The organism is Methylocystis sp. (assembly GCF_051062815.1).
Lineage (GTDB): Bacteria > Pseudomonadota > Alphaproteobacteria > Rhizobiales > Beijerinckiaceae > Methylocystis.
Genome location: NZ_JBPFDU010000085.1, coordinates 1 through 50,961, shown reverse-complemented (window position 1 = coordinate 50,961; position 50,961 = coordinate 1). Strand labels below are relative to the sequence as shown.

The window sequence follows — 50,961 nt, the reverse complement described above, 5'->3', positions numbered from 1 at the left end:
TTCGAGAGGAAGGCGAAGGATTGCGTCAGGACGAGCTCGAACGGCAAGGAAAGGAGGCCGTTCAACAGTCCCGGCCTGGTTGAGGCCGGATATTCCTTGATCCCGAACATGCCGGCGAACCGCGAATCGCCGCTGCGGCGGATTTCGAGGGCTTCGCGCCCGAAAATGACCCGGTTCGTATAGAGCGCCGGCCCGATCGGCCCCTGCGGCAAGGGCGTCGGCAACCATTCGCCGGAGGCGAGCGCGTGCAGGAACTCCATCGGCTCGGAAAAGACGAGCGCCTTACGCTCAATAAGCCGCAATGGACGGGCGCCATACCGCTCGAACGCCGCCACGATGTCGCGCGTGGCGTCGCCGAGCCGCTTCAAGGCCTCAGTGTCGACTTCGGCTGCGATGCGGTCCGCGCGGCCGAGCCGTTTGAAGAAGTCGGCGGCGGCGTCGGTCGCAGCGCGTCCTGGATGCCAGACGAGCGTGAGATAAAGATCGTTGCGAAAGAGCCGTTCGCTTTGCAGCCGTTCGCGATAACGGCTGTCGAGCGCCGCGGCGAAGGGCGAACGGAATTGCCCTTCGGGGTAATCCATCGAGCGTCGGCGCACGAGATGCGTCCACAGCGCCAGCTGCTCGTCGGCGAGATTGCGCAGCGTCAGATTGAGCTTGGTGTGGAGATCGTTGAGATCGGCAGTCGCGGCGGTCTCGAATGAAGCGCCGTCGAGGCGGATAACCGTGATCAATGCGCGCGTCGAGAGGCTGATAACCGTCTGGTTCACGTGCCGCACGAACGGCAGATAGACGTCGGGTTCGAGCTCGCGCGTTGTGATCACCGCCTTACGCATGGGCGAAGTCTTTCGCTCGATAGGGCTTCACGAGCCGCAGCGGCGTACAGGATGAGCCGCCCCAGAACGACGCATTGCGCATCCGCCCATGCGTCTCGAGCCAGGCAAGAAGAATGCGGAACATGTTGGGATCATGCCGGCAGACGATCCGATTAACGCCGTGGATCGGGAGCGCGACGAGGCCGTAAAGAATGCTCCCGGCGGCGAGGAAAAGGATGCAGGAGAAAATCATATTGAAGGCCATAGCCTCCATGGTGACCCCTGCGATCATCGCCGGGCGTGTGCAGGCGAGAAACAACGTGTCCTCCGTCAGGCGGAGCGGCTCCATTATCAATGACCGCCAGTCAGCGTCGACACCACTTCTGAGGCGCCGAACACGATGGCGACGCCGAGCACCACGTAAGCAGCCTTGCGCAGATCGAGATGGCCGAACATCCAGGCGATGCCGACAATGATCACGGCAAGAGTCGCCAAGAGACGCGCGACATTGCCGGTCAGCAGGGTAACGATGTTTTGCAGCACGCCCTCGATGTTTGCTGATTGCGCGAATGCCGGCTCGACGAGGCCGATGCTGATAATGAGGCCCATGCAGAGAAGCGCGGAGGATCTGCGAAAAGAAGACATTAGAGACTCCCGATTGGGCTCGCGGCGAATGGGTCGCGTGTTGTTAAACCGAACGAAACGAGAGCGCGCTCATTCAGCGCTCATAGACAAAAACCGAAGCGCCGCGGCCGGAGCGATACACGTCGAGGGTTGTTGGACGCTGCTCGACGGGCGAAATGTTCGCCGAGGAACGTTCCGCTGCGGATCCGGCTACGTGCGGGCCTGCCTGTGGACGCACCGCAATCTCAGAGGCCGCGCGTGATTCTTTTTCGACAAGGTTCGCGACGACGGATGCCGCGGCCTTTTCGGGATCGCTCACCCTTGTGCGCGCCGCCTCGAGTCGCGCTTGGTACAATGCGTGAAGGCCGGCGACATGCTTGCAAGCGTCGAAGCTTGCAGAAATCGTCAGCCCAGCCTGTTTCCTTTCTTCGGGACCGAGTTGAGCGAGACCGATTCGCACGTTTTGTCCGGCGACGGTCGCTTCGCTCGCCAGTTGAACGCCTTCTTCGAGACTGGTTGCCTGAACGGAAATTGGTTTTCTTCCGTCGATCGTGATCAAGAGCGGCTCGAAGGCGCTCGTTTGGCGCACGATCGCCGTCAGCGGCTTGATGGCCGCTCCCGGCGCACAACGTTCAAGGAGAGCAGCGAAAGCGGCAGGATCCATGTCTGGGGTCCTCGTTGAAAGCGTCAGTCGAGATTGCGGAGCCTTTGGCTTTTTCAAATCAGGCGACGAGCTGCCATTTCGCGACTGCGCGATCGACGAGGGCGCGCATCGCACGCGTTCGCCTATTTGCGTGAAGATCGAAAAAAGACGCGGGCGCGATCAGTTTCATTTCCGAATCGTCTCCAGCTGCGGAGTTGAGGCTCGCGAGCAATGCAGCAGGAGGACTCGGTATGGAACCTGCCACTTTAGACAGGGCGGCTGTGGGTAAATGCTCAGGTCCCGCCCAAAAGTCGCCCCATCAGGACAATAGACGGCCAGGCATCTATCTCGCTCGTCTCCCGAGGGGTGAAAAATCTAACATTTGTATGCAGTTGGGAACCAAATGAAAAAGGCTGAAAGAGCATTCCATGAGTTCATCGACGCCGTGTACATTGCGAACACGAGGGAGGAATTCCAACGCGTCGGAGATCGCGCTGCGCATGCGCTAGGCTTTGAATGGTTCGCCTATTTCGAAGGAGGTAATGGCGACCTCACCCTCGTCACGTCGTATCCGAAGAACTGGGTGGATCGCTATTACGACGAACAATATCAAAACATTGATCCCGTCCTCCGTCAGGCGCGCATTATTGGTCCGGCATTTCTGTGGGACGCGAGCGACGCCGCGGAAACGCGATCGACAAAAGAACGTCGTTTCTTCGAAGATACCTTGGCCTTCAACATCAGAGCTGGGGTGACTGTCCCGATTGCTGCGGGTTACGGCCGCTTCGCCGCGTTCACATTTGCAACCGACGATCGCAGTCCTGTGCTCGATCGTCTTGCGGGGAACTCGAAGGATCTGCTGCAGATGATGGGCGTCAGTTACCATGCTCACGTAAAGGCCAGAATGTCGGATCCGTTGGAGCTCGATGGGGACAACGTCGTGCTAACTTTTAGAGAACGGCAATGTCTCGGATGGGCGTCTTCGGGCAAGACGATGCAAGAGATGGCGACGATTTTGCGCATCACGCCTCGCGTGGTGAAGTTTCATCTCGATAATGGTCGGCGGAAACTCGGCGCATCGACGCTGCCTCACGCCGTCGCCCTCGCTCTTCGTCGGGAATTGCTGCCATAGCACGCAAAACCATTTGGGAAATTGCATGGGCGACTGATCACGCCCGCCAATTCTGATAAACTTCTTCGTAGCAGGTTTGAGGAATCGGCTATCACTCGTGGTGGTCGGAAGCGGTGCCTCATGCGCTTTCAGTTCACGCGCCGTAAAAGAATCACACGTGCTGCAGACGCTTCACTTAAGCCTACATAGTGCAGGAAATTTGCGACTCCTCGGCGTCGTTGGCCGCCACAAAACCTGCGCGTCCGCTAAACGTCGCTCCGACGATGGACGTCGATACCGTCGTCGCGGGTGACGGAGCCAACGCGAGGCGGAATGTCTCGCTTGGACTTCAGGCGGCCGCACCATGGATCGGATGGGTCAGGTCCTCGGCGTTAAGACGCGTACCGTCGCCTTTCATCTCGACAACGCGCGCGCCAAAGTTGACGTTGAAAACGTTGCACATGCCGTGGCGATGGCGTTGAGGCGCGGACCGATTTCTTGAAGGGACGCAGTGCTACGTTATCGAGCTGTAGCATGAAGGTAGGCCTGATCGGGTTTTAGGTCGATGCGAAAATGTCAGCGATCGCCGCCTTTCCTGGCTATCTCTCGCGTAACTTCACTCTTCGAGATTGCCGCCCGCATCCTTCACATTCGCATCGGTCTCCTCCGGAATTGGGAGGTAGCCCAATGCGTCGTCGAAAGCGACAAGAGTCGTGAAAGCTGATTTCAACTCCGCTGTCGCTTCGCTCATCGCGAAGCGGATGTTGTGCAGCCGGGAAATGGCGGTCTGCCCCGCTTCAACGAGATTCGATCTCGCGTCCGAACTGACAACGTCGGAAGTCGACTTTTCGACGCGATCGCGCCATTCGACAAGCGCCTGGTGCGCCGTCGCCTCTTCCTTTTCCAACGCGTCGACCCTGGCGAGCGCTTCGCGATAACCAAGCAAGGCTTCGAGAGCTCTCTTTTCGATATCTGCATTCTCGCTCATGCGTTCGCTTTCTGGCCGGGCTGAAGAGACCACCATTTACACCTGAACCCGTAAAAGGGTTTTTACGATGTACCGCGGGCTCGAGGTTCACAAGTCCGTCGGCGCAAGCGCGGCGCGATAGAAAAATTAGATGGCGCCAGCATAGCGGTCTGGACGTTCTCTGGGCGAGCCGATTGCATGCGAAGCTCAGCGGGACACGACGGTCGACCACGGCGTTGAGGATGAGAAGCGTCTCGAGCCGCCTCCGCGCCGATCGGTCCGGCTCGGCGGCTCCTATTGCCTTGGCTGAACGGCTGTTTTGCATGATCCTTTAATGGTGCTTAAATGACGATGGCCGGGGATATTTCGCCGAGGTGGCCGATGACGAAAGACACCGCTGCTCAACTCGCTCTCCTCGCAGATGCGTTGACGGAGATTGTCGACTTGACACCAGCTCGAGCGACGTCCGGCGCTTCTTCGGACGAACTCCTCAATCGAGCGGTCGACATCGCCGCTGGAGCGCTAGCAGCGGCCGCAACCTATGGGCGATTACCCCCGTTCATGGATAACGCTGCTTTTGTGGGTGAGGCTCAAAACTAACACAGGTCGGAGTTGAGGCGAGCGTTTGCGAAGATTTGAAAATGATCAGTTCTCGGGACTGCGGAATCTCGCCCACGCGGTCTCCGCAAAGCGGACAAGATCCATTTCTCCTTGGCCATAGATTTGAATGACGCCATTTTCATCACATAGGAGACCGACATTGCTCTCTTCGGCGCAAAACAAAAATTCCTGAGCCAGGGCCTTTGGCAGGAAAAACGCGACATAGGGATATCGTGCCTGGTGTTGACCGCCGAAGGCGCCAGCATTGCAGCTTGAGATGGGTATAGCGCCGTACGCTGATAGCGCGATCGTCGCGGCGGCGACACCGACATCGAGGCCCCACAGCGCCGGTTCGTCGTCAAACGAGGTTGCTTGCAGCTTCTCAAAATTTGCCAGCTCTGCTTCGAGGTCTTCGGCGGACTTGAGCCGATTAATGACGACGATCTCTGCTTCGAGCGCGGCGCGTACGTCCTGCCACGAGAAACCGCGCATATCGAAATAGAAGTGATTTCCGGCAAGCGCCCCTTCCTCGTCCGCTTGCTCAAGCTGCTGCTCCGATATGTCAGCAAGATTCGCCACAATTAATTCGCGGCGAATTTCGACAGGGAATGAGCGAGGAACCCAGCGCATTTGTGCGCCTCTCTGATGCGTTAACAGTGAAAGGCGCAATTCAGGCCGGTTCGGCCGAAAAATCTAGGATTATCCGCGGCAGGGTCGGGCGCCGATCAGAACATAAATAGAACATTCTGGACATGGCGCCAAATAGGCGCCAGCCTTTAGCTATGACTGATTCGCAAAAGACAACTGCCGTCCGAGCCCTCGATCGCATCAACCTCCGTCTGTCTCCGTTGATGTTTGCCGCCATCGAAGAGGCGCGTAGCGCGCGCCCAGGAAACGTTTCACGGAATACGTGGATCGCCGAGGCCATAGAAGAAAAGCTCGCCCGCGAGGTGGAAGTCAGTCGGCAAAGCACCGAACGGAAGCGGCATGCCTAATTTCTACGAGTTTTTTGCGGGAGGCGGTATGGCGCGCGCTGGGCTCGGCCCAGAATGGACCTGCCTGTTCGCGAACGACTTCGATCACAAAAAAGGGCTCTCCTATCAGGCGAACTGGGGGACTGGTGGAGAGCTGAAGATCGGCGACGTGCGGAAAGTCAGCGCAACTGAACTGTCGGGATGCGCTGATTTGGTCTGGGGATCGTTCCCCTGTCAGGATTTGTCATTGGCCGGCGGCGGAGCCGGTCTCAAGGGGGAGCGGTCCGGAACTTTCTATCCGTTCTGGGATGTGATCACGGACCTGATTGAGGACGGGCGCGCCCCGAAAATCGTGGCGATTGAAAATGTTTGCGGTACGCTGACGTCGCACGGGGGCAAGGATTTCCGGGCGATTGGCGAGACGTTCATCGAGGCGGGCTATCGATATGGCGCGCTCATCATCAATGCATCTCTGTTTCAGCCGCAATCACGACCGCGACTCTTCGTAGTCGGCGTTTCGCAGGATGTGGAGATTGATCCGTCGCTCCTATCTCCAGAATCGATTGAACCATTCCACACTCGCGCATTGTGCAGGGCAATCGACAGCGTTTCTGCGCGGCATCGGAAAAAGATGCTGTGGTGGAATTTGCCGACGCCGCGTCGTCGCAAGACGACTTTTGCGGAGATCATCGAAGAGAATCCAACGAGCGTTGAGTGGCACAGTCCGGCTGAGACCAAACAGATTTTGGCGAAAATGTCCGCGGTCAATCTGGCGAAGGTTGAAGCCGCGAAGCGCTCAGGCCGCCGTATGGTTGGCGGCGTCTATAAGCGAACGAGATACGACGAGAATGGCGTTAAGGTGCAGCGGGCAGAAATCCGGTTTGACGATGTCGCCGGATGTTTGCGCACGCCCGCTGGAGGCTCGAGTCGACAGACGATTTTGGTCGTCGACGGAACGAAGATCCGCTCGCGCTTGATTTCGTCGCGTGAAACAGCCCGCCTAATGGGGCTCGACGACGCATACAAACTTCCAAGAAATTACAATGAAGCTTACCACCTGACTGGGGACGGCGTCGTCGTCGATGTCGTGCGTCACCTCGCGCAATATTTGTTCGAGCCGCTTCTTAAGGGCGTGATCGAAACGGAGAAGGCGGCTTGAGCGCCATTCCCTGTGAACAGGATCCCGATCTTCGTCGTCAGATCGAACAGTTCGCTGAAATGTTGAAGACGCAAGCTCATAAGCTTGGCGACCATGGTCTTTCGGAAAAGGATTTCTACGCTTCGCCGATATTCCGTGGCGCCATTCAGCAGGTACGCGGCGAAATCTCAGCGACGATGCGAGAAAAACGAGAATTCGTCCAGCATGTTCTCAATCACATGGAAGATCGCGGTTTTATCGCGAGTTGGGATCGCACAAGGCGAGGCGTTCTGCATGATTATGTTGTGAATTTGAAGAGCCAGCGTACCGCAATCATCGATTTAAAGGGGTGCTTGGATGGCGATAACACCAAGCTTTTCGAGCGCCCGAACAGCGCCGACGAATTCGTCATTTGGAGCTTATGCACCAATGTTGGCGCCGATCCTCGACGTAATGCTTGGTCCGGCGTTCATACGCGCATCAGCGCAGAGATCATCGCGCGCAACCAACTCGTTGACGGTTTGATCATATGGGACATGATGTGTGGGAACCATTGGGCGTTCTTGTCCACAGCTGGCGTTGGATAGTGAGGTAGATAGAAAGACGTTTATCGGCCCATTTTGCGTGCCGCCGCCTTGCATATATCTCTTCCCCAATTCGATCCCGTCGGCTGACAATCTACAGGTCGCCGCTCAGTCATTATCGAACGTCGAGATTCTTGATGCGTTTCATTCATGCTTTGGGGGCCGTGATGACGAGCTCAATCATGTAAGCTTTGATATTGAGTTTCATGGAGAGGAGACGATGCGGCGTACGACCATCAAACGTGGTGGAATCGTTCAGCATTCTTCTGAGATGACGGCGATCCGACGTGGCTAACGACTCTGATCACCGCGCGCCACGTAACCCGGACTTCGTGAATTTCCCTCCATTCGAAACGGAAGATTTGCGGGCCAACTTGACGAGGTTCCTGGATACGTCGTTCGATGATGGTTCGGGGCAATTTGCAAAGGTCGGTCATTACAAGTGGGGCGTCTACGCATTCTTCGATTATGATGGCGAACCGATCTATGTCGGCCAAACGAAGAAGATGCTGCGTACACGAATCCGCCGTCATCTTACCAACCAGCGTACTGATGCTGTGGCGATGTCGGTTCTCGACCCGTTTGAGGTTCTGGAGATAGAGGTGTGGCCGCTATCACAATTTCAAGAGACCAACCGCTCGGACATTGGCGCTCGACAACATTTGGATGCGCTGGAGCGCTCGATAACGCAGCGTGCAATTGAGCAGTCCGAGTTTAAAGCAATCCTGAATGAAAAGGATCCGCCGGCCGGGTCCCTTGTAGTTGAAACGCCGCGATCGTTGCGGGGCCGAATCGTATCGGATCGCGTCTATGAGCTAAGATCCCATCCGGATTTTAGAATCGCCCGAAGGGCGCTCATTATATCGCGTCTTGCGCAGGTGATTGCAGAACGAAAAGTGCAAGGCGGCCTCCGTCGTGTGCTGCAAACCCAAGCGTTGCGCCTCCAGTGGCTTGCAGCACGTCGTTACGATGCGCTGGGTGGCGCGGCCTCTGTCGGACGTGGCGGTGACGAAGACATTTAGCTCGTGTAAAATCTTCGTAACGCATTGTTTTAGTTCCATAATCACAATTATGCGAATTTCGCGTGTAGCGAGATGTCACCGGCCCGCAAAGTTGAGATGTCGCTCCCCTCGATAAGCGCATCGACTGAGGACGGGCGGCAGCAAGGTGGTCTCTATGAGCGAAAGAGAGTTTTTGACTTCGGCCCGACGCTCGCCGTCGAAAAGCTGCGCGAGAACCACGCTTGCCTCGTCTCGCGCGAGACGCTGTGCAAATGGATGATTGAAGACGGGCTTTGGACCGACCGCAAGCATCGCCTGCCCTACCGAACATTCAACAAGCTGCAGAAGGTCAATCAGGCGGCGATCGTCGAGAGACAAGCGGCTTGGTGAGGTGCTGGCCTACATCGCCGCGCGGCAGGAGCCGCAAACCGAGGGACGCTCCAAGAAATCCCCACGCCGCCTGGGCCAAGCCGAGCGGCATATGTTCAAGGTCAGTTGAGCGCTTTTCAAGGTAGGCTAAAGCCTGACGGAAAATTGCGGGGTCTGTTCGAACAGCGCGGCTGCGCAACCCCGACCCGCTCCGCCGCGCTGCTCGAACCCGCGAGGTCCGGGAAGCCCGACGGGTGACATTTCAACTCTGCACAAGTAGCGCCATTTCTGCCTTGCGCTGACATCGTGTGTATAGCTGACGCGCCAGGCACCAGCGCCTCACCCACACGCTGGCGCTGTCGAGCCAGGCATAAAATGGCCTATGACGAAAGAGGGAGGCGGTAGAACTTCTCTCGCTTGTGCCACGCTTTCTGCTTTGCAGAGCGGCGAGGGCATGAGCGCTTGCGAACCAGGCTCCATCGGCAAAGAGCGTCGACTCAATCGATATGGCATAGAAGCACCGCTTCTTCGACGAGTTATGCAGCGTAGGTGCAGCGCATCCGGGAACATATCGAGCTACATCACCCCCTCCCCTTGTGTCGCGCGCCGCCGGAAAATTTCGGTAAAGCATGGCGACCGACACCCCTATCCGCTTCGCCACATCCGCCACGGGGAATGTCTGGGTTGGCGAGCAGCGCTTTCGCGGCCTAGAGGTCATCTACCTTTAGCTTCGGGGGCGGCCCCCTTTCTGCGTTTGCAATGATTTCATTTGTTGCATTTACTGCATATGATGCGTATGATTCGCTTAGTCAATAACGATAACAGGGGAACACCATGACCGCGCTCGCTCACCGCCAGTTGCCTCCAACGGCCCAGGACGCCGCCATTGCCCGCGCCTCTGGCCAGCGACTCTCGCGCTTCGCCCGCCGCAACCGACCGCTCACGCTTCGCGTCACCGACGCCGAGCAGGATCAGCCGATCGAGTTGCCCGCAGGAGCGGTGTCCTTGCTTATGGATATCCTGGAGGCTATGGCCGCCGGGCGCGGCATTACCCTCATTCCTGAAAACGCCGAGCTGACCACGGTGCAGGCGGCCGAGATTTTGAACGTCTCCCGTCCGTTCCTCATCGGGCTTCTTGAGTCCAAGGCCATCCCCCACCACAAGGTCGGCAAGCACCGCCGCGTCCGCATGGAGGATGTGATGGCCTACAAGGAGCGCATCGACCGCGAGCGCGAAGCAGTCCTCGACCAGCTTGTTGCTGAAGCGCAGGAACACGGCATGGGTTAAAGCCGCTCATGACAGTGTACACCGCGCTTCTCGACGCCAACGTCCTCTATCCCGCCGCTGTGCGGGATATTCTTTTGCAGCTCGCGGTCACCGATTTGTACTGTGCGAAATGGAGCGCTGATATCCACCGCGAATGGATCGAAGCGCTCCTTCGCAACGAACCGCACCGCGATCGCGCCGTCCTGGAGCGCACCCGAGACCTAATGGATCAGCATACGCGCGATTGCCTTGTCAGCGGCTATGAGGCGCTCATCCCCTCGCTTTCCTTGCCCGATGAAAACGACCGTCACGTTCTCGCGGCGGCGATCGTCGGCCGCTGTGACGTGATCGTGACGCAGAACTTGAAGCACTTTCCCGAGGCCGTGCTTGCGCCGCTCAACATCGACGCGCAGCATCCCGACGAATTCCTGTGCAACCAACTCGACCTCGCGCCGGGCATCTTCTGCGCTGCGGTGCGCAAAGTTCGCGCGCGCCTAAAGAATCCGCCTTATTCCGTTGAAGATTATCTCGCCAATCTCACCCAACAGGGCCTTGTCGGAACCGCATCGGACCTCGAACAATTCTCTCAGCTTATTTAGCCCGCAGCCAAGGCCTCTTGCCAACTGGTCCGCAGGCAGCCCATGAATTAATATTCCGTCCGGATCGCTCCGAAGATGGAGCGAACCGGGGGCTGCCATGGAAATTATTGCTTCGAAAACGATAGAAAATTCAGACACTACACGCGTAATTGAAGTTCTGGCGGATGTGGCCGGCAGCTTCACATATGCTTCCTTCCAAAACGCGATTCCAGTCATCCGATCGATCGGCGTCAATAATCCGACTGCGGAGAATTTCGGAGGTTGCGAACTCAGGCTCGTCTCTAACCCGCCATTTCTGCGAAGCAAGAGATGGGTCGTCGATCGACTCGCAGCCGGCGATTGCCTGTCGCTCACCGACCGAAAAGTAGAACTCGATCCGGCCTATCTTGCAGGCCTAAACGAATCCGAGCGCGGGGAGATTGTCTTCACGTTATCAATGGGCGATCGGACATTGGCCGAGATTAGAAGTTCGGTTCGTCTGCTCGCGCGAGATGAGTGGGGCGGCGTTGGCGACATGGCCCAACTTCTTCCCGCATTCGTTATGCCAAACGATCCGGCGGTCGCGAAAATATTGCGCGCCGCCGCCGAACGGCTCGCGGCCCATGGCCATTCGTCGGCGCTTGATGGTTATCAAAGCGAAAATCCACAGCGCGCATTTCTGCTCACGGCGGCGATCTATTCGGCCGTCGCCGGGCTTTCGCTGCATTATGCCGAACCGCCGGCAAGCTTCGAGGAGCGAGGGCAGAAAATACGACGGCCTTCCACAATTTCGACCGAAGGCCTCGCGACATGTCTCGATACGACGCTGCTCTTCGGCGCGGCTTTGGAGGCCGCCGGACTCTACCCAATCCTCCTAATGTTTCGCGGTCACGCGGCCATCGGCGTCTGGCTGGCGAAGCGAACCCTGTCGAACGCCATCGAACCGGACGTCATGGAAATTCGCAAGGCGTTGGCCTCCCGCGAGATGATTGTGTTCGAGACGACGGGCGTCACCAATCGTCCCCCTATGACGCTGGAACAAGCCCAGTCCTCGGTCGAAATCAGACTTGACGAAGATCGGCGCGTGGAATTCGTCGCCGCAATCGATGTGCGCCGGTCTCGCAGCGGCGGCGTCACGCCGCTCGCCTCCCATGAGCCGTCGCATGCGGTCGTAGACGTCACCCCAGAGGGGCCGGTCGAATTGCCGCTGCCGCCTGCGCCGACGATGGATGAACTGCCAGCTGACACTGCCATAGAAAAGCCGACGACGGCGGCCGGACGGATAGAACGTTGGCAGAAGAAGCTGCTGGATTTGACGCTGCGCAATCGGCTTCTAAACTTTCCGGACACGAAGAAGACCGTTCCCTTCCTCTGCACGGATATCTCCTATCTCGAGGATCGTCTTGCTGCGGGCGCGTCCATACGCCTTATCTCGCTGCCCGAACAAAATCCCCTGGGAGAGCGTGACGCGGACCTCTATCGCGATATCCACGGACAGGACCTCCAGCGCCGCTTCGCTACGGAGGCCCTGCAACGCGATGAATTAGCCTCCCCCCTCGATGCCAAACATCTCGAAGCGCGGTTGATCGATCTCGATCGGCAGGTCCGTAATGACTTTGCCGAGGGCGGCGCCAATACACTTTTTCTCGCGGTCGGCTTCCTTCGCTGGAAGAAGAAGCCTGAGGACGAAAGAAGCTATAGGGCGCCGTTGTTGCTCATCCCTGTCAAGCTCGACAGAAAAAGCGCCTCTTCGCGATTCAATCTGCGCTTTCACGAGGACGAGCCCCGGTTCAATGCGACCCTTCTTCAACTCCTCGAGCGCGACTTCGATCTGCGCTTGCCGCAATTCGCCGGCGAGCTGCCACGGGATGAATTTGGCGTCGATGTTCCGCGCCTGCTGAGTCTGATGCGCCAGGCGGTTCGCGACGCGCCCGGTATGGAAGTGTTGGACGAGACCGCGCTCTCGACCTTTTCCTTCGCCAAGTTCCTGATGTGGAAGGACCTGGTCGAACGGACGGAGGCGCTTCGCCAAAATCGTGTCGTCAAGCATCTCATCGACACGCCCGACCAGGCTTTCCAGGCGGATGGCGAGGTCTTCAAGGATGAGCGCGAACTCGATTGCCATTACGCGCCGGCAGACATCGTTTCGCTGCTGCCCGCCGACTCATCCCAGATCGCCGCTAGTCTGGCGGCTGCGGAAGGTCGCGACTTCGTCATCGTCGGTCCGCCCGGAACCGGCAAGAGCCAGACCATCACGAATATGATCGCGAGTTGTCTCGCGGCAGGCAAGACGGTTCTATTCGTCGCCGAAAAGACTGCGGCGCTCGACGTCGTTTATCGGAGGTTGCGGGAGCATGGGTTAGGCGACCACTGTCTCGAACTGCATTCGTCGAAGACCGATCGCAGGGGTTTTCTCGGGCAGCTCAAGAAATCCTGGGAGAGCAGCAGTCAATTCGATCAGTCGGGCTGGGTCGCCATCAACGAAAAATTGCGATTCCGCCGCGATCAATTGAACGCTTACGTGGAGGCGTTGCATCGACAGCACGTCAATGGGCTGACGCCTTACGCCGCGCTCGGCATCGCCTTGCAAGGCTGGGAACGCCATGCGCCGCCGCTTTCCTGGCCATCGACGGACACGCATGACCTCGCTACGCGCATGAATTTGGAGGAGATGGCCGAAGAGCTCGGCCGCGTCTTCAAATCGGTAGTCAATCGGCCCGTGCTTGATCTCGTCCATGCAGGCGAATGGTCTTCGCAGTGGCAAGAACGTCTCATCGGCGCGGCTGGAGATCTGAAGGCGAAGACGAGCGTCCTACGCGGGAGGCTCGCCACATTCGCCGCCCAGATCAACTTGCCTGCCGCTGATGATGCTTCCTTTGGGGACCTGCAGCGACTTGCTTCTTTCGCAGCTGCGCTTCGCGACAGTGCAGGCGTCGATCACCGCGTCCTGTTCGATCGCGAGTTTCGGCAGTTGAGCGCGGCGCTGACCGAACTTGAACAGGCAATACGCGGCTATCGCGCCGCCGAGGCTGGTTTGACTGCGGCCTTTGATCGAGACGCCGTGCTCTCCATCCCAGTCCATGATCTCGATACCGCCTGGCGGCAGGCTTCGGCCTCGCTCTGGCCGATGAGCTGGTTTGGACGCCGCCGCGTCAGAAAGCTCCTGCGAAGCTACGCAAAAGCCGGCGCGCCCAATCCCGAAACAGAGTTGCGAGCCCTGCGGCATATGCAGGCATATGCGGCCTCCGTTCAATGCAACAAGCTCGCGGCCAAACCGGTCGGCTTCGCAGGTCTCGATACCGACATCGCGGCTGTCGACCGATTGCTGAAAAGCGCGGATCGCCTCTTGCAAGGATTGCTTGGCCTGGGCAAGACGGCGGGAGAACTGGAGACGGTGGCGCAGGCCATAGCGCCGATGCTCCGCACGCCGACGGGAGGAGATCCTGTCCGCCAAGCTGCGCACGATTATTCCGACGCCCTTGTCGCATTCATGGAGTCCGCAAGCCAATTCGCAATCTTATCGGGGCGAGATCCGCTGAATCCGGAAACGTCAACCTTGCTATCCACGCTCTCCGCGCAAATGCATGAACTCGTCGAAGCGCGGCATCTCCTGAGGGACTGGTCGACCTGGTGTGGCGTGCGGGCGCGCGCCAAAGCGCATGGGCTTTGCGAATTGGTCGACGATCTCCAGTCCGGCGCCATTGAACCGGAAGAATCGGGAGCCGCCTTCAGGCTCGCCTATGCCCGCTGGTGGCTGCCGTCGACTTTGGACGCAGATCCAATATTGCGGGAATTTCGACGTTTCCAGCATGAGCATGCGATCGAAGAGTTCAGGCGGATAGACGACATGGTGCGGGCGGAGGCCGCGAATCGGGTTGTCGAGGGACTCGCCCATGATTTGCCGTCGGTACAAAGCGTGCCGCGCAGTTCGGAGCTTGGCTTGCTGCGGCATCAAATGGAATTACAGCGTCCCAGTCGCACGATTCGGGAGATGATCGCGGCAATGCCGTCGAGTTTCTCCAAGCTCGCGCCCTGCATGCTGATGTCGCCGCTCTCGATCGCTCAATATCTACCGCCCGATCAAGCGCTCTTTGATGTCGTGATCTTCGATGAAGCGTCGCAGATTACCACATGGGACGCCGTCGGCGCGATCGCCAGGGCCAGGCAAACGATCATCGTCGGCGATCCCAAACAGCTTCCTCCTACGAATTTCTTCGGTCGCAATGAAGACGACGAGGAGGTTGCGGAGCACGAAAGGGATCTGGAGAGCATTTTGGATGAAGCGAAGGCGGCCGGCATTCCATTGCGAGCTTTGCGCTGGCATTATCGCAGCCGCAATGAGTCGCTCATCGCATTTTCCAATCACCACTATTATCAGAATCGGCTGATCACCTTCCCATCTTCGAATGTCGATGATCGCGCCGTTCAACTCCGGCATGTGCCTGAAGGCGTTTACGACCGGGGCAAGAGCCGCACCAACCGGATTGAAGCTTTCGCTATTGCGGATGAGGCGAAGAGACGCATGCTACATTGGCTTGATTTGCCGAAAGAGAATCGGCCGACCCTCGGCGTCATCACCTTCAATTCGCAGCAACAATCGCTGATCCAGGATTTGCTGGACGACGCCCGGCGCGACAATCCCGATCTCGAATGGTTTTTCGCAGACGAGCGCGTGGAGCCCACGATCGTCAAGAATCTCGAGAATGTGCAGGGCGACGAACGCGATGTGATCCTGTTCTCGATAACCTTCGCGCAGGACGCCGCCGGCAAGCGCAGCATGGATTTCGGCGCGCTCAATCGCGATGGCGGAGAGCGTAGGCTTAATGTCGCTCTCACTCGCGCGCGTCAGGAGCTTCTCGTCTTTTCCGGGTTCACGGCCGATCAGATCGACGCCAGCAGGACAAAGGCGATTGGGGTGAATCATCTGAAGACATTCTTGGACTTCGCGGCCCGCGGTCCTATCGCGCTCCCGGCGCAGGACCTGGGGTCGAAGGGTCCGCCGGAATCTCCTTTCGAAGAAGCGGTCGCGGCCGAGCTCGACCGGCTTGGCTGGCATATAGCGCCGCAGGTCGGCATTTCCGGTTTCAGAGTGGATATCGGGATCAAGCATCCTGAACTCGCAGGCGCCTATCTTGCGGGCGTCGAGTGCGATGGCGCTACCTATCACCACTCGGCGACGGCGCGCGACCGCGACAAGGTTAGGGAGCAGGTGTTACGCGGCCTTGGATGGAACATCATCCGCGTCTGGTCGACAGATTGGTGGTTCGATCCCAAGAGAGCGGCCGAACGCTTGCACAATGCGCTCTCGGCGTTACTCGAAGACTGGCGTCAGGCATCTACAGACCGGTCAACGTCTGAAGAAACCACGCATTGGGACTTGGGGCATGAAATCGACCCCGATCAATCAATAAACGAAGTGGAGCCAACCGACGAAGCAGAAGATTCGCCGCGCCCGCCACGAGAGGAGACGGAGGAGCGCGTCGGCGCTCCTGACGAAACGATATCGCAGGCGCTGGCGGCTGATGCGCCAATTGGCGTTTTGAGCGAAGCGCAATCAGGTGCGTCTTCCATTGCAGCCTCCGCGGTGTCAGAGGAATCGCCAAACAGAGCGCGCTATAAAATCGCTGATTTGTCGATTGTGCGCGCCGAGCCGGATCGCTTCCATGACTTCGACTATAAAAGCACGTTACGTGCGATGGTGGAGGCCGTCGTCGATTGCGAAGCGCCATTGCGCGAGGACATATTGGCGCAACGCATCGCGCGTGCGCATGGGTGGCTGCGAACCGGGAGCAAGATCCGGGAGCGCGTTATGCTGCACTTGAGAAATGTGGATAGAACGTCGGAGTCGAGCGGCGATTTTATTTGGAGAAAGGGAACCGTCGCGGAGTTGATTGATTATCGTCCACCCTACGACGCCGACTCCCGTCGAGCCGTCTCAGAAATTTCGCTTGCCGAGCTCGCCTCTACCGTAATCGCCAACGAAGATATTCTGGAAGAACCGGATCCGGCGCTAGCTCTTGCGCGCTTGCTTGGCGTTGAACGGTTGGCTGCGACTGCTCGAGCGCGCCTTGATGAAGCACTTGATCGGGCAAGAAGCCATTTGTCTAAAACGCGCCGCATTGAAGGCGGCTAAATTCCATATTAAAGATCTCCATCCAAAACAGTTGTGACGCGAGCATGTCATGGGCGGATTTTGTCCATCGGAGCAACTTCGGGTCGGTGTTGTGCCGATTGATCAAAGTGCGGATGTCCACGTTAACGGATTTATGAGCACTGCGTTTGAGGTGTTCGTCTGGGAGCAGCGAAGAAAATCGGTCGAACTATTTCAGCCTTGAAGTTGATGCCGACGTGAAGAGCGTTTGGCGCCGCGGCCGTTTGGCAAACAGTCACGGATCAGCCTGGTTTGGGGCTCGAGGCATTGTTCATAGCTACCCGAAATTCGGGGCCGCAGGTACCTTACGCACAAACTCGTCGAGAAACGTCTGAAACTCCCTCGCCCGGTGGCGTTGCATGCACTGGCCAATGATGGTCGTAGCATCAACCAATGCCTCGGGTTTGCGGCAGCTGGTTCACTTTGTGAAATCGAGGGGCATCATGCTCATTTCACCTCGGTCTTGTGCTACCCTGTGTTCGCCGAAGGCGCGAATTACAGCGACGGTCCGGACGATCGTTATCTTGATCCTTGGCATATTATGCAGATGGTGGACGCCTTCTCCCGCGCTCTGGCTCTCGGTCCCGTCGCGGATCGATCTACTACCCTGAGCCCCTCTCTCTTACGCGCTGCTGGTCGCAGCCGCAGAAGCTTGCTGTCGCGCCGAAGCTGATGCTTGCAACTTGGGTCCTTGCGGGAAGCGGCAACCGGAGAGCGAGAGGGCCCTTCGGGCTTCGTGACGAGGAGTAAGGGCGAGAGAGAGGCTTTCGCCGTCCCGTCGCGGAGTTGGGAACATGTCGAAGATTGCGCTTGTGGGAGCGAGGGATATTGCGCTTGATCGTCTGGTTGCGTCGGACGCCAATGTGCGCCGGATCAAGACGGGGATCAGCGTCGAAGATTTGGCGGAGGACATTGCCCGTCGAGGATTGCTGCAGTCGCTGAGCGTGCGGCCTGTGCCGAATGGCGACGGCGAAGAAACCGGGAAATTCGCAGTGAGCGCGGGTGGCAGAAGGCTCGCGGCGCTGAAGCTCCTCGTGAAGCAGAAGCGGCTCGCCAAGAACGCGCCCGTTCCCTGCATTGTGAAGACGGAAGGGATCGAAGAGGAGGATTCGCTCGCCGAGAACACGATGCGCGAAGGCCTGCATCCGCTCGATCAGTTCCGCGCCTTCAAGGCCTTGCACGACCAAGGGTTGACGATCGAGGAGATCGCCGCCCGGTTCTTCGTCGCCCCGCAGGTCGTGCGCCAGCGCCTGAAGCTCGCGGCGGCGAGCCAAAAGCTGCTGGATCTCTACGTCGCGGAGGAACTGACCCTCGAACAGCTCAGCGCCTTTTGCGTCACGGACGACCATGCACGGCAAGAGCAGGTCTGGGGGGCCCTCGCCCACTCCTACAGCAAGGAACCTTACATAATCCGACGGATGCTGACCGAGGGCGCGGTCAGGCCTTCTGACAAGCGCGCGATTTTCGTCGGAACCGAAGCTTACGAAGCGGCCGGCGGCGTGGTCTTGCGCGATCTCTTCGCCGCAGATCAGGGCGGCTGGCTTGAAGACGTGCCGCTGCTCGATCGCTTGGCGCGCGAAAAACTCAACAAGGCGGCCAACGAAATTCGGGCCGTAGGCTGGAAGTGGGCTGAAGTTTCAGTCGAATTTCCCTATGGCCACACGAATGGCCTGCGGCGCTTGCCGGCGAGCTACGCGCCGCTCTCAGACGAGGAGCAGCCGCGTTACGAAACCATTCTCGCGGAATATAATTCGCTCTCGGAAGAGTACGAAGGCGCTGAGGATCTGTCCGAGGAGGTCGACCAGAAGCTCGCCGAACTCGAGCAGCAGATCGCCGCTTTTGACGAACGTCCCGCGATCTATGACCCGGCCGACATCGCCCGCGCCGGAATTTTCGTGAGCGTCGATCACGCCGGCGCCTTGAAGGTCGAGCGCGGTTTCGTGCGCCCCGAGGACGAGGCACTCGCCGCTATCGAGGAGGCCAGCGCCAAAGGCGGGTCGACGACTGAACGAGATGGTTCGCGGGGTGACGCGAGCCACCAAACGATCGGATCGCATACGGACGCTGCCCGGTCTGCCTCGCCTTCGATCGACGAGGAGGAAACAGGTGCCTCGCCAAAACTCTCGGATCGGCTGCTGACCGAGCTCACCGCGCATCGCACGCTAGCTTTGCGCGAAGCCTTGGCGAGGGATCCAGCGGCGGCGTTTCTCGCGGCGACCCATGCGCTGGCGCTCAACGCCTTTTATGGGCCCGGCGCATTCGAGACCTGCGTCGAAATCGGCGCAAAGAGCGTTCTGCTCGGCTCTCATGCGCCAGCTTTGAGCGATGCGCCGGCGGCGCGAGCGCTCGACGACACTTATGGACACTGGCAGTTGCGCTTGCCGGAGAAAGCGGAAGATCTCTGGGCCTGGCTCATCAAGATCGACCACGACGCACGCGCATCGCTCTTTGCCCACTGCGTCGGGTTGAGCGCCAATGCGCTCTATCTTCCTTACGACAGGCGGCCGCGCGCTCTCGCCCACGCCGATCTCTTGGCCGAGCATCTCGCGCTCGATATGAGCGCTCACTGGAGCCCGACGGTCGAGAGCTATTTCGGCAAAGTCACCAAGGCGCAGATTTTGGCCGCCGTGCGGGAAGCGAAGGGCGAAGCCGCCGCGCAAATGATCGATCACCTGAAGAAAAGCGACATGGCGGCGGAAGCCGAACGCCTGCTGCAAGGATTGGGCTGGCTGCCAGAAATCTTGCGCACGACGAATCTCGACGCCCCTGCGCTGGCGCAAGACGGCGAGTCCATGGGCGGAGATGCGGCCGTGGCGGACGACGCCGATCTGCCGGCGTTCCTCGCGGGGGTCGAAAACGACGGCGCCGACGATCCGACAGGCTTCGAGTCCGCAGAGCAAGAGCATTCGGCGATCGCGGCGGGATAATCGCACAAGCGCCACGCGGCCCCGGCCGCACCCTCATCGATCTTCTCTCCAAGAGCCCGGTCCTTGCGCTGGGCTCTTTCTTTTGATGGAGCCCCTGATGAGATCTCCACACCGATTTCTCGTTTCCTTCCACCGCACGCGCGGCGGGCTTCTCGCAGCGCGTCTCGGTGAGCGCGCCTTTCTCGCCCTGCCCTCGAAATCTGGCGGCCTCTCTGTTGCAAGCGCGCATCACGTCAACAAGCCGCCTGAGGAATGGCGCCCATCCGATTTTCATATCTTCGAGCGTCTCCTCGAAGACGAAGCCGCCTTTCGACGACACGTCGTCGAAATCGCCGATCACGAGCGCCAGCTGCTCACGCTCGATCGCCGAGAGTTCAAATCGAGCGCCGTCACTCCATGGGGAGCGGCGCAGATTTCTCAGGTGTACGACCAGGGCGTCGTCTTTCATTCGACCGCCTCGCATGGCGGCTTCCATCTCGACGAAGAGCGCAACGCCCTCGTCCATCCCGCCTATCGCGACGCCGATGGCTACTACGAGGAAGATTGTGAATGGGCGAAGGTCGCGGCGACATTACCGCTTCTCTTCACTGACTACGAGCAAATATGCGCCGACCAGACTCTGCGCGACTGGGAACCGGACGCCTATGAGATCGTCAACAACGTGGTCCTGGGTCGCGGCGAATCCTACACAAAGGACGTCCGCCGATTTCGGCTGGACCATGCGCGCGATTGGCTCGTGATATCGGCCATCAAGTCGCGACAGCGCTCGGGGTTGGTCGAGTGCGTCGCGACATTGGGCGGCGATCGCCGTGGAAAGGAGCGGCGCTTTCTTGTGCCCGAGGCCGAATACGATTCCGGGCGTCACGGTTTCGTGATCGATCCGGCGCGACACCAAACGTACGACGGGCCGAGCAGTTTCGTCGGCTGGGCTGGATAGGTCGCGGCGTCGGTGTGACGGAGAGGAGGGAGAGGGCGTTGCCGGGAAGGGCGAGCCCGGAAGACGTGAAGAGAGAGCGATCCGGGCTGGTTCAACCAAACCCGGAGATGATCGATGAGTCCAGTTCTCGCCGCCGCCCTGTCCAAGTCCGAACAGACCGAACTTTCCTTCACGACAGACGACAAGCCCACAGCGCTGATGATGGCGGCGCAAGCGCTCGTCGCCGATCTCGCCAAGGGCCGCGCGATCGACGCCACGGCTCTGCGCGCCGCTATGGAGAACGCCTTCGGTGCGAGCGATGCGCAAGGCGCCTGGGGTTGGAAGGACGCTTATGAGGCGTTGGAGGCGGCGCAGGCGTTGTTTCTGCGCCGCTATGGTCCGGCGATCAAGGCGCGCGCTCAAGGCGAACCCTCGCGCATCCTCGCGATGCTCGCGAAGATCGGCATGTTGCTGCCGACGCAGACGCGCCGTTCGGAAGAGAGCCATGCGCTGCAACAATTTTCGACTCCCCTGGAATTCGCCTATCTGGCGAGTCTCGCCGCGGGGATCCGCGCGAACGACATCGTGCTGGAGCCTTCGGCCGGCACGGGATTGCTGGCGATCTTCGCCGAGCTCGCGGGGGCGAAGGTCGTCCTCAACGAATGGGCCGAGACCCGCGCCGGGCTGTTGAAACTCTTATTCCCGGGCGCGCGAGTGAGCAGATTCGACGGCGCGCAGATCAACGACCGGCTCGACGCCGATCTTCGTCCGAGCCTCGTCTTGATGAACCCGCCCTTTTCGTCGTCACCGTTGATCGAGGGGCGACACGCCGCGGCGACCTTCGAACACATTCGTTCCGCCTTGGCGCGCCTGCAGCCGAACGGCCGGCTCGTCGCCATCACCGGCGAGACCTTTTTGCCGACCTCGCCCGCTTGGCGCGCGGGCTTCGAGCGCCTGCAGGAGAAGGGCAGGCTCGTCCTCACCGCCTCGCTCGCGCGCGGCTTCTTCGCGCGTCACGGCACGAGCGTCGAGAGCCGCCTCACCGTCTTCGACAAGACGCCCGCCGAGAATCCAGAAGCGTTTCGCGAAGGCTTCGGCCCCGTCGCCACTCTCGAAGAATTGCTGCCCATCGTTCAGCGGGAGATTCCGCCGCGTCAAGCGCCCGCTAAGGGCGAGCGAGGCGGCGCCGTTCCCCCTGCCCTGTCGAAACCGCTCGCCTCAATCGCGTTCCCCCGTTCGTCACAGTTGCGGTCGTTGCGTGGGTCCAATCGCGCGTCTTCTCCGCCTTCCAACGTCGGCATCGCTGCAAGTTCAAATCCTCGCCACTCGGCCGTCGCGAGCGAGGTCGTCGAGCTCGCCTATGAGACCAGGGAGTGGAAAACGCTCAAGGGCGGCTCTCTCAGCGCCGGACTCTACGAGCCCTATGCGGTGCAATCGATCACGATCGATGGCGCGAAGCCGCATCCGACGACGCTCGTGCAATCGGCCGCCATGGCCTCGGTCGCCCCACCGAAACTCTCCTATCGGCCGCACCTCCCCAAAGCCGTAATCGACTCCGGACTGCTCTCCGACGCCCAGCTCGAGAGCATCGCTTACGCTGGCGAAGCGCATTGCGGACATCTTGCCGGCTCCTTCGTCGTCAACCAGAGTTTCGATTGCGTGTCCGCCGCTCCTGACGACGCGGAAAACTCCGTTCGGTTTCGCCGCGGTTTTTACCTTGGCGACGGCACCGGCGCCGGCAAGGGGCGCCAGGTCGCGGGCGTCCTCGTCGATAACTGGCTCAAAGGCCGGCGCAAGGCGCTGTGGGTCTCGAAATCCGACAAGCTGATCGAGGACGCCCAGCGCGACTGGGCGGCCTTGGGCCGAGAGAAGCTGCAAATCGTCCCTTTGTCGCGCTTCAAGCAGGGAACGCCGATCAGACTCGACGAAGGAATCCTGTTCACGACCTACGCCACCTTGCGCTCGGACGAGCGGCAGGGGCGCGACGGCTCGCTCAAGGCCTCACGCCTTTCACAGATCATCGATTGGCTCGGAGAGACATTCGACGGCGTCGTCGTTTTCGACGAGGCGCACGCCATGGCGAACGCGGTGGGCGACAAGGGCGAGCGCGGCGAAAAGGCCGCTTCCCAGCAAGGACGCGCGGGCTTGCGGCTGCAAAACGCCCTCCCCGACGCCCGCGTCCTCTATGTCTCGGCGACGGGCGCGACCATCGTCTCCAATCTCGCCTATGCGGCGCGACTGGGCCTCTGGGCCTCGACCGACATGCCCTTTGCGACGCGGCAGGATTTCGTTTCCGCCATGGAGGCGGGCGGCATCGCCACGATGGAAGTGCTGGCGCGCGATCTCAAGGCTCTCGGGCTCTATGCATCCCGCGCCCTCTCCTACGCCGGGGTCGAAGTCGAGATGCTGGAGCATCGGCTGACGCCCGAACAAATCCGCATCTATGATTCTTACGCCTCCGCCTTCGAGATCATCCACAATAATCTGAACGCCGCTCTGGAGGCGGCGAATATCACCGGCGAGGGCGGCAGGGCCTATAACCGCAATGCAAAGAGCGCCGCGCGCTCGGCATTCGAATCCAACAAGCAGCGCTTCTTCAATCATCTCATCACGGCGATGAAGGTCCCGAGCCTCATCGCTTCGATCGAGCGCGATTTGGAAGCGGGTCACGCTGCGGTGATCCAGATCGTTTCGACGAGCGAGGCGCTGATGGAGCGCCGCCTCGCGGAAATCCCGACATCGGAATGGGGCGATCTTTTCTGCGACGTCACTCCGCGCGAGTACGTGTTGGATTATTTGGCGCACTCGTTCCCGACCCAGCTTTACGAGGTCTATTCGGACGAGAACGGCGATCTGCAATCGCGGCCTGTCGTCGACGAGAACGGCAATCCCGTCCAATCGCGCGAAGCGATGGAGCGGCGCGATCGCCTGGTCGAACATCTCGCCGCCCTGCCCGCCGTCCAGGGCGCGCTCGATCAGATCGTGCAGCGCTTCGGAATCGAAATGGTGGCGGAGGTGACCGGCCGCTCGCGGCGGATCGTGCGCAAGACCAACGCCGACGGCTCCGATCGTCTGTGCGTCGAAAATCGCCCCGCCTCCGCAAACATCGGCGAAACCCAAGCCTTCATGGACGACGAGAAACGCATTCTCGTCTTTTCCGACGCCGGCGGCACGGGGCGCTCCTATCACGCCGAGCGAAGCGCCAGAAACCAGAGGCTCCGCGTCCATTATCTCTTGGAGCCCGGTTGGAAGGCGGACAACGCCATCCAGGGCCTCGGGCGCACCAATCGCACTAATCAGGCCCAACCGCCTTTGTTCCGCCCCGTCGCGACCGACGTGAAGGGCGAAAAGCGCTTCCTTTCGACCATCGCCCGGCGGCTCGACACGCTCGGCGCCATCACGAGAGGTCAGCGTCAGACTGGCGGACAAGGGCTGTTCCGGCCGGAGGACAATCTCGAATCGACGTATGGGCGCACGGCGCTGCGCCAGCTCTATCAGCTGCTTTACGCCAGCAAGGTCGAGGGTTGTTCCTTGACCCGTTTTCAAGAGGCGACTGGGCTCGATCTCACTGATCAGGACGGCAGTTTCAAGGAAGAACTGCCGCCGATCTCGACCTTCCTCAATCGCATCCTCGCTTTGCCGATCGCCTTGCAGAACCGCCTCTTCGAGGTGTTCGAAGCGCTGATGGGGGCTTCGATCGAGGCCGCCGTTCAGGCGGGCACGTTCGATGTCGGCGTCGAGACGGTGACGGCGGAGAGCCTCGTCGTCATCAATCGCCAAACCATCGCCACTCATGAGCGCAGCGGCGCGCAGACCTCGCTGGTCACCATCGCCCGCAAGGACAAAACGCGGGTGACGACGCTCGACGAGGCGTTTGAACTTGCGACCGCCTCGCAAAAGTCACGGCTGATGATCAATGAACAATCGGGCCGCGCCGCCGTCAAACTGCCGGCGCCCGGCCTAATGCAGGACGACGGAACGGTTCAGCCGCGCGTGCGGCTGTTGCGCCCCCTGCATCGGGATCTCGTGAGCGTCGAAGCTCTGGAGCGCTCGCATTGGCGCGAGGCGACCCCACAGGAGTTTCAACGCGCCTGGGAGGCCGAAGTCGCCGCCCTCCCGGAATTCACCCAGAGCACTTTTCATATCGTGACGGGCCTGCTGCTTCCCGTCTGGAACCGCTTGCCCGACGAGACCGCGCGCGTCTACCGTATGCAGACTGACGAGGGAGAACGAATCATCGGCCGTCTCGTCTCGCCGGCGAGCGCCGCCGCCCTCGCGGAGACCTTCGGCGCCGAAGCCCCTGCCCTGTCGACGACGGAGGCGGTCACCGCCGTCATGCAGGATGGCGCCAGTCTCGTTCTCGCCGAGGGCCTCGTTCTGAAGCGCTCGCTGGTGATGAACCGCCAGCGGCTTGAACTTCTGGGCTTCCCGGACAGCCTGGTCGAACGGCTGAAGGCTCTGGGGCTCGTCTCGGAAATCATCGCTTGGAAGCTGCGGCTGTTCGTGCCGCTCGGCAATGGCGCTACGGCAATCGTCGAGAAGCTTCTCGCACTCCATCCCCTGCTCCGCGTCGCCCCTTCGGCGCGCGTCAGCGCTTGAGCGGCGGAGGCGACAATGGAAAGCCCCGCCAAGACCCTGTCGCGCGGCCTCGCCGAACAGGTCGACGCCGTGTGCAAGCACTATCTCTCGAACGGCCACCGCTATGGCAATTACTGGATCGTCGGCGATGTGAACAACCATGCGGGCCGTAGCCTTTATGTGCGGCTAAAAGGCCCGTTGTCCGGCAAGGGCGCCCGCGGCAGATGGAGCGACTCCGCGACCGCAGAATACGGCGACTTGCTTGATTTGATCGCCGCGCGGGAGAATCTTCGGTCCTTCAAGGATACGCTCGACGAGGCGCGGCGCTTCTTGAACAAGCCGCGAGCGGTGCCGCCGCAGGGGCGTAGTGATGAACGATTTTCGAATTGCGACACGATCGCCGCCGCCCGGAAAATCTGGGCGGCGTCGCGGCCGGTCCTCGGAACGCCGGCGAAGGCCTATCTACGGGCGCGAAAAATCACCGCCGATCTTGACATTGCGTCATTGCGTTATCATCCGGCGCTCTTCTATCGCGAGCGCCCCGGCGTTACTGCTCGAAAATTGCCGGCGCTGGTCGCGGCGGTCACGAATCTCCGTGGCGAGATCATGGGCGTGCATCGCACCTGGCTCGATCCCTCGCGCAACGACAAAGCGCGCGTCGCCGCGCCGCGCCGTTCGCTCGGCGCCATTCTCGGAAACGGCGTGTGGTTCGGGGAGATCAGCGATGTCGCTCTCGTTGGCGAAGGCATTGAGACGGTTCTGTCGCTGAAGAGCGCCCTTCCCCATCTACCCACAGTGGCAGCGCTATCCGCAAGCCATCTCGCTGCGTGGGAATTCCCGTCGTCGTTGCGTCGCCTGATCATCGCCTGCGACAATGATAGCGCTGGCCGGTGCGGGGGGCGCCGTTTGACAGAAAGAGCCGAGGCGGCGGGAGTTACGGTGATGACGATCACGTCCCTGCGCTCCGACTTCAACAGCGACTTGCGCGCAATGTCGGCGGGGACGTTTCGAAGGCGGGCGAAGGCGTTGCTCCCATCAAATCTCGATTGGGGGTGAGTTTCAGCGTCGACGGGTCGTGTTGCGTCTGCGAGCGTCTGGCTACGCCCATATAGATCGCTGCAGCTCGATGAACCGCCTCTCAGCGCGTAGCACCCGGTGCGGTGCGCCGGACGCGCACCCCGCAGCGACACTTCTCAGAGTGTCGTGGCCTTCGGCGGCTTCTCGTATTCCTTCCTGCGGTTTTCGGTCTCTTGGCGCCGCTTATCGACCGCGAGACGATACTCGTCGATAGCTTTCAGGTCCGCCTTAAGATCATCAGGTTTGGGAACAGGCGCATTGCGTGCCGCCGCCATATCGTGACCCGACCGCTCGGAAACGCGCTTCATAGCCCAAAAGATTTTCTTGTAATCCTCGTCATCCACGATGACCCCTTTCAGGCTTTGCGTCTTTACGCCGGTATTGAAGCGCTCGACGACCTTTCCAAGCAGGATTTCTTCGACCAGACGCTCCCATGTTTCGCGGAGGTCGGTGTAGAAATCCTTCACGGCGCTGCGATAGTCGTCGCTGCCGAAATCGCTTCGACCTTCGATCTTCTTCTTGAGGCGGTCGCGCAACCTCGTGATCCTTTCGTTGACCCTCTGTGCGATCCACGGCTCATCCTTGTCGGAGATAACGCCGAATCCCTCGGCAGCCGATTTCGTTACCACGCGCCGCGCAACCGGGATTGGTGGGTCCGCTTGAGCCGCGGTTTCGGAAACCTCGTTATAAAAGAGAAGATTGTGGGTGAAGACGACAATCTGCCGTCCTTTCGCGGCCTCAGCCACAATGCGCTGACCAACCCGCCGGATGCGCAAATGATCGAGCGACGACACCGGATCGTCGATGACGAGGCCATGGTTGGCCGTATCACCGCCCAATTCTCCGAGGAAGCAAGCCAGAGCCAGGGCCCGCTGCTCGCCCTCGCTGAGCACGCGGTCGTTGGCGACGCCCACCGGAGTCTGCAAGCCAACGGCAAAATAGCTTTGCCCCCCTGAACTGCGATCCGAAACGCGAAACGGCAAATGCGTCAGGTCGAAGGCATCGATTTCCGCGGCAATCCGCTTTTCGAGGTCGGCCGTGACAAGCTCGCGGCGCAGCGCCGTGATCTGAAGCGAGACCTGCTTCGTGTTCACTAGCTCGCGGCACTTGGTCAGCTTCGCCAGAGTCCCCAGGTCGGCGAGCCGGGCCAGCACGGTATCAAGGTCTTCGGAGAGCTTCTTGCCATCCTTGAGTTCCGACAGGCGCGCACGGTCAGCGGTGCGCTGCTGGCCATCGCTGGCGGCCGCCTTTTCGTACCCGGCCGCCGCCGCTTCCAAGGCCGCGACGTCGATCGGGATGGTTGGGCTGACGGCCTCGGGCGGATCGCCGATCTTGGAAAAGTCGCCGGTCCCGGCGGTTTCGACAATCTTGGCCCGCCGCGTTTCCGCCTGATCCAGAAAGCCGATGATAGCCGCCACCGTCTTCTCGGTCTGCTCGCTGATTTTGCGATAATCCGCGAGAGCGTTGTCGGCATCACGCCGCTTCGGAATGTGCAATTTCTGGAATTCAGCCAGCTCCTGGCGCAAAGCCAGTTGGGCGGCTTCCGCTGCTTTCGAGGCCTTATCCCCGATAAACGCCGCAAAACGTTGCATGCGCGTGCTCGCGGCCGCCGATAACGGTTGTTGGCACAGCGCGCAGGCATCGCCTTCTTCAGCGGGAAGGGAGTCCGTTTCCGGAGCAATTGACTGGATGTACTCGCGTGCGTAATCGTACATCCGCCGCCAAGGCGGTAAGCCGACATCCGCGAGCGGTTCGTCCTTGAATTGTTCCGACGCAGCAAGCGCCGCTGCCGCAGCGCTCGATCGAGCTTCGTCCGACAAGCGCGTCAGATTTGTCACAATCGCGGGTGCAAGCCGACTCTCGATGGCGGCAAGATCGGCCAGATAGGAATTCAGGACCGACGCGGCGTGGCGGTAGCGGTCCGCAAGCGCGTTCGGGTCTTGCGCCAACGCCTTTTCCAGCGCCTCCAGCTCCGCCTGGTCTTTGCCCGTCCACGCCGCCGCCTGCCGGATTTCGTCGGCGGTCGGCAAGGCGAACTTGGGCTGCAAGCGCTGGAACAGCTTCGCGATGCCGCCGCCCGGCGCATAGCCGGCCGGCAAGGGGGTCTTGATGCGCGCGTTCAGGGCCTTGATCTCAACGTCGAAGGCCTTGTCCATGTCGCCGCAATGATGGGCAAATTGTTCGAGCAACGCGACCTCGCGAGGCAGGAACCCGATCTTGTTCTCGGCATCGACGTAGAGGCGCGCATTGCGCGAATCGAAGACGGATATGTTGGCGACCGCGGACGGCGGGGGCGTACCGTCCTGCCATGTTTCCGCCGTCGGCTGCTCGTCGCCATCGCGTAGGTAGCGCACCTGGACTTCGGCCGGCGGCTTGGCGTCGCCGGTAAACACGTCGCCGATCAACTCCTCCGACGTAAGGCTCCGACAGAGCTTCTTCGTGATACGGCAGTAGCCGCTCTTGCCGGTGCCGTTGTCGCCGTAGATCAGCGTGATGCCATCAATGGCGAAGCTCAGTGTCTGGTTTGCCGCGAGCCGCGCAAGGTTCTTGACCGAACCAAGCGACACAAGCAGCGTGCGCGGCCCGACTGCACCGGTTCCCTGAAGATGCTCGGCGGTGAAAGGCTCGTGCGTGCAATCGTCATCGCCGATGCCTGCGGCGCGCCGCACGCGCTTGACCACCTCGGCCTTGCCGTTGGCGTCCAACTCGAAATTCTGCGCGAGCGCGTGGCGTCGCAGCGCGTCTTGAGTCCATTCCGGTTGTTTCGCTGCCCAATCCAACAAGTCTTTGTGTGCCATCGGTGCCCCCGCGAAACATTTGCTTGTTAGATTGCTTCGGCCGGAAATTGCAGGCGCAGCGTATGGCCGCCGAGCGGCGCGAACGTGCGGAGCCGACAAGTCAGGATGATTACCTGCTGGCTCTTGCCGGCGCGGCTGAGAGCGTCAAACATCCGTTTGATGCGGTCGTCGTCGCAATAGACAAGGGCATCATCGAGGATCACCGGGACGCATTGCCCTCGCTCGGAGAGCATGGACGCCATGGCAAGGCGCACCAAGACGGCGATTTGTTCCTGCGTGCCGTCGGACAGGCGCGTGAACGCTTCGGCACGATCGCGGAGTATGCCCGTAATGGAAAAACCGTCTCCCAGCTCGAGTTCTGAACCGGGAAAAAGGTCGTTGAGGTAAGGGCGCAAATGCCGCCGCACGGGTTCGTAGTAGCGCTCGCGGCCCTCGGTCAGGCAGCCGGTTATGGTGTCGCGCAGCAGTTTGAGCGTGGCGATCCGTTCTTCGACGCGCGCCAATTCGCGCTCGGCTAGCGCACGGTTTTCGTGCGCGGCAGCCATGACTTCGCCGACGCCATCGCCCCCCGCCGTTTGAATCTGGCCAGTCAAACGCCCGATTTCGCGCTCAAGCGCGATCAGGTCGTTCTTCCGGTTTTCAAGGGCCTGTTCTAGGCGCTGGCAGCGCGCCTCCCTTCGTTCGATCTCGGCGGCATCCGCTGCCGAGCTCCGTTTCGCGTCGAGGATGGCGGCAGCGTTCTGATGGACGGTTTCGGCCCCAGTCACCTCAGCAACGAGCGACGCTTCGCGTGCGGCCCGTTCCGTGTCAGGGCACAGGGCGATGTTTTCATCAATGGTCTTGCGAACAAGCTGAAGCTGGGATTCGGCACCGCTTCGCTTGTCACGCGCGTCTGCCACAGCTTCTTGCTGCTGATCGCGCGTCTGCTCAAGGCTCGCGCGGCGGGCATCGAGCTGGTTGCGCTTCTGCTCCAATTCGAGCTTGCCGACCTCGATCTCCCTCATGCCGGGAAGCCGATCGTGCTGCGTGTCGGACAGCGCGGCTTCGATCACCGCATCGATTTCGGCGAGCGCTTTTTTGGTTTGCGCAAGGATTGGTGCCGGGTCGTCCGAAACGCCAAGAGTCTTCAGCTCCGCAAGAACGCCTTTGCGGTTCGCCTCTAGTTCGCGGCGTTTGGATAGCATGGCGCGCGCATCGGCAGCGTTGGCGACGCCGAGCGAGGCGAGCAACGACGATCGTTCGTCGTCCAGAGACCGGCGCTCGTCATGCCGAGCGCTCGGAGCCGGCATCACGGTGATAACCGCAAGGTCGCCGACGGCGATCTTGGTCAGCTCAAGGACGGCGGCGGTGTGCGTACCCTTCGGTTCCAGCGGACCGATCCGAACATGCCCTTCGCCCAAGGGGCTGATCTCAACCGTAAGCTGGGCGGCCGCCGCAGAGAGCTGCGCGTCAAGGCTCGCGATTTTTCTTTCAAGTTCGTCCAGATCGTCCATATGTTTCGGCTTGACGGCGATGTGGGCGATTTCAGCATTGATCTGCGTCAGGTCCTTTGAGGCCCGTTCAAGCGCCGCAAGCCGACGGGCGAGGTCGTCTTTGGCCGTCGCGCGGACGATAGCGTTTGAGAGCTTGCCGAGTTTCTGTTCCTGCACGGCGAGCAATCGTGCCTGGGCTTCGAGTTCGGCGAGTTGCTCCTGCGTATGTAGCAGAGCGACCTTGGCTTCCTCCTCGCGCGCCCGCTGTGCGGGAAGGCCCTCAGCTAAGGCCTTTTCCGTGCGCCGGCTTGCGTCGATGCGGCCCGTGATGTCGCGGTGCTGCTTGAGTCGCTGCGCGGCGGCGTCGAGCGCACGCCGTGCGCTGTTTTCCTCGGCTTCGAGGCGGCGGACTTCCTGCGCGGACAGCCGGCCGACGTCGAGGCTCTCCTTGGCTTCGACCAATTCGTTCCGGAGTTGATGGGCGATGGTTGGGTCCGTCAAATCCCGGTGGCGTTCCCGGAGCTGGGCGAGTTCCGCAAACTGCTGTTCAAGGGCGTTGAGCTTGGCGCAGGCTTCCGTTTCGGTCGCGCGCCACTGCTCCACGTCGCGCATGGCTCGGTGCAATGGTCCGTCGCTCTTCGGGCGGTCGGTCTCCGTGAGCGAGCGCCGCAATTCGGCGTTGATGTCCTCAACGGTCTGCCGAGCACGTTCGCCTCCGATGAGAGCGCCGACTTCGGATTCAATGGCAGTATTGAGAGCCGACGATGCGACCGGTCCCGGCGCCGGAATGCCAAAGGATGATCCTTGTCCTACCCACAGCACGCCAAATGCGCCGTCATCGACGGTTCTGCCACTGCCCGGACTGACGCCAAGCAAGTCCCAGACGGCCTCGTCGGCTTGTTTGGACCGGGCGATTTCGCGTCCGTTTTCCATGAGGACGGCGCTCGCCGAACGCAGAAAAGATTTCTTGATGATGTAGGAACGGCCGTCATGCTCGAAGATGAGTTCGACAGTGGCGGGCAACTGGCTGTCGTCCGCGGACAGGTCCCGGATATCCTGGCCCTTGCTGTCGTGGCGCGCAAAGAGGCAAGTGCGAATGGCCCGGAACAAGGTTGACTTGCCGGCCTCGTTGCCGGCCGCCAGAACGTTGACGCCGTCGTTGAAGCCCTCGATGCGCGTCGCCTTCGCAAAGCGACCGACTCCTTCCACCATGAGTCCCTTGATCAACATCAGGCGGCCTCGCGAGGTTGTCGCGCGACGGCGCGCAGATAGAGTTCGATCAAGGCTTCTTCAGCGCGGCGGCGTAGTTCGGGAGCCTGGGTCACGTCATCCGCCAGCGTCTTGAGACGGTCAGCAGATCGGCGGAGCACGCCATCGAAATCGATGGATTCAAGATCGGCCTGCGTCGGACGAACGGCGAGCGCCGCCTGATCCGCATCCAGCTGGAACACCGCCGCTTCAAGATCGACAAGGCGGCGTTGAAGTTCGGCATGAGCGGCAAGCGGAAGGGTCCCTTCGAGGCGAAGGCGTAGGATGAGCCGCGATAGATCTTGCTCGGCGCGAAGACGCTGATCGATGTCGGCAAGCTCGCCTCCATCCGTAAGCTTCTCTGTCCGGGTCAACCAACGGTACGTGCCGGTCGACAGGGGCGTGACGGATGGCGGCGATCCATGTCCTTGCACGTTGACCAGTAGGGCGGCGCCGCGTTCCTGGCCGCCGGCGCGATCCGGTTCCGGAGTCCCGGCGTACCAGACGGCGGGACTGATTTGGCAGGTGCGGTGCCAATCCCCCAAAGCAAGATAGTCCAGACCGGCTTTGGCAGGGCGCGTGGCGTCAATGGGATTGGCGGCTTCGCCTTCGCTGGCGAAATTGATGACGCCGCCGTGCGCAAGCCCGATGCGCAACGCACCCGGCGGCGTTGCCGCGCTGTCCATCCAGTCCGTCAGGTCGCTGTATTCACTTTTGCGAAGGAGCGGCGACGGCAGAAGAAAAGCGCCGTCCGATAAGGGAATGGGTTCCGGTTTCAGATGGACATGGATGTGCGGAGGCAGGCCGAGCTGGGCCACGCGATTCCATAAGCCTTCCGGGCGGTGCGGATCGTGATTGCCGGGAAGGAGATGCCAGTGAATGTCCGTGAACGGCTTCATCCGCTCAATCGGCGCGCGGAGCGTAATGACATTCGGCGCTTCATTGTCGTAGATGTCGCCCGCAACCAGGATGTGCGAAGCGCCGTGCGATCGCGCCAACGTACCAAGGCGCTCGATCGCCGCGAGGCGAGCTTGCCGCAGCGCTTCTTCCTTGCTGCCGAATTGTTTGAAGACCTTGCCGATCTGCCAGTCTGCGGTGTGTATGAAGCGCACGTCCCCCAGCCCCCTCGCATCCCTTTACTTCGCCAAGCCGACGGACTCGGCGTGCGCGAAAAGATTAAGCCGCCGGAGATCCTCGATCTTGGTCCAGGAACCCTCCAGCAAATCGCGGCCATGAACGACAATGGCGAGGCATTGTGCGCGGCTAATCGCGACATTGAACCGATTTGGGTTGAACAGGAATTCCGTTCCGCGCGGCGCATCCACGCCTTTCGAGGTCGTCATGGAAACGATGACGACGGCCGCCTCCTGCCCCTGGAACTTGTCGACTGTGCCGACATGCGCGCCTTCCGGCAAGACCTGCTTCAAAAGGTTCACCTGAAGGTTGTACGGCGCGACAATCAAAATGTCGTCGAGCGTAAGCGGTGACTCCTTTCCACTGCGACTTATTCTTTGGTTTCTGAGCTCGCTGACAAGCTGCGCGATTGCGTCGGCTTCGGCGCGGCTCGATTGCGTGCACCCGGCGTGTGCGATCGGAACAAACGAAAGCCCAGCGTGGCGTAGCGCGCTCGTTGCACCGATTTGAAGCGCGAGATGGCGCTCGATAGTGGACGCATGCGCTTTCAGGCGACCGTCGTAGACGGCCTCCGATATGAACGCGCAAAGGGTCGGGTGAAGGCGCCGGCTTTCGTTCAGGAGGATTCCGTGATCTTCCGGCACGGTAGCCTTTTCCTCAAGAAGGTGTTCGAGGCAGGACAGGCCTGTTTCGCCCGGATGTACGCCTTGAACCGGCTGTGGAAGCTGCATTTGATCGCCGACCAGCACAATGTTCGCGGCGGCGCCGGCCATGGCGACCAGATTGCCGAGCGAAACCTGCCCCGCCTCATCGACAAACAGATAGTCAAACGCGCCGCGTTGATCGTCACGGCAGAAATGAAACACCGTGCCGCCGACCAGCCGGTGCTGCGCCGCGACCGCCTTCGAGTCAAAAACCGTTGCTATATTGATGCTGTCGAATTCCGTCTCGGGCGCGTCCTTGTTGCCCTTCTTGGCGCCGCAAAAACGGAAACCGGACTCGGCGGCACGCGTCTCGACTTCACCAAGAAGCTTATTGATCGCTTTATGCGAATTCGACGAAATGCCGACGCGCTTGCCGGCGCGCAGCAAAGCGACGATGGCCTGCGCGGACGTGTAGGTCTTGCCGGTGCCCGGAGGCCCCTGAATGAAAAGATAGCTATGGTCGAGGTCTATGACGGCGCGTATGACGGCTTCCGTCAAAGGCTCGCCCGGATTGCGCACCGGCGCTCCGGCTGTGCGCCCGTTCAGGCGCGGCGCTCGGCGCATAAAGATATCGAGCAAGGCCTGGTCCGCTTGCGAGGGACCGTTTGCAAACCGTTCGGCAAACGCAAGCACGGCATCGGGCACGGCTTGCAGATTGATCGGCGCGGGAACGAGGCTGAAGCGCGCCGGAAGATTCGCCGCTTTCATGCCACGGCGAAGGACAATCCGCCCGTTCTCGGCCGAAAGATCGACAATGCTGCCCGCGTAGCCAAGCGTTTCGGCAATCCTTGGAGCATCGCCGATCTTAAGCTTGGTGTCCTGCAGCGGAAAAATATAGGCTGTATCGAACGATTTCTTGACTTGGACGGGCGGCGTTGCGGCGTCGAGCTGGAGGCCTCCAAGGCTTTCGGCATCGTCTACCAATTCATCTTCGGACCAAGCCTGCCGCTCGAACAAGGCCCACCATCCCGGCTTCTGCGAGCGCTGATGAAACCAGAGCAATTCGGCCACGAGGTCGCGCACGCGTGCATCGCCTTGTCCGGAAGCGCGCACGCTGGCAGCGAGAGCCTGTTTACGGGCTTCCAGTTGGGCGCGCTCGGCCGACTGTTCGCGCCTTTCGGCCGTCGTGTCGTCGACGATTTCCAAATGGATGCCCGGAGGGCGCAGCCCTTCCAGCCACTGCCGCAATTGCGCCGTCGATACGCAGTCGTCCTTGTTATAGGACGCGATGGAGTCGAGGATGGTGTTGTCTTTCTTCAGGCACCACCGCTCGTATTCGACGATACTGGCAGAAGCCGTCTTTACCTCGCCGGTGCGCTCCCTCCAGTAAAGAGCTTCAAGGTGCTTGATGGAATAGCTTTCGGTTGATGCCCGCAACGCCTGAGCGACCACACGATAAAGGTCGACAAACCGGCGCTCGCGCAAGAGCTGGTCGAGTTCGGCCTCCATCGTCGCGTAACGCATCGCGAGGCGCTTCAGCGCCGTAGGCTCGTAGGCGGCATAGTGATAGATATGCGCGCCGGGGGACCGCTTGATCTGATCCACAAAGAGACGCATCGCGGTCTCGAATGCGGCTTTCTCCTCCGCCGGGTTATGAGCCCAGATCGGTTGGAACTCCGGGTCGCGGGTTTCCCCGATGTGCCCGTAGATGCCGAAAAGATATTCAAGACCATCGCCGGCGAGCGGATCGCCCTCCATGTCAAAGTACAAATCGCCGTAATCGGGCGCCGGCAGCATTGCGAAGCCGCGGCCCCGCGAATGCGCCAAAAGTTCGAAGGCGTGCTTGCCGTTCGTCCGGGCCTCGGCTTGGAGCCGTGCTTGCGCGGATAGCTTCGCGACTGTCTCCGTACCTATGCCCTCAATTCTTGCGGAGGGCGAAAGCTCCGCCAGCTGTGAAAGGGTATGGACACCGGCAGCGGCCAGTTTTGTGATCTGGGCCCCGCTGACGCCCGCAACAAAAAACGGGCTGTCGGCATCACGCCATTCGGCTTCGCAGCGCAGCTTGTAGTCGCATTGCGCGCACGCCGCACAAGGCTGGGGTTTCGTCACGCGCGATTCATTGGCCACGAATTGCTCGAAACTGCGCATCAGCCGCTTCAGAATGTAGCGGGTCCGGCGAAGATCGAAGCGTACCGGATCGCCCGCCGCGACGTGGATCGCGCCGCCTTGCACCGGTACCCCGAACAGCGTTTCGAGCAATTCCGCATAGATTCCGAGTTGCAGAACGTGTTCGCCCTTGGCGCGTCGCGCGAGTTTGGCGTCTTCGGGTTGGAGGCTTGGCGGTTGCACCGCGCTGTCTTGCACGAGAAAGTCTGGGTAACCGAGCCATGCGCCGTGAACCAGGGCGCCCTGATAGATGAGCGGCGCGCCCCGCGCGATCGCTTCGCGCGTCCGGTGGACGCGGTCAGCGAGGCTGCTGTCCGACGGAATGCACGCGACGGACCCGTACTGCTTTTCGAGTTGCGCGAGGACCGCCGCTTCATGTTCGAAACCTTTATCGCGAACGAGTTGTACCGTCGCATCAGCCTCGTCGTCGGGCTTGATGCCGGCGAGCCAAAGGGTGGCCTGGTGAGGACAGCCAAGAAAGTCGTTAAGGCGCGAGGCGGAGAGCGGATGCATGAAATTTACGATAGCGAAGCGTTACGACAAAAATGGACGCAGCCGGGACACTAGCTACGAGGCTTTGGCGTTTACGGTGTACGAAAAACGCAGAGGTTCTTCATGATGGGCAAGCGCAACCCGCAATTCCGTAATCATCTGCTGGCGCAGCGAAACCGGTTCGACGATTTCGATCTTGTTGCCCCAGGTGAAGAGGTGCCAAGCCAATTCGAGCATGCCGCTGGCGCGAAAGCGCACGATCACGCCGCCCTCGGGGTGGTCTTCCACGGTTTGACTCGCATGAAAACGATAATTCTTGAAATCGTCCATGCCGCCCGGAAGGACGTGCAGGACGACATTTTCCTGCGGTCCTTCGAAATAAGCGAACGCCGTGTTGGCAAATGCAGCAAGGTCGAAATCGTCCGGGGGTGCCGCAGCTTCGTCGAGAGCTTCGAGATTATCAACGCGGTCGAGCCGCCAATGCTTCGGCTTGGTCGCGCCGGCATCGGCGCCGATGAGATAATTCATGCGCCCGAAGATGATCCCGTACGGGACCACCTTGCGTGAAGCGCCCGGCTTCGATCCCCCATAATAGGTGAAGTGCAGCATTTTCATGCCGAGCAGCGCCTGACGAAGAACCGTCAAGACGACAGGGTCTTCCGTCGGCCTCGGCCCGGCCTGTACGGCGATGCGTTCGGCGCGTAACAGCGCCTCCACGTCCGTTTCGGCGGTTCGCCGGCGACCCTGCCGCATCGCTGCGCGGATTTTTGTCGCCAGCGACCCCAAGGATTGAGCACGCGCCGTCGCGCCTGCATCGCGTAACGTCGCAATCGCGACGCCGAGATCGCTCAGCTCGTCCGTCGTCGGGTCCTGAAAGAAGCCGTCGAGCCCCTTCGGGATGTGGAAGCGCTTCGTCGGGTGATCCTGGATTTCCTCCATCTGCGGAAACACGTCGCGGATGGTGTCGCGCATGCGCTCGACGGTGCGGCGGGAGCAACCGGTCACGCGGCACATTTCGTCCAAAGTCATGCCTGTGGCGCTGCTCGCAAGCGCGCGGGCGAGTTCGAGGATTTTTCTGGTCTTGTCGAACCGCATGAGAGGTGCGTCCAATTCTGACGTATCCCACCCCTAAAGTCCACCCGCCGGCGAAGGTCGCCGGAAACGTCAAGCCAATCTGCAAGTTATGGAGAAACGGAATGAACAATGAACACGCGGGCACGCCAGACAAAGGCGGGCATCGAGAACATCACGCGCACCATTACCATGGCGAAGACGGACATCACTATCACCATGGTCCGTGGAAGCTCAATGTTCAGGGTGTCGTGATCGAATCGCCGCGTCCCGAAATCACCGTGCGGGAGGCGATCAGGCAAGCGGGCTTCAGCCCGGATACGCCCTGGATCATCATCCTCAAAATCGCCGGGGAGGCTAAGAAGGAGGTCGATCTCTCCTACGTTATCGATTTGCGGCACAGGGGCATCGAAAAGTTGCGACTGACGCCGCGGCAGATCAACAACGGAGAAACGGCTGTGAAGTTGCGCGCCGACTTCGCGATGTTGCCGCAGGACGAAGAACATCTAGATCATCTCGGCCTGCATTGGGAGACTCTTGTCGATGGTGGCCGCCGCTGGTTGATCGTTCAGGGCTATCCTTTGCCGCCCGGCTACAGCGCGCCGGCGGCGGACATTGCGATTGAAGTGCCCGTTGCCTACCCCGGCGCCCAGCTCGACATGTTCTATTGCCATCCGGCTCTCGCGCTCCAGAGCGGCGGCGCCATCGCGCAAACCCAGCAAATGGAAACGATTACCGCTCGGCCCTTTCAGCGTTGGTCGCGGCACCGTTCGTGGGACGCGGCACGCGACACGCTGGCGACGCACCTCGCGCTCGTCGACGAGTCGTTGCGCCGCGAAGTCGGCCAATGAAGCGATCCTTCACCCTGGTGCTCCCGCAACCGATCGCCGACCAACTGCGCCAACATCTTTTTCCAGGTGATGGCTTGGAAGCTGCCGCCTTGCTGTTGTGTGCAGAGACCGGCAGGCGGCGGAAAAAGCTGCTCGGCCGCGAGGTCATTCCCGTGCCTTACGACCGGTGCACCCGCCGGCGCGATTTCCTCACCTGGCCGGGCGAATATGTGGAAACGGCCATTGACCGTGCGGCGCTGCGGGGCGACGTCGTCATGGCCGTCCATTCGCATCCCGGCGGGCTCTATGCATTTTCGGGTACCGACGATGACAGCGACCACACTTTGATGAGCGCTCTCCGGCACGGGACGGAGCGGATGGCCGGATCGGCCATCATGATTCCGGGCGGACCCACGCGCGCCCGCGTCTACGAGAAAGACGACGCCCCATCGGCAATTGACCTCGTGATGATGGCCGGCACGGACATCCGGACGTGGTGGGACGATGACGCGACGGCCGGCGGTCCCGCGCCGCCACCCATGGCCTTCGCCAGCGGCATGCGCGCCTGGCTTCGGCGCCTCAGCGTATGCGTCGTCGGCGTGTCGGGAACAGGCTCGATCGTCGCCGAACAGCTTGCCCGCCTCGGCGTTGGCGAAATCATTCTCGTCGATTTCGACAAGCTGGAAGAGCGCAACCTCAATCGGGTCCTTAACGCCTCAACCGCGGACATCGGTTCTAACAAGGCGGAGATGTTTGCCGATGCGATCCGCCGCTATCGGCCCGATTGCCACGTCGAGCCGGTAACAAGCTCCATTTCAACGCGCGAGGCCATTTTGACCGCTGCGAATGCCGACGTGCTTTTCTCGTGCGTCGATACGGCAGAAGGCCGCCATATCGCGGACCGCCTGAGCGCGTCTTTTGCCATGCCGCTATTCGACGTCGGCGTTGCCATCCCGACCGAGGCGGCACCGGATGGAGGTCGCCGTATCACAGAGGCCTATGGGCGGGTGGATTATGTCTACCCCGGCGGATCGAGCCTTATGGATCGCGGCGTTTACGAAGCCGCATTGCTCGAAGCTGAATACCTCGCGCGCGTTGCACCGCACGCGCTTTCGAGAAAAATTGCAGACGGGTATTTGCAAGGAATGGCTGAGGAAGCTCCCGGAGTCATCACGCTGAACATGCGCGCCGCGTCGGCGTGCGTCGCCGAGTTAATCGCGCGGTTGTTTCCGTTTCGTCAATTCCCGAACGAGGCGCTCGCTCGCTCGATCTTCATGCTGGCGGACGGCGATGAAGATACGTTCGCCGAAAGCCGGTTCACAGCCGGAAGCCGGTTTCCTGTGGCAACGGGCGCAACGGAACCGCTGCTTGGACTGCCCGCGCTTGCCCCGCACAGGAGGGTCGCATGAAACGCAGACCCTTGTGGTGGCGCCGACTCGTCGCCTCCCTTCTGCCCCGACGTTCCGTTCTTGTCGTCGACGGCGACATGTTGCCGACGAAGCTGCCGCGCTGGAATCTCGTCCTGGCGCGCGACGGCGATGAAGAGTGGTCGGTGGGCATGCGGTGTCCATGTGGATGCGGGCAGCGGTTGGAGATGATGCTGCTCAAGGAGGTGAAACCGTGCTGGGATATTGCGGTTGATGCGCGCGGGCATGTGTCCTTGCATCCTTCGGTATGGCTGCGCGAAGGATGCAAATCGCACTTCTGGATACGATCGGGGAAGATTATCTGGTGTGACTGACACATCGGCGACACCTTGGACGAAGCAAGACGGCCCCGTCGCAGAATGAGCGATTTTCGAATCGCGACACGATCGCGACCGCCCGGAAAATCTGGGCGGCATCGCGACCCATCCTCGGAATGCCGGCTGAGGCATACCTGCGAGCGCGCAAAATCGTGCATCGCACATGGCTCGATCCCTCGCGCAACGACAAAGCGCGCGTCGCCTCGACACGCTCGGCGCGATCACGCGCGGCCAGCGCCAGACCGGCGGCCAGGGCCTGTTCCGGCCCGAGGACAATCTGGAATCGCCTTACGGGCGCAGCGCATTGCGCCAGCTCTATCAGCTGGTGTTTTCGGGCAAGCTAGAGGGCTGCTCCCTAGCCCGCTTCGAGGAGGCGACCGGTCTCGATCTCACAGATCAGGACGGCACATTCAAAGAGGAGCAGCCGCCGATTTCGACCTTCCTCAATCGCATTCTCGCTTTGCCGATCGCTTTGCAGAACCGGCTATTCGACGTCTTCGAGGAGCTGATGGAGGCTCAGATCGAAGCGGCGGTGCAGGCCGGCATTTTCGATGTCGGCGTCGAGACGGTCACGGCCGAAAGTCTCGTCGTGACGGGTCGTCAGACAATCGCTTCTCACGCCAAGAGCGGCGCGCAAACGCAGCTGCTGACGCTTGCCCGCAAGGACAGGACTAGGATCACTTCGCTCGACGAGGCGCTGGAGCTTGCGACCGCCTCCCTCAAATCACGTCTGATGATCAACGAGCAATCGGGTCGCGCGGCCGTCAAACTGCCGGCGACCGGCCTCATGTTGGACGACGGCTCGGTCCAGCCGCGCGTGCGGCTGCTGCGTCCGGCGCATCGAGATGTGATTTCCGTCGAAGCTTTGGAGCGCTCGCATTGGCGCGAAGTGGGTGCGAAAGCGTTTCATGCGGCCTGGGAGGCGGAGGTCGCTGAAATTCCCGAACTAACCGAGAGCGCGTTTCATATGGTCACCGGCTTGCTGCTGCCGGTCTGGAACCGCCTTCCCGATGAAACGGCGCGAGTCTATCGGCTGCAAACAGATGAGGGCGAGCGCATCATCGGCCGACTCGTATCGCCGGCGAGCGCCGCAGCGCTGCTCGAATCCTCCGGCGCCGACGCCCCTGCCCTTGCGCCGCCGACGGCGATTGCCGCCGTCATGCAGGACGGCGCGAGTCTCATCCTCGCCGACGGGCTCGTTTTGAAGCGGTCCCTCGTCATGAACCGTCGCCGGCTCGAACTCGTCGGGGTCGGCGACACGAGCGTCGATCGGTTGAAGGCGCTTGGCCTGACCTCAGAAATCATCGCCTGGAAGCTGAGGCTGTTTGTGCCGCTTTGCGGTGACGCTCCGATGATCGTCGAGAAACTCCTCGCCCTTCACCCGCTGATGCGCGTCGCGCCCGCGACCCGCGTCAATCTTTGAGGCGGGAGGCGGCAATGGAAAGCCCCGCGCGGGAATTGTCGCGCAGCCCCGAAAATGTCGAGGCCGTGTGCAAATATTATCTCTCCAACGGCCGACGATCCGGAAATTACTGGATCGTCGGCGACGTCAACAATCATGCTGGCCGCAGCCTGTTCGTTCGTCTCAAAGGCCCGCTCTCTGGTAAAGGCGCACGCGGAAAATGGATGGATGGTGCGACGGGCGAACATGGCGATCTGCTCGATTTGATCTCGGCGCGAGAAGGATACGATTCCATCGGGCGCGCGCTCGACGAGGCGCGGCGCTTTTTGAAGACGCCGCGCGAGACGATTATGGAGAGAGGAGATGATGATTCGGGCGGATGCGACACGATTGTGCTCGCGCGAAAAATCTGGGCGTCGTCGTGCTCTATTATCGGCACGCCTGCCGAAGCCTATCTCCGCGCGCGAAAAATCACCGCCGATCTCCATGACGCGCCACTGCGCTTTCATCCGGCGCTGCTCTATCGCGAACATCCAGACTCGCCGCCACGAAAATTCCCGGCGCTTGTCGCCGCCGTCACCAATCATGACGGCGAGATCATGGGCATTCATCGGACGTTTCTTGATCCCGCGCACAACGCCAAGGCCTGCGTGTCATCACCGCGTCGATCACTTGGCGCCATTCTCGGGTATGGCGTGCGCTTCGGCGCCATTGGCGATTTCGACATCGTCGGCGAAGGGATCGAAACCGTGCTTTCGCTGAAAAGCGTTGCGCCGCATCTGCCGATGGTCGCGGCGCTCTCGGCGGCGCATCTCGTGGCGTGGGAATTTCCGACCGGGTTGCGTCGATTGATCATCGCGCCGGACGAAACGCCGCGCGCAAACTTGCTGAACGCGCTGAGGTTCTGGGCGTTGATGTTGAAACGATTGTGTCGCAAGGCAAGGATTTCAATTTGCGATCTGGAGCATACTGAGCTGGAACGCCTTCGGCGTCGATTTGGCGCGTCAATCTCCTTGACGCACCGGATGCCAAACGAACCGTTTTCGCTACGAGCAGACCGTCGAGGCGCAATCGCAAGCGACCTCGCGGCGACGTGAGATACCTTAATCGCGTTATGCGACTTCGTTCGCGTCGACTGGCTTCGCTGCCGATATGGCGACAAAAGCCGCTCCGAGGGTTGTTCGCCGCCCGAGCCACGGATCGACAGCGACAAGCAGCTGCGCGGCCGCTGCGCATGGCGGATAGTAGGCGGCCCCGCGCACCTCAAGGACGCTGAGTCCTGCGCCGCCAATGAGCCGGCGAAGCTCGGCGGGTGAGCGAAATCTCGCCGCTCGCCATAATGGGTGGCCGAGCCAGCCGCGAATGCGGCGATAGGCTGCCCACAGGCTTGCGCTTCCAAGCTCCCCGATGATCAGTTGGCCACCTGGCTTCAGCACGCGAGCGATTTCCGCAATCGCCAGCTTCGCGTCAGGAACGAAGCAGAGTACCGTGACCGCTAGGACATAGTCAAATTCGCCATCTCGAAACGGCAGCGCCTCGGATTTCCCCGCGACGAGCCAGAGTTGGACATCTTCTTTCTCTGCTCGCCGACGCGCGGCGCCGATCATCGCGGGATCCGGATCAACGCCAGTCACGGCAGCGCCTCGCTGGGAAAGTTCTGAAGCGAGTGCGCCGTCGCCGCAGCCAACATCGAGTAACGCCTTCCCAGCGACGGGCCCGAGAAGTTCGAAGAGCAACTCCCGCTCCAACGAGTCGGTGATCTGACCAAGGCTGCTTCGCCGCCAACGCGCACTCCCCCACCCCCGCCGCCCGTCTCTGTGTCTTCTCTTCCATTTTCTTAGGGGCCGAACATCACCCGATCACCTTCGATCGTGCTGGGCTCGGGGAGCCATGCATCAACAGAGCAACGATTAATCCGGAGACAAATGTAACCGCCGCGATCGCTCCGATCGCCCACGCCATTCCGAACAAGTCGGCGATGATTCCAGCGGAGAGCGCGCCGATGGCGTAGCCGAGATCGCGCCAGAACCGATAGACGCTAAGCGACCGCGCGCGCCACGAAGGATGCGACGCGTCGGAGACGGCGGCGATCAGACTCGGATAGACCATCGCCGTACCGAGACCGAGAAGCAGGCTGCCGATCAGCCAGTAATGAAATTGGGACGTCGCCGCCGTGAGAAACAGCGCCGTGGCCTGAACCCACATGCCGGCGACGATCAGGCCCTTGCGGCCCCAGCGATCGCTCAACGGGCCAGTGGCGACCTGAAGAATGCCCCAAGTCGCCGGATAGACGGCTTTGAGCAGGCCGATCCGTTCGACGCCGAGGCCGAAGGACGCGAAGAACAGCGGGAAAATACCCCAGCTCATCCCGTCGTTGAGATTGTTGACGAGTCCGGCCTGTGACGCAGCGAAGAGATTGCGATCACGGAAGGAGGCGAGCGCGAACACCTCCCGGAAGCCGATGGCGGGCGCCTCGACGGGATGGTTGCCGATTTCCGCGCGCACATGCTCGCGCGTATCGCGCACGAGCAGGATCGACAGCGCCGCTCCCGCGATCGCATAACCGACGCCGAGATAGATTGGGACGGGCCGCAGTCCATACTCGGAGGCGAGATAGCCGGTGGCAAAAGCGGTGACGCCAACGGCGAGATAGCCCGCGAACTCGTTGAGGCCGACGGCGAGTCCCCGCGATTTCGGTCCGACGAGATCGACTTTCATGATGACGGTCATCGACCAGGCGAGGCCCTGATTGACGCCGAGTAGCGCATTGGCGGCGACAATCCATCCCCAGCTTGGAGCCCACATGATCATGAAGGGAACCGGCAGGCCGACCAGCCAGCCGAGGACCAGCACACGCTTGCGACCCCACACGTCGGCGAGATGCCCCGAGACCAGATTGGCGAAAGCCTTGACCACGCCGAAGCTGACGATGAACGAGACCACCAGCGTCGTCGAGGTGATGCCGAATTCCTCCGAGCCGATCAGCGGCACGACCGTGCGCTCAATGCCAACCATGCCGCCGACAAAGGCGTTGATCAGAACGAGCAGCGCGAACTGCCGCCGATTGGCGCGCAGCCCGAGCGTTACGCTGGAGGCAGAGGGAACGGACGCCTCCGTGTCACTCACGCTCATTCCGCCGCTGCCTTCAAACCCGAATTGACCGCGCGAATTTCAGCCGCCTGCGCGGGCGGCGGCGGAATGTCGGTGACCATGGCGCGGACAAAGACCTCTTCGTTCTCGATTCGAAACGCCTTGTTGTGGCGTTTCTCGAACCCGATCGTTGATGTTGGCTTGCCACTCAGGCTGCGTCCGCAAACCGAGCCCGAATAGGCCCCCGGCAGGATTTCGAGATAGTCGGGGAGAGCCTTGAGCCTCTGCACCGAGCGGAACAATACGCGCGCGCCTTCCTCGGCGTTCGTCGCGAGCTCCGTTCGGCCGAGATCGCCCACCATGAGCGTATGCCCGGTCAGCACGAACCAGGGCTCGTCGGCGCGCGTGCGATCGGTGACGAGGAGCGAAATATGCTCGGGCGTGTGGCCTGGAGTGTGCAACACGCGGATCGCGACATTGCCCAGCTCCAGAAAGTCGCCGTCGCGCACCCCATGGAAAGGAAAGGCCGCTTTCGCTTCGGCAAACAGCACGTATGGCGCGCCCGCCGCCTCAGCCAACTCGCGGCCTGATGAGATGTGATCGGCATGCAGATGCGTGTCGATGACGTAGAGAATTCGCATGCCGGTTTCTTCCGCCGTGCGCAGATAAGGACCGATATCGCCTACCGGATCGACAACCGCGGCTGCGGCGCGCCCGCCGCAGCCGAAAAGATAGGAAGCCGCAACAGGGCTGGCGTGGAGGAATTGACGCAAGATCATGGAGGTCTCTCCTTACTCTCTCCCAGCGCCGGGCGCGGAGCGTGTTGACAAAGCGCCTGGGATATCATTCAATTAATCGCTTGAATGATATGAGCGTTATCCAAGATGTCAACCCGAAGTCCCAAACAGGCGCTGTTCGCGGAGTTCGCCACTCTTGCCAAGGCGCTCGGCCACGCCCATCGCCTCGAATTGCTCGAGCAGCTGGCGCAGGGCGAGCGCAGCGTCGAGACGCTGGCGCAGAAAACCAGCCTCTCCATCGCCAACGCTTCTCAGCACTTGCGGCACATGCGGCGCACGGGCCTGGTGGACACGAGGCGCGATGGCAAGTTCGTCTATTACCGGCTTGCCGATGAAGCTGTGCTCGATCTCTTGGCAGCGCTGGGGCGATTGGCGGAGCGCAACGTCGCGGAGGTCGAACGCATTATGCGCCGCTATTTCAAGGACCGGGACGGGCTGGAGCCCGTGCCGCGCGACGCGCTGCTCGAACGAATCCGCGCCGGCACGGTCACGGTGCTCGACGTGCGGCCGCAAGACGAATTTGCACTCGGCCATTTGCCGAGCGCCGTGAACATTCCGCTGAAAGCAATGGAGGCGCGGCTCAGCGAACTCGATCCGTCGCGCGAGGTCGTCGCCTACTGCCGGGGACGCTTCTGCGTGCTCTCCTTTGAGGCGGCGGCGCTGCTGCGCAGCCGCGGCTTCAAGGCCCGCTGTCTGGAGGATGGCCTGCCCGAATGGCGCGCCGCAGGCTTGCCCGTCGTCGCCGGCTCCTCGTGAAGCAACGTTGCAAACAGAATAATAAAAGGGAGGAAAATATGACTGGCGCAATACAGGCGCATAACCAGAAGTCCGCCGCAGTCTGGAATTCCGGCGGCGCGCATTACGAGGCCATCAGTCGCGGCATCGCCGATTCTATCGAACACTGCGTGTTGCGTCTCGATCCGAAGTCCGGCGAACGCGTTCTCGATCTCGCGACCGGGACTGGCTGGACGTCTCGCGTCCTCGCGAGGAGGGGCGCGAAGGTCACAGGCGTCGATATCAGCGAGAAGCTTGTCGATGCCGCCATCGCGCGCGCCAAAAGCGAAACCCTCGACATCGACTATCAAATCGGCGACGCGGAGAGCCTGCCATTCGAGGACGGCGCGTTCGACGCCGTCGCATCGACCTGCGGCGTAATGTTCGCCAGCCGCCCAGAAGCCGCCGCGGCCGAGCTGGCGCGAGTTTGCAAAAAGGGCGGACGCATCGCTTTGACCACTTGGCTGTCCGACAGCAACCTCTTCAAGATGTTCATGATCATGAAGCCGTACATGCCGCCGCCGCCCACGTTCGCGCCGCCATCGCCTTTCGAATGGGGCGGGACGGACCGCATTCGCGAACTGCTCGCGGCGAATTTCGATCTCGCGTTCGAAAGGGGAACCTCTTTCTATCGCGAGCCGAGTGGAGAAGCCGCCTGGAATACGTTCTCGACGGGCTACGGACCGACACATTCTTTGGCCAAGAGCCTCGATGAGGCGCGGCGCGAAGAGTTAAGGCGAGATTTCATCGCTTTCCATGAAGGCTTCCGCAACGAACTCGGCGTCTGCGTCCCGCGCGAATATTGGCTGACGGTCGGAGTCCGGCGCTAGGAGCGAGACTGCGCGGGCATCGGCCCTTGCTGATTTGGCGAAATGCAAAGAGAAGGCCGGGAGGCAATGCTCGGGCATATCGATCTGCAGCGATCAGGACGCCCGGTATTGAGCCAGTCCTTGAACGCGCCAAGAAGCGCGTGAGTGGGTTGCGCCTGCCGCGTTCAATCAAGATGTTGCTTCGACCTTCCCTTCGACCGCTTGGGGAAAGGGATAGATTGTTCGCGCTCAGGCATGCGCTCTTCGAGAGGGCCGCGCGCCGGCCTAAGAGAGCAGCGATGACGCCACAAGCGGCTCGCTTGCCGCAACGCTTCCCGACGACTTCTTTCCCCTGCCCGACGCTCAAGCGCCGGGCATTCCTCGCGCTCCAAACAAGTCGTCGGGAAGCGTCCTCCGCTGCGCTTCAGCCCTTCGGGTGCGGCGCGATCCGCCCGTGGCTCGAGATCGCTGTTAGGCCGCAATCGGCGCGGCCACAAGCGAAAGCGCAATAGCCATGGATGTCGAAATCACGCCCCTCCCCCACGACGCTCCACACGAATCGTCGACGTCACATCTCCTCGACGAACTCGCGCTTCACGGCTATCGGCCCTTTGACGAAGAGCCTGACCCGCGTCCCCTGCCCTCCTCCGACATTGCGTCAATAGCGCTCGAATCTGCGGTCGAATCGCTTTCAAGCCTCTTTCTCAACACGCGGCTCGAAGCCGACCTGCCCGATCTGCTTTGGTCCTTCGTCAACCTCTTCCATCGCAAGGCGGAGCGCGTCGATCGCGATCTCGACGACAACGAAACCGCGCAGCGTCGCTCGCAGGCCGAACAGGACGGCTCGGAAATACGTTCGGTCGAACTGGAGCGGCTGATCTCGCAAGGGCTGACGCTCAACGAACGCCGCAATGCCTTCGAATTCTTCCGGGACCATCTCACTGAACTCTATGCGAGCGAGACAGGTTCCGCTTGGCGTCCGCGCTCAGGCTCAAAGGTCAATCACCGCGCGCTGACAGCTGCGATGATCGATAGTCGGGATTTCCTGAACGCAAAGAAGTTGGCCGAGACGCAAGTGCTCTTGCCGCGCGGACCACGGATCGCTTTTGCCGGCGGAGCCGACTGCAACGATCATCGGCGGATTTGGGAAGCTCTCGACAAGGTTCATGCGAAGCACCCCGACATGGTCCTTCTCCATGGCGGCGGCTCCAAGGGCGCTGAACGGATCGCGTCCTGCTGGGCGGACAATCGCAAAGTTCCTCAGGTCGCGTTCAAACCGGACTGGAGCCGTCACAAGAACGCCGCGCCCTTCAAGCGCAATGATGTGATGCTTGAGACATTGCCGATCGGCGTGATCGTGTTCCCCGGTTCCGGCATCGTCGAGAACCTCGGCGACAAGGCGCGCAAGATGGGAATTCCCGTGTGGCGATTCGAGAATGGCAGCGCGTAAGCGCTGCCCAGTTGGCCGCGGCCAACTCATGCAGTCGCGAAGTTGATACAACACGGCGTTAACTAATCGTTTACTCAAAAATCATTGCTCAAGCTGCCGAATCGTGCTCCTGATACGGAAGAAGAGCGATTTCTGGCCTGAAATCGTATCGCGGAATAAAATCGTGGACACGCAGACAATCGAGACGGCGGCAACTTCGGACGCGCGAATTTCCGCGCACGCTCGTCTTTTGTCCGAACAGCTTCAGGCGCTCGGCTCCCGACTTTTCCCTCCAGACAGCCATAAACTACTCCGCTCCTTTTCGTCAGGTGAAGCCGCGAAGCTCTTGCACGTATCGGACGGATACCTCCGGCAGCTTTCTCTCGACGGGATTGGACCTGCGCCAGAAATTAGTCCGTCCGGGCGACGTTCTTACACGCTTGCTCAAGTCAATGAATTGCGCAGGCACATCGCCACGGTGAAACCCCGTGAAGCGCTATCTGTCCTGCCCCACCGTCGCGCTGGCGAGAAAATGCAAACCGTTGCCTGCGTCAATTTCAAAGGCGGTTCCGCCAAAACGACGACATGTCTCTATCTCGCCCAATATCTTGCGCTGTCTGGATTTCGGGTGCTTGCGGTTGATCTAGATCCTCAGGCGTCCCTGTCGGCCATGCTGGGCTTGCAGCCCGAATTCGATCTCAAGGAAGGCGACACAATATACGGGGCGATTCGATATGACGGCGTCCGACGTCCGGTCCGGGACTGCATTCGCAGGACCTATTTCGACGGAATTGATCTGATTCCTGGCAATCTTGAACTAATGGAGTTTGAGCATGAAACGCCGCGGGCTTTGGCCCTAGGTTCGCGGCTGCCAGGCGGCATGTTCTTCGAACGGGTAGGTAATGCGCTCGCTGAGATTGAGGCGGATTACGATATCGTTGTGGTCGATTGCCCGCCTCAGCTCGGGTATCTGACGCTCGGAGCGCTTTGCGCAGCAACAGCGCTTCTGATTACGATTCATCCGCAGATGGTCGACGTTGCATCCATGTCGCAGTTCCTGCTGATGGCCTCCGACTTGATGGCGGTTGTGCGAAAGGCAGGCGGCGATCTGCGCCACGACTTCATTCGCTATGTGATCACACGGCACGAGCCGCATGACGGGCCGCAGTCGCAGGTCGTTGCTCTTCTCCGCAGCCTTTTTGGTGATGAGGTTCTCGCGGCTTCCGCCTGGAAGTCGACAGCCATTGCCGACGCGGGTCTCACGAAGCAATCGCTATATGAGCTCGAACGTGGGGCGATAGGGCGCGTGACCTACGACCGCGCGATCGAGTCTCTCGAAGCGGTTAATAGCGAAATTCTCGGGCTCATCCTTCGAACATGGGGACGGATTCCATGACCCGACGGAACATTTTGACCTCGCTGCTTGAGGGCAAGTTGGCCGCGGCCAACTCATCCGATCGTCCTAGCGCGGAAAGCAAAGACAGGGTTCTTGCAGGTCCGGTGAGGACGATGAGCCTCACGCTCGATAGGATGGCAGAGGAGTCTAGGACGCTTCAAGAGGCGCTTGCGACCGGCGCGGCGGTGGTCGAGCTGGATCCCGAATGCGTCGACGTTTCGTTTATTAGAGACAGGCTTTCCGGCCCTGACGACCCCCAACTTCTGGTGCTCAAGGAGTCGCTTCGCTCTCACGGACAAGAAGTGCCGATTCTGGTGAGGCCGCATCCAACCCGCGGCGGCGCCTATCAAGCGGCATATGGACATCGGCGTTTAAAGGCGGCGCAAGATCTCGGAATCAAGATCAAAGCCGTCGTCCGCAACCTCGATGACCGACAGCTGATCATTGCCCAGGGAATCGAAAATTCAGCGCGGCGGGATCTTTCTTTCATCGAGCGCGCCCTGTTTGCAAAAGCCCTCGAAGATAGTGGGCATGACCGCAGCGTCATCATGGCCGCCCTCTCGACTGACAAAACTGAGCTTTCGAAGTTGATCACAGTTATGCGAGCGCTGCCTGAAACATTGGTTCGTGCGATCGGTCCGGCGCCAAAGGCCGGACGGCGGCGTTGGCTACAGCTCGCCGAACTGGTGCGCACACGGAAGGCGCTTATTCGTGTCGAAGCTGTCCTTTCCGACACGAATTTGCCGGCCGACTCGGATGCCCGGTTTCTAAAAGCCTTTGCGGCGGCCATGGAAAAGGCCTCCAAAACCGCTCGCGATGAGGTTTGGAAGCGGCCGGACGGTGCGGCTCTGGCGCGAATTAGCCGCGACCCCAAAGCCACCGTATTGCGTTTCGACGAGAAAGCCGAACCGGATTTCGGCGCCTATGTTGTCGAGCGTCTAAGCGACCTCTACGAGGAATTCCGCACACGTCGTGCGTAGCGGATCGTTGAGTAAGAACAACTGGAAAGAGAAGGAACCTCGCAAAAGAAAAAGGCCCCCGAAACGTTTCCGCCCGGAAGCCCTTCTCGATGTGTTGCGACTGAGAGAATCACACTTCCGAGAATCGCTGTCAAGAGTCAGCGCCGTTTCGGCGAGCGGATTTCTTTTGCCTGAACGAGGCAAAGGATCATGCGCACACATTCAACGACGCCCTTCGGGCGGCGACCACTGTCGCTCGCCATGGTGGCGGCGCAGGCGGCGACGCGAGATTTCGCGGCGAAACCCGACGCGTCCGAGACCGTCGTCCATAAATGGCGGCTGTTTCGCGCGCTCACGGAAGCCAAGGAGCCGATCGGCGTCACCGACCGA

37 protein-coding genes and 5 pseudogenes are annotated in these 50,961 nt (G+C 60.9%); 27 read left to right on the top strand and 15 right to left on the bottom strand.

Annotated elements, in window-relative coordinates:
- The 4 genes and pseudogenes from ACR65W_RS18300 to ACR65W_RS18285 form a co-directional block, all read right to left on the bottom strand.
- Positions 1 to 833 (bottom strand): annotated as a pseudogene (locus ACR65W_RS18300) (transporter); the annotation flags it as partial.
- A complete protein-coding gene (locus tag ACR65W_RS18295) occupies positions 826 to 1,164 on the bottom strand; it encodes a type IV secretion system protein VirB3 (protein ID WP_434501419.1) in 339 nt (112 codons plus the stop codon). The gene ACR65W_RS18295 and the pseudogene ACR65W_RS18300, both read right to left, overlap by 8 nt.
- The gene (locus ACR65W_RS18290) at positions 1,164 to 1,457 is read right to left on the bottom strand and encodes a TrbC/VirB2 family protein (protein WP_434501416.1); all 294 of its coding nucleotides are present in this window, start codon (positions 1,455 to 1,457) and stop codon (positions 1,164 to 1,166) included. The genes ACR65W_RS18295 and ACR65W_RS18290 overlap by 1 nt, the downstream gene beginning before the upstream one ends.
- A gap of 73 nt (positions 1,458 to 1,530) precedes the next feature.
- A complete protein-coding gene (locus ACR65W_RS18285; RefSeq protein ID WP_434501415.1) occupies positions 1,531 to 1,755 on the bottom strand; it encodes a hypothetical protein in 225 nt (74 codons plus the stop codon).
- A gap of 54 nt (positions 1,756 to 1,809) precedes the next feature.
- On the opposite strand from ACR65W_RS18285, the gene ACR65W_RS18280 reads away from it, so the two are divergent.
- The 3 genes and pseudogenes from ACR65W_RS18280 to ACR65W_RS18270 all read left to right on the top strand — a co-directional run.
- Positions 1,810 to 2,118, top strand: coding sequence for a hypothetical protein (locus tag ACR65W_RS18280; RefSeq protein WP_434501414.1), 309 nt, complete (start codon positions 1,810 to 1,812; stop codon positions 2,116 to 2,118).
- Between the two features lie 364 nt (positions 2,119 to 2,482).
- Positions 2,483 to 3,211, top strand: coding sequence for a helix-turn-helix transcriptional regulator (locus ACR65W_RS18275; RefSeq protein ID WP_434501413.1), 729 nt, complete (start codon positions 2,483 to 2,485; stop codon positions 3,209 to 3,211).
- Positions 3,212 to 3,518: 307 nt separating this feature from the next.
- Positions 3,519 to 3,692, top strand: a pseudogene (locus tag ACR65W_RS18270) (LuxR C-terminal-related transcriptional regulator); the annotation flags it as partial.
- Between the two features lie 114 nt (positions 3,693 to 3,806).
- Here ACR65W_RS18270 and ACR65W_RS18265 read toward each other — a convergent pair.
- Positions 3,807 to 4,178 carry a hypothetical protein gene (locus ACR65W_RS18265; protein WP_434501412.1) on the bottom strand — a complete coding sequence of 124 codons (372 nt, stop codon included), beginning with the start codon at positions 4,176 to 4,178 and terminating at the stop codon, positions 3,807 to 3,809.
- A gap of 360 nt (positions 4,179 to 4,538) precedes the next feature.
- Between ACR65W_RS18265 and ACR65W_RS18260 the strand changes: the two genes are divergently transcribed.
- Positions 4,539 to 4,757 (top strand): hypothetical protein, encoded by a 219-nt coding sequence (locus tag ACR65W_RS18260; protein WP_434501411.1) that lies wholly within the window; start codon positions 4,539 to 4,541, stop codon positions 4,755 to 4,757.
- Positions 4,758 to 4,802: 45 nt separating this feature from the next.
- Here the strand turns inward: ACR65W_RS18260 and ACR65W_RS18255 are convergent, their stop codons facing one another.
- A complete protein-coding gene (locus ACR65W_RS18255) occupies positions 4,803 to 5,387 on the bottom strand; it encodes a hypothetical protein (RefSeq protein ID WP_434501410.1) in 585 nt (194 codons plus the stop codon).
- 357 nt (positions 5,388 to 5,744) lie between these two features.
- Between ACR65W_RS18255 and ACR65W_RS18250 the strand changes: the two genes are divergently transcribed.
- The 11 genes and pseudogenes from ACR65W_RS18250 to ACR65W_RS18200 all read left to right on the top strand — a co-directional run bounded on the left by ACR65W_RS18250 (position 5,745) and on the right by ACR65W_RS18200 (position 26,295).
- Positions 5,745 to 6,890: a DNA cytosine methyltransferase gene (locus tag ACR65W_RS18250; RefSeq protein WP_434501409.1), complete on the top strand. Its 1,146-nt coding sequence runs from the start codon at positions 5,745 to 5,747 to the stop codon at positions 6,888 to 6,890.
- Complete coding sequence (locus ACR65W_RS18245) at positions 6,887 to 7,456, top strand: hypothetical protein (protein ID WP_434501408.1); 570 nt, start codon at positions 6,887 to 6,889, stop codon at positions 7,454 to 7,456. Before ACR65W_RS18250 ends, ACR65W_RS18245 begins: the two co-directional genes overlap by 4 nt.
- Positions 7,457 to 7,740: 284 nt before the next feature.
- Positions 7,741 to 8,475 (top strand): GIY-YIG nuclease family protein, encoded by a 735-nt coding sequence (locus ACR65W_RS18240; protein ID WP_434501407.1) that lies wholly within the window; start codon positions 7,741 to 7,743, stop codon positions 8,473 to 8,475.
- Between the two features lie 294 nt (positions 8,476 to 8,769).
- Positions 8,770 to 8,953, top strand: a pseudogene (locus ACR65W_RS18235) (ISNCY family transposase); the annotation flags it as partial.
- Positions 8,954 to 9,657: 704 nt separating this feature from the next.
- On the top strand, positions 9,658 to 10,110 hold the full coding sequence (locus tag ACR65W_RS18230) for a helix-turn-helix domain-containing protein (RefSeq protein WP_434501406.1): 453 nt from the start codon (positions 9,658 to 9,660) through the stop codon (positions 10,108 to 10,110).
- An 8-nt stretch (positions 10,111 to 10,118) separates the two neighbouring features.
- Positions 10,119 to 10,688: a PIN domain-containing protein gene (locus tag ACR65W_RS18225; protein ID WP_434501405.1), complete on the top strand. Its 570-nt coding sequence runs from the start codon at positions 10,119 to 10,121 to the stop codon at positions 10,686 to 10,688.
- A 97-nt stretch (positions 10,689 to 10,785) separates the two neighbouring features.
- Positions 10,786 to 16,800: a DUF3320 domain-containing protein gene (locus ACR65W_RS18220; protein ID WP_434501404.1), complete on the top strand. Its 6,015-nt coding sequence runs from the start codon at positions 10,786 to 10,788 to the stop codon at positions 16,798 to 16,800.
- Positions 16,801 to 17,612: 812 nt separating this feature from the next.
- Complete coding sequence (locus tag ACR65W_RS18215; RefSeq protein WP_434501403.1) at positions 17,613 to 19,745, top strand: ParB/RepB/Spo0J family partition protein; 2,133 nt, start codon at positions 17,613 to 17,615, stop codon at positions 19,743 to 19,745.
- 97 nt (positions 19,746 to 19,842) lie between these two features.
- On the top strand, positions 19,843 to 20,682 hold the full coding sequence (locus tag ACR65W_RS18210; protein ID WP_434501402.1) for a DUF7007 domain-containing protein: 840 nt from the start codon (positions 19,843 to 19,845) through the stop codon (positions 20,680 to 20,682).
- Between the two features lie 114 nt (positions 20,683 to 20,796).
- On the top strand, positions 20,797 to 25,260 hold the full coding sequence (locus tag ACR65W_RS18205; protein ID WP_434501401.1) for a strawberry notch-like NTP hydrolase domain-containing protein: 4,464 nt from the start codon (positions 20,797 to 20,799) through the stop codon (positions 25,258 to 25,260).
- Positions 25,261 to 25,275: 15 nt separating this feature from the next.
- Positions 25,276 to 26,295 (top strand): DUF7146 domain-containing protein, encoded by a 1,020-nt coding sequence (locus ACR65W_RS18200; RefSeq protein ID WP_434501400.1) that lies wholly within the window; start codon positions 25,276 to 25,278, stop codon positions 26,293 to 26,295.
- 137 nt (positions 26,296 to 26,432) lie between these two features.
- On the opposite strand, the gene ACR65W_RS18195 is transcribed toward ACR65W_RS18200, so the two are convergent.
- The 6 genes and pseudogenes from ACR65W_RS18195 to ACR65W_RS18170 all read right to left on the bottom strand — a co-directional run bounded on the left by ACR65W_RS18195 (position 26,433) and on the right by ACR65W_RS18170 (position 37,380).
- Complete coding sequence (locus tag ACR65W_RS18195; protein ID WP_434501399.1) at positions 26,433 to 29,114, bottom strand: AAA family ATPase; 2,682 nt, start codon at positions 29,112 to 29,114, stop codon at positions 26,433 to 26,435.
- A gap of 26 nt (positions 29,115 to 29,140) precedes the next feature.
- Positions 29,141 to 31,198: an ATP-binding protein gene (locus ACR65W_RS18190; protein ID WP_434502989.1), complete on the bottom strand. Its 2,058-nt coding sequence runs from the start codon at positions 31,196 to 31,198 to the stop codon at positions 29,141 to 29,143.
- A 390-nt stretch (positions 31,199 to 31,588) separates the two neighbouring features.
- Positions 31,589 to 31,798: pseudogene (locus tag ACR65W_RS18185) on the bottom strand (AAA family ATPase); the annotation flags it as partial.
- Between the two features lie 17 nt (positions 31,799 to 31,815).
- Positions 31,816 to 32,946: a metallophosphoesterase family protein gene (locus tag ACR65W_RS18180; RefSeq protein ID WP_434501397.1), complete on the bottom strand. Its 1,131-nt coding sequence runs from the start codon at positions 32,944 to 32,946 to the stop codon at positions 31,816 to 31,818.
- Positions 32,947 to 32,970: 24 nt separating this feature from the next.
- Positions 32,971 to 36,291 carry a TM0106 family RecB-like putative nuclease gene (locus tag ACR65W_RS18175; protein WP_434501396.1) on the bottom strand — a complete coding sequence of 1,107 codons (3,321 nt, stop codon included), beginning with the start codon at positions 36,289 to 36,291 and terminating at the stop codon, positions 32,971 to 32,973.
- A gap of 54 nt (positions 36,292 to 36,345) precedes the next feature.
- On the bottom strand, positions 36,346 to 37,380 hold the full coding sequence (locus tag ACR65W_RS18170) for a helix-turn-helix transcriptional regulator (RefSeq protein WP_434501395.1): 1,035 nt from the start codon (positions 37,378 to 37,380) through the stop codon (positions 36,346 to 36,348).
- Between the two features lie 86 nt (positions 37,381 to 37,466).
- Between ACR65W_RS18170 and ACR65W_RS18165 the strand changes: the two genes are divergently transcribed.
- The 6 genes and pseudogenes from ACR65W_RS18165 (at position 37,467) to ACR65W_RS18140 (ending at position 42,414) form a co-directional block, all read left to right on the top strand.
- Positions 37,467 to 38,192, top strand: coding sequence for an E2/UBC family protein (locus ACR65W_RS18165; protein ID WP_434501394.1), 726 nt, complete (start codon positions 37,467 to 37,469; stop codon positions 38,190 to 38,192).
- Entirely contained in the window at positions 38,189 to 39,580 is a 1,392-nt protein-coding gene (locus ACR65W_RS18160) for a ThiF family adenylyltransferase (RefSeq protein WP_434501393.1), read from the top strand. The genes ACR65W_RS18165 and ACR65W_RS18160 overlap by 4 nt, the downstream gene beginning before the upstream one ends.
- Positions 39,577 to 39,912, top strand: a complete 336-nt coding sequence (locus ACR65W_RS18155; protein WP_434501392.1) for a DUF6527 family protein — start codon at positions 39,577 to 39,579, stop codon at positions 39,910 to 39,912. The genes ACR65W_RS18160 and ACR65W_RS18155 overlap by 4 nt, the downstream gene beginning before the upstream one ends.
- A pseudogene (locus tag ACR65W_RS18150) lies at positions 39,909 to 40,055 on the top strand (DUF7146 domain-containing protein); the annotation flags it as partial. The gene ACR65W_RS18155 and the pseudogene ACR65W_RS18150, both read left to right, overlap by 4 nt.
- 23 nt (positions 40,056 to 40,078) lie before the next feature.
- A complete protein-coding gene (locus ACR65W_RS18145; protein WP_434501391.1) occupies positions 40,079 to 41,338 on the top strand; it encodes a strawberry notch C-terminal domain-containing protein in 1,260 nt (419 codons plus the stop codon).
- Between the two features lie 14 nt (positions 41,339 to 41,352).
- On the top strand, positions 41,353 to 42,414 hold the full coding sequence (locus ACR65W_RS18140; RefSeq protein ID WP_434501390.1) for a DUF7146 domain-containing protein: 1,062 nt from the start codon (positions 41,353 to 41,355) through the stop codon (positions 42,412 to 42,414).
- A gap of 15 nt (positions 42,415 to 42,429) precedes the next feature.
- Here the strand turns inward: ACR65W_RS18140 and ACR65W_RS18135 are convergent, their stop codons facing one another.
- From ACR65W_RS18135 to ACR65W_RS18125, 3 genes are all read right to left on the bottom strand, one after another.
- Positions 42,430 to 43,053, bottom strand: coding sequence for a class I SAM-dependent methyltransferase (locus tag ACR65W_RS18135; protein WP_434501389.1), 624 nt, complete (start codon positions 43,051 to 43,053; stop codon positions 42,430 to 42,432).
- 115 nt (positions 43,054 to 43,168) lie between these two features.
- A complete protein-coding gene (locus tag ACR65W_RS18130; RefSeq protein WP_434501388.1) occupies positions 43,169 to 44,449 on the bottom strand; it encodes an MFS transporter in 1,281 nt (426 codons plus the stop codon).
- Positions 44,446 to 45,186 (bottom strand): MBL fold metallo-hydrolase, encoded by a 741-nt coding sequence (locus tag ACR65W_RS18125; RefSeq protein ID WP_434501387.1) that lies wholly within the window; start codon positions 45,184 to 45,186, stop codon positions 44,446 to 44,448. Before ACR65W_RS18125 ends, ACR65W_RS18130 begins: the two co-directional genes overlap by 4 nt.
- A 105-nt stretch (positions 45,187 to 45,291) precedes the next feature.
- On the opposite strand from ACR65W_RS18125, the gene ACR65W_RS18120 reads away from it, so the two are divergent.
- The 6 genes from ACR65W_RS18120 to ACR65W_RS18095 form a co-directional block, all read left to right on the top strand.
- A complete protein-coding gene (locus ACR65W_RS18120; RefSeq protein ID WP_434501386.1) occupies positions 45,292 to 45,960 on the top strand; it encodes an ArsR/SmtB family transcription factor in 669 nt (222 codons plus the stop codon).
- Between the two features lie 38 nt (positions 45,961 to 45,998).
- Positions 45,999 to 46,808, top strand: coding sequence for a class I SAM-dependent methyltransferase (locus ACR65W_RS18115; RefSeq protein WP_434501385.1), 810 nt, complete (start codon positions 45,999 to 46,001; stop codon positions 46,806 to 46,808).
- 493 nt (positions 46,809 to 47,301) lie between these two features.
- Entirely contained in the window at positions 47,302 to 48,237 is a 936-nt protein-coding gene (locus ACR65W_RS18110) for a DUF2493 domain-containing protein (RefSeq protein WP_434501384.1), read from the top strand.
- A gap of 160 nt (positions 48,238 to 48,397) precedes the next feature.
- Complete coding sequence (gene repA / locus ACR65W_RS18105; RefSeq protein ID WP_434501418.1) at positions 48,398 to 49,612, top strand: plasmid partitioning protein RepA; 1,215 nt, start codon at positions 48,398 to 48,400, stop codon at positions 49,610 to 49,612.
- Positions 49,613 to 49,626: 14 nt separating this feature from the next.
- Positions 49,627 to 50,592 (top strand): plasmid partitioning protein RepB, encoded by a 966-nt coding sequence (gene repB, locus ACR65W_RS18100; protein ID WP_434501383.1) that lies wholly within the window; start codon positions 49,627 to 49,629, stop codon positions 50,590 to 50,592.
- A gap of 189 nt (positions 50,593 to 50,781) precedes the next feature.
- Positions 50,782 to 50,961: helix-turn-helix domain-containing protein (locus tag ACR65W_RS18095; RefSeq protein WP_434501382.1), on the top strand; the 180-nt coding region annotated here is incomplete at its 3' end.

What these genes read in the sequence shown, in the direction of transcription:
- ACR65W_RS18290 (WP_434501416.1), bottom strand. Translation starts at nt 1,457, where the DNA reads ATGTCTTCTTTTCGCAGATCCTCCGCGCTTCTCTGCATGGGCCTCATT.
- ACR65W_RS18280 (WP_434501414.1), top strand. Translation starts at nt 1,810, where the DNA reads ATGCTTGCAAGCGTCGAAGCTTGCAGAAATCGTCAGCCCAGCCTGTTT.
- ACR65W_RS18275 (WP_434501413.1), top strand. Translation starts at nt 2,483, where the DNA reads ATGAAAAAGGCTGAAAGAGCATTCCATGAGTTCATCGACGCCGTGTAC.
- ACR65W_RS18265 (WP_434501412.1), bottom strand. Translation starts at nt 4,178, where the DNA reads ATGAGCGAGAATGCAGATATCGAAAAGAGAGCTCTCGAAGCCTTGCTT.
- ACR65W_RS18260 (WP_434501411.1), top strand. Translation starts at nt 4,539, where the DNA reads ATGACGAAAGACACCGCTGCTCAACTCGCTCTCCTCGCAGATGCGTTG.
- ACR65W_RS18255 (WP_434501410.1), bottom strand. Translation starts at nt 5,387, where the DNA reads ATGCGCTGGGTTCCTCGCTCATTCCCTGTCGAAATTCGCCGCGAATTA.
- ACR65W_RS18250 (WP_434501409.1), top strand. Translation starts at nt 5,745, where the DNA reads ATGCCTAATTTCTACGAGTTTTTTGCGGGAGGCGGTATGGCGCGCGCT.
- ACR65W_RS18230 (WP_434501406.1), top strand. Translation starts at nt 9,658, where the DNA reads ATGACCGCGCTCGCTCACCGCCAGTTGCCTCCAACGGCCCAGGACGCC.
- ACR65W_RS18225 (WP_434501405.1), top strand. Translation starts at nt 10,119, where the DNA reads ATGACAGTGTACACCGCGCTTCTCGACGCCAACGTCCTCTATCCCGCC.
- ACR65W_RS18220 (WP_434501404.1), top strand. Translation starts at nt 10,786, where the DNA reads ATGGAAATTATTGCTTCGAAAACGATAGAAAATTCAGACACTACACGC.
- ACR65W_RS18215 (WP_434501403.1), top strand. Translation starts at nt 17,613, where the DNA reads ATGTCGAAGATTGCGCTTGTGGGAGCGAGGGATATTGCGCTTGATCGT.
- ACR65W_RS18210 (WP_434501402.1), top strand. Translation starts at nt 19,843, where the DNA reads ATGAGATCTCCACACCGATTTCTCGTTTCCTTCCACCGCACGCGCGGC.
- ACR65W_RS18205 (WP_434501401.1), top strand. Translation starts at nt 20,797, where the DNA reads ATGAGTCCAGTTCTCGCCGCCGCCCTGTCCAAGTCCGAACAGACCGAA.
- ACR65W_RS18200 (WP_434501400.1), top strand. Translation starts at nt 25,276, where the DNA reads ATGGAAAGCCCCGCCAAGACCCTGTCGCGCGGCCTCGCCGAACAGGTC.
- ACR65W_RS18195 (WP_434501399.1), bottom strand. Translation starts at nt 29,114, where the DNA reads ATGGCACACAAAGACTTGTTGGATTGGGCAGCGAAACAACCGGAATGG.
- ACR65W_RS18190 (WP_434502989.1), bottom strand. Translation starts at nt 31,198, where the DNA reads ATGCGCGACGTGGAGCAGTGGCGCGCGACCGAAACGGAAGCCTGCGCC.
- ACR65W_RS18175 (WP_434501396.1), bottom strand. Translation starts at nt 36,291, where the DNA reads ATGCATCCGCTCTCCGCCTCGCGCCTTAACGACTTTCTTGGCTGTCCT.
- ACR65W_RS18165 (WP_434501394.1), top strand. Translation starts at nt 37,467, where the DNA reads ATGAACAATGAACACGCGGGCACGCCAGACAAAGGCGGGCATCGAGAA.
- ACR65W_RS18160 (WP_434501393.1), top strand. Translation starts at nt 38,189, where the DNA reads ATGAAGCGATCCTTCACCCTGGTGCTCCCGCAACCGATCGCCGACCAA.
- ACR65W_RS18155 (WP_434501392.1), top strand. Translation starts at nt 39,577, where the DNA reads ATGAAACGCAGACCCTTGTGGTGGCGCCGACTCGTCGCCTCCCTTCTG.
- ACR65W_RS18145 (WP_434501391.1), top strand. Translation starts at nt 40,079, where the DNA reads ATGGCTCGATCCCTCGCGCAACGACAAAGCGCGCGTCGCCTCGACACG.
- ACR65W_RS18140 (WP_434501390.1), top strand. Translation starts at nt 41,353, where the DNA reads ATGGAAAGCCCCGCGCGGGAATTGTCGCGCAGCCCCGAAAATGTCGAG.
- ACR65W_RS18130 (WP_434501388.1), bottom strand. Translation starts at nt 44,449, where the DNA reads ATGAGCGTGAGTGACACGGAGGCGTCCGTTCCCTCTGCCTCCAGCGTA.
- ACR65W_RS18125 (WP_434501387.1), bottom strand. Translation starts at nt 45,186, where the DNA reads ATGATCTTGCGTCAATTCCTCCACGCCAGCCCTGTTGCGGCTTCCTAT.
- ACR65W_RS18120 (WP_434501386.1), top strand. Translation starts at nt 45,292, where the DNA reads ATGTCAACCCGAAGTCCCAAACAGGCGCTGTTCGCGGAGTTCGCCACT.
- ACR65W_RS18115 (WP_434501385.1), top strand. Translation starts at nt 45,999, where the DNA reads ATGACTGGCGCAATACAGGCGCATAACCAGAAGTCCGCCGCAGTCTGG.
- ACR65W_RS18110 (WP_434501384.1), top strand. Translation starts at nt 47,302, where the DNA reads ATGGATGTCGAAATCACGCCCCTCCCCCACGACGCTCCACACGAATCG.